Genomic DNA, 48,596 nt, shown 5'->3' on the forward strand with positions numbered 1-48,596 from the left:
CCGGGCACCCCGTCCGTGGCGGGGTGCCCGGCCCGTACGGGTACCGGCAGGCGCCGGGTCAGCGCTTGATCTCCTTGATCTTGAGCATCCGCGTGATGACCTTGTCCAGCTCGTCGTCGTTGAAGACGTTCTTCCAGTCGTCGCGGACGATCGACTCACGGCCGTAGTCCATCGCGATCAGGCACGCGTCGGAGAACGGGTTGGAGCCCTTGAGGGTGTTGGCCAGCGCCACCTGGGTGTGGCCCAGCAGCATCGCGCGGGCCGCCTTCTCCGGGACACCCACCGTGTGGACGGTCTCGTGCAGCGCCTCGGTCAGGAGCGCGCCGACCATGCAGGCGATCGTCTCGACGAGGGTCGGCTCCAGGACAGCGAGCTGCTTGACCGTCACCCAGTGGACCTCGACGACCGGGGCATACATCGTGGAGATGACTGCTTCGGCCAGCTCCTGGGCCTTCGGGTCGGCGGCCTCGGCGGCGGGCTCGAAGGAGGCGACGACCTCCTGCGGGGCGGCGATGCCGCCGAACGTGTCGGCCCATTCCTCCTTCGTCGTGCGCTCCAGGAAGACCGACGGGTGGCAGGGGTGCGCCACCGCGTTGTGGACGTCCGCGCGGCGGGTCAGCAGACCCGCGTAAGCGGCGGCCGGGTCCAGCGTCAGCAGGATCGCGCCCGGCTTCATGACCGGGACGAGCTGCTCGGAGACCTTGCCGAGCACGACGTCCGGCACGGCGAGGATGACGACATCGGCCCGGGCGGCCGCCTCGGCACCATCGGTCAGTTCGCGGCCGAGCTCGCGGATCAGCTCCTGGCCCTTCGGCGAGTTCTCGGCGAAGAGGGTGGTGAAGTCGCTCTTGACCAGGTTGTTGGAGACGCGCTGGCCCATCTTGCCGGCGGCCCCGATGACGGCAACGGTGGTGGATGCGGTCGTGGTTTCGGTGGCCATTACTTGCTCCTCATAAGGGTGTTGATGCTGTGCCGGGTCCACTGGTCCTCCAGGCGGGCGGTCTCGGTGAAGTCCCCCTGCCAGGGGAGCCAGTGCTCCACGATCTGGTTGATGCCCTTCTCGGCCGGCCGGACCTTGTCGATCATGTGGTCGTAGTCGAGGAGGCCCTCGCCGAGGAGGCAGCCGGCGAACGTGAAGCCGACCCAGCCGTCACGGCGGGAGAAGGAGAAGTCCTTGACGTGGATGTTCACCACGTAGGGGGCGGTGGCGTCGACGACGTCCACCGGGCGTTCGAGCCGGGCGACGCTGTTGCCCGGGTCGAGGACGACGCCGAGGTACGGGCTGTCGACGCCGCGCACGACGGACAGCAGGTCGTCGGTGGAGACCTGTTCGTACGTCTCCAGGCCGAGCGTCACGCCCGCCGCGGCGTAGCCGGGGACGGCCTCTCGGAGCAGGGCCGTCGCCTCGGGCACGTTCGGCCGGTGGTCGGCCGTGTTCATCATCGAGCGGACCAGGGTGACGCCCAGACGCTGCGCGATACGGAGATACGTGGCCAGGTGCGCGGGGCGCACCCCCCGGGTGCCGAGCTCCAGCGTGATGCCGTACTCCGCCGCCGTGGCGCGTACCGCGTCCAGCTGCGTGTCGTCGAACGTCTCGATCAGCGGGTAGTCGCAGATCTGGAAGACCTCGCCGCCCAGGTCACGGGTCTGCGCGAGCATGTCGTGCACGGTGAGCGGCTGCGGGGCGCGCTCGGAGATCCGCCAGAAGAAGGCGTAGGTGCTCAGTCCGTAGGCCATCAGGACACTCCTGCCGACGAGTCGGCGCGCAGGGCCAGGACCTCGTCGAGGATGCGTTCCACCGCCGCCGGGTCGTGGGCGAACCGGCCGAGGAAGAGACCGCCGACCCCGGTGCCGAGTTCGGTGAGCAGTCCAGGGCCCGCGCTGCCGCCGTAGATGACCCTGCTGCCGACGAGGGCAGGCTGCGTGGCCAGCCAGTCGGCCAGGGCCGTGCAGACGGTACGGATGTGCTCGGACGACGCCGGTTCGGGGGCGCCGATCGCCCACTGCGGTTCGTACGCGAGGACGAGCGGGGCCGGGGCGCCGTCATGGGCTGCCGTGGCCAGGACGCGCTCCGCCTCGGCGACCGTGCGGGCGGCCGCCTCGGCGGGGGAGACCCGGTCGAGTTCACCGACGCACAGGACCGGTGTGAGGCCGTTGCGCAGGGCGGCGGCCGTCTTGGCCGCGACCACCGTGTCGCCCTCGCCGAAGAGCCGGCGGCGTTCGGCGTGGCCGACCTCGGCGTAGCTCGCGCCGATCTCCTTGAGATGCGCGCCGCTGACCTCGCCGGTGTACGGGCCGGTGTCCTCGGTCGCCAGGTCCTGCGCCCCGGTCCGCACCCCCGTGCCGGCGAGGATGCCGGTGACGGGGACGAGCGCGGGGAACGCGGGCAGCACGAACAGTTCGGCGACGCCGGTCGTCACGGCCGGGTGCCGGGCGGCGGTGTCGGCGATCCGGCGCGCCCAGTTCAGGGTCTGGTGGTGGCCGAAGTACATCTTCAGGCTCACCCCGATCGTGATCGGCGCCGGAGCGGTGGAAGCGGCGGGCATCAGGCTGCTGCTTCCTGCTGGTTCTCGTAGTCCCGCATGAGGGCGACCTTGGCGGCGGACGCGGACGTCTCGTCGAAGCGGTACGTCAGCCACTCGGCGGCCAGCCGACGGGCCAGTTCCAGACCGACGACGCGCTGCCCGAACGTGAGGACCTGGGCGTTGTTGGAGAGGACCGCGCGCTCGACGGAGAACGAGTCGTGGGCGGTCACCGCACGGATGCCCTTGACCTTGTTGGCGGCGATGGCGACACCGAGACCGGTGCCGCAGACCAGCAGGGCGCGGTCCGCCTCGCCGCGGGCGACCATCTCGGCGGCGGCGATGGCCACCGTCGGGTACGCGGTGTGTCCGTCGGCGTCGACGCCCACATCGGTGACGGTGACGACGAGGTCGCTGGCCTCCAGGTCCTTCTTGAGGGCTTCCTTGTACACGTAACCGGCGTCGTCGGAACCGACGACGATACGGAGCCTGTCGGACATCAGTGGATCTCCAGGGTGGGTGCGAGAACGGGGTGGACGGCGCGGACGATCAGGGCGAGGGAGTGCGCCCCCGCGTCCGGGGTGCCGAGACTCTTCTCGGCGTGCGGACGGGCCCGGCCCATGCGGGGCAGCAGGTCGGCGGTGGCGGCCGCGGCGGCGGCGGCGGTGCTCGCCGCCGTGTCCCAGGCGGTGGACAGCGGCTGCCCGTCGGTGGTGGCGGTGGTCAGTGCCTCGGCGAGCGGGACGAGGACGTCGACCATCGTCTTGTCGCCGACCTCCGCCCCGCCCAGGCGCATCACGCCCGCCGCCGCCTCCGCGACTCCGGCGGCGACCACGGGGGCGGTGGGCCGCTCGGTGTCGCCGAGGGCGGTGCCGATGGCGCGGAGGATGACGCCCCACAGGGCGCCCGAGGTGCCGCCCGCCTTGTCGGCCCAGGCGTCGGCGGCCCGGTGCAGGAGCGTTTCGGCGCCGGCGCCGAGCTGCTCCGCGCGGACGGCTGCCTCGTACGCACCCGTGGATCCGCGCTGCATGCCGATGCCGTGATCGCCGTCACCGGCGACCGCGTCGATCCGGCCGAGCTCGTCGGCGTGCGTGTCGACGGTGGACTTCAGGGTGCGCAGGGCGGCGAGGACGGTACGGGCGGCGGCGCGGGACTCCTCGGTGGCGGCCGGGACCGGCTCCTCGACGGCTTCTTCGGCGGGACCTTCGGAGATCAGGTCCGCAGCCTCGACCGTGCCCTTGCGGTACGCGGGGGCATCCGCCGGAGCCGTCCACAGCGGTTCCAGTTCGTCCGTCAGCCAGCACAGGGTGAGCGAGACGCCCGCCATGTCGAAGCTGGTCACCAGCTCGCCGACCTCGGGGTCGACGGCCTCCACACCGGCTTCATGAAGCAGTTGGGCGACCCGGCGGTAGACGACGAACAGCTCCTCGTACTTCACCGAGCCGAGGCCGTTGAGGATGACGGCTGCCCGCTGCCCGCGCGGGGAGTCGACACCCTCGGGCAGCTCACCCAGCACCGTGCTCACCAGCAGCTCGGCGGCCCCGTCCGCGCTCGGGACCGGCTGCTCGCCCATGCCCGGCTCACCGTGGATGCCGAGCCCGACTGCCATCCGGTCCTCGGGGACGGTGAACAGGGGGTGGTCCGCGCCCGGCAGGGTGCAGCCGGAGAACGCGACACCGAAGGAACGCGTGCGGGCATTGGCCAGCTCGGCGATCCGGGTCACCTCGGCGAGATCGTGTCCCGCCTCCGCGGCGGCCGCGGCCGCCTTGAAGACCACCAGGTCGCCCGCGACCCCGCGGCGCTTGTGCGCCTCGGCCGCGGAGGCGCTCGATATGTCGTCGGTGACGCCGAGCGTCCGGGCGGGTATGCCCTCGGCGGCCAGCTGCTCGGCCGCCTGCCCGAAGTGCAGGACGTCGCCCGCGTAGTTCCCGTACGCGAGAAGGACACCACCGCCGGTCTGCGCGGCCTTCGCGACCTGCCGCACCTGGTGGGCGGAGGGCGAGGCGAAGACATTGCCGACCGCGGCGCCGTGCGCGAGGCCCTGGCCGACCAGGCCGGAGAAGGCCGGGTAGTGGCCGGATCCGCCGCCGACGACGACCGCGACCTGGCCGGGGGCAGTACGGGTGGCCCGGACCACCCCGCCGGGGACCTGACGGACCCGGTGGGGGTGGGCGGCGACGAACCCCTCGAGTGCCTCGTCGGCGAAGGCGGCGGGGTCGTTGAACAGACGGGTCATCAGTGGGCCTCCACGAGGGACCGGCCCTGACCCGCGTCGCGGTCCTTGGACCGGCCGGCGAGCCACAGCATCAGTGCGGCGGACATGAGCATGAAGGCGCCGACCAGGAACATCGGCACGTAGTAGTCGCCGCTGAAGTCCTTCAGCCAGCCGGTGACGTAGCCGGCGGCGAAACCGGCCACATTGCCCGCGGTGTTGATCAGGGCGATACCGGCCGCGGCGGCGGCGCCGGTCAGGAACTGGGACGGCACGGACCAGAAGACCGGCAGCGCGGCGAAGATCGCACACGCGGTGACGGTGATGACGGCGACCGTCGCGGCGGGCGAGCCCATGTAGAGGGCGATCGGGATGGAGATACCACCCACGACGGCCGGGCCGGCGATGTGCCACTTGCCGACGCCGTGCCTGGTGGCGTGACGCGACCAGAAGAAGAGGACCACCGCTGCCGGGAGATACGGGATCGCCGTGATCAGGGCCTTGTCCATGACGCTGAACGAGGTGTCGAACTGCTCCTGGAAGCCGTTGATGATCGTCGGCAGGAAGAAGGCGAGGGCGTACAGACCGTAGATGAAACCGAAGTAGATGAGCGCGAGGGTCCAGACACGGCTGTTGGTGAACGCGGCCTTCAGTGCCTCGCGCCCGTGCCCGGACTTCTCGTCGGCGCCGGTCTTCGTGGCGTTCTCGGCGGCCAGCTCGGCGGTCAGCCACTCCTTCTCCGGGGTGGTCAGCCACTTCGCGTCGGCCGGCTTGTCGATCAGGTAGAACCAGGCGATGACGCCCAGCAGGATCGCGGGGACGGACACGCCGAGGAACATCACGCGCCAGCCCTCGAGGCCGAACAGCCCGTGCTGATTGATGAACCAGCCGGCCAGCGGGGCGCCGATCACGGTGGTCAGCGGCTGGGCCAGGTAGAAGAGGCCGAGCACCTTCGTCCGGTGCCGGGACGGCACCCACTGGCTCAGGAAGAGGATCGCGCCGGGGAAGAATCCGGCCTCGGCGACACCGAGCAGGAAGCGGAGCGTGTACAGCTGCTCGCTGTTCTGCACCCAGGTGAAGAGCAGGGCGACGATGCCCCAGGAGACCATGATCCTGGCGAGCCAGCGGCGGGCGCCGAACTTGTGCAGGGCCATGTTGCTCGGCACTTCGAGAATGATGTAGCCGATGAAGAAGACGCCCGAGGCGAAGCCGAACTGGGCCGCCGTGAGCGCGAGGTCCTGGCCCATGCCGTTCGGCTCGGCGAAGGACACGGCCGTGCGGTCCAGATAGTTCACGAAGAACATCAGGGCCACGAAGGGGACGAGCCGGATCGAGACCTTCTTGATCGTCGACCGCTCGACGGCAGATCTCTCGACTGAATGCGCAGTGGCGCCCATGGAGACTCCTCGCTTCCCGGACAGCTTTGTCCGGCTCTGGTCACTGTCGGCAGCGGGCGGGGCCGGCAGTAGCCGCGGCGGGTCCGACCGGCGAACAGCTCACACGCTAGACCTGAAAACAAAATTGGTCACCAATTAACCAAAGTGATGTACGTCGCTCCGACGAGCACACCAAAAGGACCGATGAGCGCGATATGGTCCGCCCGGCCCATGATCATCGGGAGACGTCTGATGTACTGGACGACGTGTCCACGCAGCCCGAAGAGCCCGATTTCACCTCGCTCCTGCGCCCCGTCGTACGCGAGTCCTCGGTCAGCGAGGTGGCCAAGCGGCTCCTCGACCACCTCTCCGAGGGCAACCTGAAGCCAGGCACCCGACTGCCCGCCGAGCGGCAGCTCGCCGAGGCGCTCGGCGTCGCCCGGTCCAGCGTCCGGGGCGCACTCTCCGCACTGGACGTGCTCGGCATCATCGAGATCCGGCCGGGCTCGGGGTCGTACGTGCGCGACGGCACGTCGGAGTTCCTGCCGCAGGCGATCAACTGGGGCCTGATGCTCGGTCAGCGCCGTACGCAGGACCTCGTGGAGGTCCGTACGTTCATGGAGGGCATGTCCGCACGCCTCGCCGCGGAACGGGCGGAGCAGGCGGACGTCGAACGGCTCGAAGGGCATCTGGCTCGGATGCGGGAGGCGGGCACGGACGTCAAGGCGTTCGTCGACGCCGACATCGCGTTCCACCTGGAGACCGCGAACATCGCCCGCAACACGGTGCTGAGCGACATCCTGCACTCCATCCGGGCGCTGCTCCAGGTCTGGATGGAACGGGCGGGCGACATCGAGGGCACGGTGAGCGGGACGCTTCATGAGCACGGGGCGGTGCTCGACGCGATCCGGGCGGGTGATCCCGAGGCGGCGGATGCGGCGATGGCCGAACACATGCGGTTGGCGAGCGACCGGCTGAACCTGTCGCTCCGCGCCGGCCAGGAGGACTGACAACCGGTCCTCGCCTCCGGGTGCACGCCCGGAGGCCCTTTTCGGCCTGTCCGGCGTCCGACGACGGAACCGTTGCTCGGGTGGGACGTTCAGCCGGACGGGCCGGGGGATCCCCGGGACCGGGGGCGTCGCCGGACGGGCCGCCGCGGCGGCGTTCGTTTCGCCCCCGAACCCCGGACGGGCTTCATCGGCCCGCCCACCTCGCTCGTATGCTCGGCTCATGACCGATCCTCAGCGCGCACGCCCGACCACCAACTCCATGCGGCGCGCGCTCAAACGGGCCCGTGACGGTTTCGCCCTCGATGTGACCGAGGCCGCCGTCCTGCTCCAGGCACGCGGCGACGATCTGACGGACCTTGCCGCGTCCGCCGCCCGGGTGAGGGACGCGGGCCTCGAAGCCGCGGGTCGGCCGGGCGTCATCACGTACTCGCGCAAGGTCTTCATCCCGCTGACCCGGCTCTGTCGCGACAAGTGCCACTACTGCACCTTTGTCACCGTCCCCGGCAAGCTCCGCAAGGCCGGGCACGGGATGTTCCTGTCGCCCGACGAGGTTCTCGACATCGCCCGCAAGGGCGCGGCCATGGGCTGCAAGGAAGCACTGTTCACGCTCGGCGACCGCCCCGAGGACCGCTGGCCCGAGGCGCGGGAGTGGCTGGAGGCCGAGGGATACGACGACACCCTCGCGTACGTACGAGCCATGGCGATCCGGGTGCTCGAAGAGACCGGACTCCTTCCGCACCTCAACCCCGGCGTGCTGACCTGGACCGACCTCCAGCGCCTCAAGCCCGTCGCCCCGTCCATGGGCATGATGCTGGAGACGACGGCGACCCGCCTGTGGTCCGAGCCGGGCGGCCCGCACCACGGCTCCCCGGACAAGGAGCCGGCCGTACGGCTGCGGGTGCTGGAGGACGCGGGCCGGTCCAACGTTCCGTTCACGACCGGCATCCTGATCGGGATCGGCGAGTCCTACGAGGAGCGCGCCGACTCCCTCTTCGAGCTGCGCAGGACCGCCCGCGCCTACCACGGCATCCAGGAGGTCATCGTCCAGAACTTCCGCGCCAAGCCGGACACGGCGATGCGCGGGATGCCGGACGCCGAACTGGAGGAACTGGCCGCCGCCATTGCCGTGGCCCGGCACATCCTCGGCCCGTCCGCCCGCATCCAGGCCCCGCCGAACCTCGTTGACGCGGAGTACGCACTGCTCATCGGCGCAGGGATCGACGACTGGGGCGGAGTCTCACCGCTCACCCCGGACCATGTGAACCCCGAGCGTCCATGGCCGCACATCGATGAACTCGCCGCGAAGACGGCCGAGTCGGGCTTCGATCTCCGTGAACGGCTCACCATCTACCCGGAGTTCATCCAGCGCGGCGAGCCCTGGCTCGACCCCCGCCTTCTCCCGCACGTCCGGGCGCTCGCTGACCCGGAGACCGGTCTGGCGAAGGAAGGGGCGATCCCCGTCGGTCTGCCGTGGCAGGAGCCGGACGAGGGCTTCAACGCCTCCGGCCGCACCGATCTGCACCGCACCATCGACACCGAGGGCCGAACCGGCGACCGCCGCGACGACTTCGACGAGGTCTACGGGGACTGGGGGGCACTCCGCGAGGCCGCCGCCCCCGGAATGCTCCCGTCCAGGATCGACACCGATGTGAAGGCCGCGCTCGGCCAGGCCGCCGACGACCCGACGAAGCTCACCGACGACCAGGCCCTCGCCCTGCTCCACGCGGACGGCCCGGCGCTCGACGAACTGTGCCGGATCGCGGACACGCTGCGTCGTGACGTGGTCGGCGACGACGTCACGTACATCGTCACCAGGAACATCAACTTCACCAACGTCTGCTACACCGGCTGCCGGTTCTGCGCCTTCGCCCAGCGGCGCACCGACGCCGACGCGTACACGCTCTCCCTGGACCAGGTCGCCGACCGGGCCGCGCAGGCGTGGGACGTCGGTGCCGTCGAGGTCTGCATGCAGGGCGGCATCCACCCGGACCTGCCCGGCACGGCGTACTTCGACATCGCGCGGGCGGTGAAGGAACGCGTCCCCGGCATGCACGTGCACGCCTTCTCCCCGATGGAGGTCGTCAACGGCGCGACCCGCACCGGCATGTCCATCCGCGACTGGCTGACCGCCGCGAAGGAGGCCGGGCTCGACTCGATCCCGGGCACGGCGGCGGAGATCCTGGACGACGAGGTCCGCTGGGTCCTCACCAAGGGGAAGCTGCCGACGGCGACCTGGCTGGAAGTCATCAGGACGGCCCACGAGGTGGGGCTGCGCTCCTCATCGACCATGATGTACGGGCATGTCGACCAGCCCCGCCACTGGCTCGGTCATCTGCGGACCCTGGCCCGCCTCCAGCAGGAGACCGGTGGCTTCACGGAGTTCGTGACGCTGCCGTTCATCCACACCAATGCGCCGGTCTACCTCGCGGGCATCGCCCGCCCGGGCCCGACCGACCGTGACAACCGGGCCGTCACCGCCATGGCCCGGCTCCTGCTGCACCCGCACATCACCAACATCCAGACCAGCTGGGTCAAGCTCGGCACGGAGGGGGCGGCCGAAATGCTCCGCTCCGGTGCGAACGACCTGGGCGGCACGCTGATGGAGGAGACCATCTCCCGCATGGCGGGTTCGAGTTACGGCTCGTACCGCTCGATCCAGGATCTGGTCGCCATCGCCGAACTGGCGGGCCGGCCGGCGAAGCCGCGCAACACGCTGTACGGGGAAGTCCCCGAGGAACGGCAGCGGGCGGATACACCCGGCCGTCCGGGGACACCTGCGGGTGGCCGTCGGCCGCCGGGCAGGTTCCGCTTCAGGTCACGGATGTCCCGCGTCCGCGACCGTCGCCGGGACCCCGGAGATCCCCGGAGATAGCTGTTCAAAAGTGACCGCCGGAGCCACTCCGTACATACCGTTCCGCCCCTGAACCAGCCGTTCCCGTTCGATTACAGTGCTGCGCAGTCGTACGCGGACGGGGGAAGGGGCGCGGTGAGCACAGGAGCCACAGCCATCTGGGGCCGCGCCGAACAGCAGGACTTCCGCAGCCGGGTGCGCGGCTGTCTGCTGGGCGGTGCCATCGGCGACGCGCTCGGCGCGGCCGTCAGCGGACTCTCGCTCGAAGAGATCCGCGCGGCCCATGGCGTCGAGGCCGTCACCGACTTCGTGCCCGTCCACGGCAGACGAGGTGCGGTCACCGCCGTCACCCAGCTCACCCTGTTCACCGTCGACGGACTGATCCGCGCCCAGGTCCGCCGCGACACCGGCGCCTGGCACCCGCCCACCGATGTGCACCGTGCCCATCTGCGCTGGGCCGCCACCCAGAGCGACTGGGGTCCGGACGAGCGGCGCACGGAGAACGGCTGGCTCGCCCAGGAGGAGTGGCTCTACGCCCGCCGCGCCCCCACCCGCGAATGCCTCAACGGCTTCGGCGACACCACCATGGGCACCCTCGACCAGCCCAAGAACCCTGCCGCGCGCGGCTCGGCCGCACTCACCCGCTCCGCCCCGTTCGGCCTGCTGGTGGGCTGGGAACCGCAGCTCGTCCTGCAACTGGCCGTCGAATGCGCCGCCCAGACCCACGGCCACCCCACCGCCCTCCTCTCCGCGGGCGCCCTCGCCGTCGTGGTGCACGGGCTGGCCCGCGGCGAGACGCTGGACGGCGCCGTCCAGCAGGCCCTGGCGCTGCTCGCCGAGCGCCCCGGCCACGAACAGGTCACCGACGCCCTGCAGCAGGCCCTCGGCTCCGTGCGCCAGGGCATCCCGGGCCCGGCCCTCATCGAGGCGCTGGGTGACACGGACTCCGCCGAGGAGGTCCTCGCCGTCGCCGTGTACTGCGCACTGGTCGGCGAGGACGTCCGGCACGGGCTGCGGCTCGCGGTGAACCACAGCGGCCCGTCCGCGGCCACCGGGGCGCTCTGCGGGGTACTGCTCGGTGTGCTGCACGGCGAGACCGCACTGCCGCCCGCCTGGCTCGCCGAACTGGAGGGCCGGGCCACGCTCCTGGAACTCGCCGACGACTTCGCCATGGAGATGACCCAGGGGCCGGCGCTCCACAGCCCGTCGGCTGCCGCCCAGGGCTGGCTGACCCGCTACCCGCGCGGCTGACCGCGTACGGACGGCACGGGAAAGGGGCGGGGTGCGGACGCCGCCGCGTCCGTACCCCGCCCCTTGCACCCGGCTGAGGGGATCAGTCCTTCACACCCTCCGCGACCGCGGCGTCGCCGGAACCGGCCTGCGCCGGAACCGTCGCGCCCGCGGCGTCCCCGTCACCGTCCGTGTTGATCTTCTCGATCAGCGCGTCGCGCTCCGGGGTGTCCTCGGGCTTGATGAAGCCGATCAGGACGTAGAGCACCAGCGAGATCGCCAGCGGCAGTGCCACCTGGTACTGGAGCGCGACATCCGTCTTCACCGAACCGTCGAAGTTGTAGTTGGTGAAGTAGAACGCCAGCAGACCCGCCGCCCAGCTGACGAGCGCGGCCGTCGGGCCCGACTTACGGAACCTGCGCAGCAGGCCCAGCATGAACGGGATCGCGATCGGACCCATCAGACCGGCCACCCACTTGATGACGACGGAGATGATGTCCTTGAACGTCGGCGAGTTGATCTGGGTGGCGAGCGCCATCGACAGACCGAGGAAGCCGAGCGTGGACACCCGGGCCGCCAGCAGACCCGTACGGCTGCTCCAGCTGCGGGCCGCCTTCGAGATGACCGGGGCGATGTCCCGTGTGAAGACCGCCGAGATGGCGTTGGCGTCCGAGGAGCACATGGCCATCGTGTGCGAGAAGAAGCCGACGACGACCAGGCCCAGCAGACCGTGCGGCAGCAGCTGCTCGGTCATCAGGGCGTAGCTGTCGGAGGCGTCCGGCTTCTGTGCGTGGACCAGCAGCGGGGCGCACCACATCGGGAAGAACAGGACCGTCGGCCAGACCAGCCAGAGCACGGCGGAGAGCCGGGCCGATCGGGTCGCGGAGGCGGCGGAGTCCGTGGCCATGTAGCGCTGGGCCTGGTTCCACATGCCGCCGTTGTACTCGAAGGTCTTGATGAAGAGGTACGCCAGCAGGAAGGTCACCGTGTACGGGCCGGCCGTCGGGTTCGTGTGGCCCTCGGGCAGCTTGTCCCAGACCGTCCACAGGGTGCTGACGCCGTCGAGCTTGATCATCGCGGTGACGAGCATCGCGATACCGGCGAAGAGCTGGATGACGAACTGTCCCAGCTCCGTGAGGGCATCGGCCCACAGGCCGCCGACCGTGCAGTAGACGGCCGTGATGCAGCCGGTGATGAAGATGCCCTGGGTGATCGTGATACCCGTGAAGACGGAGAGCAGGGTGGCGATGGCCGCCCACTTGGCGCCGACGTCCACGATCTTCAGCAGCAGACCGGACCAGGCGAGCGCCTGCTGCGTCTGGATGTTGTAGCGGTTCTTCAGGTATTCGAGCGGCGACGCGACATGCAGCCGCGAGCGCAGCCGGTTGAGCCGGGGCGCGAAGAGCTGGGCGCCGATGCCGATGCCGATGGCGATCGGCAGCGACCAGGTCACGAACGACGTGACGCCGTACTGGTAGGCGATACCGGCGTACCCGGTGAACATCACGGCGCTGTAGCCGGACATGTGGTGCGAGATGCCGGACAGCCACCACGGCATCTTGCCGCCGGCCGTGAAGAAGTCGCTGACGTTGTCCACGCGCTTGTGGGACCAGAGTCCGATCGCGATCATCACGCCGAAGTAGCCGATGAGCACGACCCAGTCGAGACTGTTCATGTGCCCCCTCCTGGGGTCCGCCTTGTGAACGGGGTGCGCACTTCGTCAGTACGGCCGCCCAGCGGAGCCCCGTGCGGGAGCGGGGACATCGGGGATTGAACCGCCTGTTCGGTCCCTCGGTCAAGGTTTTTGGCGATCAGGGATGTGAACGCTAATCAGTAAGTCGAACGATTTTACTTGTTCTTGACCAACGGGGGCGTTGTCGTGAACGTGACGACGGCCACACGATGAGCGGGCACTTCGTCAGGCTGTGCAGAGCAATCGCGAGCACTGGAGAGCGCAGAAAGACCGCACGGGATGCGGGTCCCGTGCGGCCGAGAAGGAGGAGAGCGGGAGAACAGGAGGGAAGGAGGGGAACCGGGTCTGTCGCCGATCACCGCTGCCGGTATCGGCGCATCGGCGCCCTCATCGCTGCGGCGTCTCAGCGCATCAGTTCGCCGGCGTTGACCAGTAGGGACTGACCGGTGATCGCCCGGGCCCGGTCGGAGGCCAGGAACACCGCCGCCTCCGCCACATCGCCGTCCGTGGCCAGCTCCGGCAGCGCCATCCGTTCGGTGAGCCTGCCCAGCACCTCGGCCTCCGGCACGCCCTCGGTGTGCGCGGTGAACTGCACGTACGCCTGCACCGGTGGACCCCACATCCAGCCGGGCAGGACGGTGTTCACCCGGATCCGGTGCGGACCGAATTCCCGCGCCATGGAGTACATCGCCGAGGTGAGCGCGCCCTTCGACGCCGCGTAAGCCGCCTGCTGCACCTGGGAGGGTGCGGCGACCGACGACTGCGTGCCGATGACGACGACGGAGCCTCCCCGCTCCTTCAGCCCGGGCAGGCAGGCGCGCGTCATCCGCAGCGTGCCGAGCAGATTGACGTCGATCACCGACTGCCAGGTGGTGAAGTCCGCGTCCTCGACCCCGCCGAAGTAGCTGTCCCACGCCGCGACATGGACCACCGCGTCGATACGTCCGAACCTCCTCAGCGCCAGTCCGGCGAGCGCCTCGCACTGCGCCTCGTCGGTGATGTCGGTGGCCTGATGGGCCGTGTGCCGGCCCCCGGGATCGATCTCGGCGGCCGACTTGGCGAGATTGGCCGCGGTGCGCGCTCCGAGGACGGCGCTCCCGCCGTCCCGTACCACCGTCGCCGCGATCCGATGACCCAGCCCGGTGCCTACGCCGGACACGATGACGGTCTTCCCCGCGAGCAGCATCGGGTGCCTCCCGGCTCTGGCAGTTCTTCTGACGGGGCGTCAGAGTAGGGCGCCGTAGCGGAGTACGGAAGGGGAACGGCATGAGCGACGAGACGCGCAGCGATACGTACGCCGAACTGGCCGCGCTGGGGCCGTACGGAGTCCATCCCGGCCATGCGCTGATCACCATGGTGGAACCGCACCCGGGCCATGAGTACGCGTACAACCGCTGGTACGAGGACGACCACTACTACGCGGGCGCCATGGCGATGCCCTGGATGTTCGCCGGGCGGCGCTGGGTGGCCACCCGGGAGCTCCAGGAGCTGCGTTATCCGGAGAAGTCCGCGGTCGCGCAGCCGGTCGGCGCCGGGTGCTATCTGTCCACGTACTGGGTGACGGACGGGCGCTACGACGACCACATGAAGTGGACTGTCGGGATCAACAAGCGGCTGAACCGGGACGGTCGGGTCTATCAGGACCGCACGCATGTGTTCACCGCGTTCCAGGACCACGAGGCGACGGTCTACCGGGACGGCGCCGCCGGCCCAAGGGATCATCACGCCCTCGACCACCCGTACCGCGGGCTCGTGCTGCAGGTGATCGACGCCGAAGGGGCCGGGCAGCGGTCGGAGCTGCTGGAATGGCTGCGCTCCCGGCATCTGCCGAAGCGGCTGGGCGGCTCACCGGCGGCGATGGTGACCGTCTTCCGCCCCACGCCGCTGCCGGGTGACCGGATGACCTATGTGAAGCAGGTCGAGGGCGTCGACACCCGGCTCACCCTGCTCTGGTTCCTCCAGGAGGACCCGCGGGAGTGCTGGGCGGAGCACTTCACCGGACTCGACGCGGCGGTTGCGGAATCCGGCCTGGGGCGGGTGGAGTTGGTGGCGCCGTTCATCCCGACCGTGCCCGGCACGGACAAGTACGTGAATCAGCTGCGCTGAACGGACCGTCCGGCGGTGGGCCCCCTCGGCCAGGACGGCGGACCGGTCGAGAGGGCCTCCTGCGGCACCGTTTCGGTGCCGCACCGCATTCCGTGGGTGGGCATGGGTCAGACGTCGACGGAGCCCTTCGCGATGTCGGACACAAAGGCGTTCCACGCACCGGGCACGAAGGTGATCGAAGGACCCTCGGGGGCCTTCGAGTCGCGGACCGCGATCGACTGGACGAGGGGGGACTTGACCTCGACGCAAGCGCCGTTGCCCCCGGAATACGACGACTTCGTCCAATTGTCCGTGGCACCCTGACGAATAGCCATGTTCACTCCGGTTCGGATTCAGAGAGTTGTGTGACTCGCACCAACTGCGTATCTGTTGGCGTGATCGACGCTACTCGCCAACATCGCTGGGTGAGAGGGGCGTTCACTCGACCGGATGGCATATTCCATGCGGGTCTTCCGCTTTGATGCGGCGACGGTGTACCGTGCCGTCGCCTCACCCGTAACATCGTTCCTTTTCCCGCATAACGGACTTTGCGGAATGTCTGGTTCAGTCGGTCAGTCGGTGCTGAGCTGGGCGTACGTCTTCGCGATGTCGGCGATGTAGTGCCGGGTCTGCTCCACGTTCAGTGCCTGCGCCCGCAAGTGCTCGTACATGACGCTGTACCGCTGCACGTCATTGGCTTTCTCCAGATAGAGGTCGCTGGTGACGCCCTCGATATAGACGACGCTGGAGTCCGCGGTGTCCGGGAATTCCAGAATGGCGTACTGCCCGTTGATGCCCGGGTGGGCGCCCATGTCGAACGGCAGCACCTGAATCGTCACATGGGGCAGGTGCGACAGCTCGACGAGCTGTTCCAACTGCTCGATCATGACCTGCCTGCCACCGACCATCCGGCGCAGCGCGGCCTCGTCGACGACCGCCCAGAGCCGCAGCGGCCCCTCCTGGGTGGTGATCCGGTCCTGGCGGCGCGCACGGACGCTGACGCGCTTGTCGATGTCGGTCTGCGGTGCCTCCGGCAGCGCGCCGTTGATCAGTGCCTCGGCATAGCTCCGGGTCTGCAACAGGCCGGGGACCACCTGCGGTTCGTATACCCGCAGTGACTCGGCGTCGGTCTCCAGGCCGATGTAGACGCTGTACGGGATGTCGCCGAAGGCGTGCCACCAGCCCTGCTGGCGGGAGTCCTTGGCCATCTGCATGAGCGAGTCGACGATCCGGTGGTCCTCGACCTCGTACACCCCGCAGAGATCGCGGACATCGCGCTGGCTGATCGAACGGCGGCCGTTCTCCAGGCGGCTGATTTTCGACTGCGAGACCAGCAGTCGCTCCGCCACCTCCTCGGCCGTCATGCCCTTGAGTTCGCGCAGTCGGCGCAATTCCTGGCCCAACCGGCGTCGCCTGACGGTGGGATTGACGTTGGACGGCACGGAAACGGCACCTCCGGCTGTGTAGCTGTGCGTATCTACTGCTCAGCAGATTGCCACCCGTGGGGCCGGTTGCGCTGGGAAATGGCCACACGCAGGCGCGCGGGGCAGCCGGTGGACGGCTGCCCCGCGCGTGGTGCGGCTCCCGAACCGGGTCTTGGGGACGTCGGTGCGGCGGTATGCGGTTCTGTTGGTGCGGTGGTGCGGTGCGCTGCCCTAGTGGGCAACGGTGTGCACCATGCTGTCGCGACGGGACTGCGACTGCACTTGCGGTTGCAACGGCCCTCCCGCCGCCTGGTTGCGGCGCGGCTGGGCGATCGCCCCGTTCTGGACGTCCATCACGGCGTGCGCCACGAGACCGCCCATCGGGTCGTGTCTGATCAGGTCCCGGAGCCGGGAGCGCGATGAGCGCCCCTCGTTCCCGGGGTAGAGGTGCTTGCCGAGTCCGACCGCGTGGGCCAGTGCGGCGAGCGCCGCGGTCCGCGGGTCCGGCGGTACACCGGTGCGGATCGCACTGTCCAGCCGGGATCTGATCTCCCGGCTGATCGCCGTGTCCGTCGCCTGGTAGCGAGTCGTCGGCAGAACCCCGCACATCTGGCCCGCCACGGCATGCACCATGCCGCATCGCTCCAGATGCGAGAGATAGGTCTGGCGCAACCCCAGTCGGGGCCCGCCGATCCAGTGGACGGCCCGAACCGGGCTGCCGCGTCGGCGCAGCAGTTCCAGTGCGGAGTCCAGTGTCGGATCTCCTGTCGGCCGTGGCATCACCACGGCGATACGATCCCCGTCAGGGGCTATCCGTCCTGCCAGAGCCAGCTCCACTAGCTGAGCTCCGGCGAGGCCGAGGTCGAGCGACTGCGGCTGCGCTGTGGTACCCGTGGTCGGGTCCAGAGCGAGCAACAGAAGCTCCTCCGGAATTGTTCTGCGGCTCCTGCCCATCCATGCCTCCCCGCGTGGATGAATGACAGGGTGACCCCTCTCACATTGGTCTGTCGAGAGTGCCTGGGTGCTTCGTACGGGAACCAGTAGGTATGTCGTTCTCGTCTAGCAGCGCGGCCGAGGGTTCACACAGGACACTGGTAGATGGTTCGGACAGCGCGGGGGGGACCCCGCAGCGCAGGAGGAGGCATCGGTGGCGGGCGAGTCCCCCGACAAGTCGGAGCAGCAGAAGTCGTCGGGAACGGCTCGGAGCGAAGGCGATCCGCGGCTTGCCGTCTTCCGTGAACCTGCCTCCCCGGCGGAGCCCGGCGGCAAGCAGGACACGGCGACGGCGGTCTTCCGTACGAAGCCGGTCGAGAACGGTGAGGACGCGGAGCACGCCGAGGGCGTGGAGAGCGCCTCCGAGGGCCCCGGGGCGGCCTCCACGCCATCCGGGGCCGCCGAGCCCGAGGAGGGCGACGCGCGGCTGCGTGCGGCGGTGGCTGCGTGGGTGGGGAAGGGTGACGAGGACGCCGCAGGCACTGCTGCCGAGGAACCCGAGGCCGCCGACGACGCCGCGAAGCCCGAGACGGTCGCGGAGAGCGACACGCCCGCGCCGGCGGACGAGGCGGGCGAGAGCGGGACGGACTCCGCCGACGCGACCGCGGACGAAGCGGCTGCATCGAGCGCGGACGCGGCGGATGCGGCTGAAGTGGCGGACGACGCCGCGGAAGCAGATGCCGACACCCGTCACGATGCGGATGACGAGGCCGCCGACGAGCCTGCGGCGTCCGGTGACGCGGCAGCCGCTGGCGAGGACGAGGACGCAGCCGCAACCACTGACGCGGACGAGGACGAGGACGAGGACGCGGACGAGGACGAGCCCGCGGTCTCCGGCGACGCCTCCGACGAGACCCGGGTCCCCGAGGAGCGCGAGGAGAGCCGTGCCTCGGACGCCACGGTCTCCGAGGTCTCCGAGGACGCCATGGACTCCGAGGGCAACAAGCGCGCCGGTGGCAGCGGGCCCGCGGCGGCTGACGACGCCGGCGACGACGCGGCCAAGGGCGCGGACGCCGACGTCGTGGACCCCGCCGAGGAGGCCGACGACGCCGGTGACAGCGAACCCGCGGCGGCCGACGACGCCGGCGACGCCGATGACGACGCGCCCAAGGGCGCCGAGGCCACCGGCGCGGACGTCGCCGACCCCGCCGAGGACACCGACGACACCGAGCCCCCTGCGGACGAGCGCGGAATCGATCAACCCACGGCCGTCTTCAAGGCGATCCGGCGCGACCGGATCGACCAGCCGACGACCGCGCTGAAGATCACCCGCCCCTCGGCGAAGCCCGAGGAGAAGCCGGAGTCCGAGAGCCCCGCCGAGCGCACCAGCCAGTTCGTACCGCTCCGCCGCGACGACGCACGCCCCGCCCCGGCGCCCCGCAAGCCCGAGACGACTGGATCCGCAGCCGCCCCGGCCGCCCGGCAGAGCCCTGCCTCGGCCCCCGCTCCGTCGCTCAGCGGAGCCGAGCGCACCCGGCAGCAGCCGATGCCGCCCAGGCCGCCGCTCGATCTGCTGGCCGAGCTGACGAACACGCCCCCGCCCCCGGAGACGCCGGTCCGTACCGCCGTTCGCCGGGTCAAGATCTGGACCCCGCTGGTCCTGCTCCTCCTGGTCGTATTTGCGATCGTGCAGGCTGTGCGCCCGTTGCCGGCCCCCGAGCTGCAGCTGACGGCGAAGCCGACGTACACCTTCGAGGGCGGGAAGCCGTCGCTGCCGTGGCCGAGCGAGGGTCAGGGCTACATGGCGGCGACCGGTCTCGGCACGGTGGACTCGTTCGGCGAGCAGAAGGCCGTGCCGATCGGCAGTGTGGCCAAGGCGATGACCGCGTACGTCGTCCTCAAGGACCACCCGCTGAAGAAGGGCAAGGCGGGTCCGTCCATCACGGTCGACGCCAAGGCGGAGTCGGACGGCAAGCTGGACTCGGCGGGCGAGTCGACCCTCAACACCGTGAAGGCCGGCGACAAGCTCACCGAGCAGCAGGCCCTGGCCGCCATAATGATCCCGTCCGCCAACAATGTCGCGCGGCTGCTCGCGCGCTGGGACGCGGGTTCCGAGCAGGCGTTCGTCAAGAAGATGAACGACACCGCCAAGTCGCTCGGCATGAAGAACACCACGTACACCGACCCGTCCGGGCTCAAGGAGACGACGGTGAGTTCGGCCGAGGACCAGGTGAAGCTCGGTCAGAAGCTGGTGGAGATCCCGGCGTTGATGGCGATCACGCAGCTGCCCTCGTGGACCGACCCGTCGGGCAAGAACTGGCGGAACTACAACACCCTCGTCCCGTACAACGGTGCGCTCGGCATCAAGACCGGCTCCACCACCAAGGCCGGCGGCAACCTGCTCTTCGCCGCGCACAAGATGGTCGGCGACACCGATCAGCTGATCGTCGGCGCGGTGCTGGGCCAGCACCGGCCGCCCATCATCGACACGGTCAACGCGGTCAGCAAGGAAGTGATGGTCGCGACGGAGGACCTGCTGAAGAGCGGGAAGGTCGTCAAGAAGGGCGATGTCGTCGGCAGGGTCGACGACAGGCTCGGAGGTACGGTCCCGGTCGTCGCGACCGAGGACGTGGAGGCGGTCGGCTGGCCCGGTCTGACGGTCAGGATCGAACTGACCGACGACGGGAGGACGATCCCGCACTCGGCGTCCGCCGGAACCCATGTGGGCACGCTCACCGTCGGTGAGGGGACCAGTCAGGTGAAGGTCGCGGTGGCGCTGCAGAGCGATCTGGCGGAGCCCGGCTTCGGCCAGAAGCTGACCCGCGTCAGCTGACGCGGGTCGGGGAAGGGGGTGCCGATCCAGGCACCCCCTTTCCCATTGCGCACGTGTTAGCGTCCCCGGACAACCGGGGGGCGCCGGACCGCGTCCTCACACGTGTACCGAACGGGCGCACGGGCACGAAGTACGGGGACAGGGGTACGGGGCCGGCGGAGACGGGGAGAGACCGTAGTGACCACCGCGGAGCCGAGATCCGGCCGTACAGCGGCCGGGAGCAGCGATGTGCGAGGCGACGTGACGAGCGGCAGCGGTGGTGGGGACACGGGCGTCCGGCTGCCGGCCCCGCGTACCCCCGAACCCCGGGCCGAGGTGCCACGGCGGATCCGCGCCCAGCGGCTGCTGCGTCACCCCGTCACCATCGCGACGGTGGCCGCGGCGGTCACCCACATCCTCTGGTTCTTCTTCTTCGCGAACAGCGGAGGCGACCTCGCGGCGCAGGATGCCTGGGCCGAGTTCGTCGGCCGGCATCCGGGCACCGCGTACAACCTCGCCTGGTACGGGGGCATGCACCCCGTCTCGTACAGCGTCGTGTCGCCGTATCTGATGTCGGTGCTCGGCGTCCGTACGACGATGATGATCGCCGGGACGGTGTCCGCGGGGCTGACCGCGCTGATCCTGGTCCGGGTCCCGGCCGTCCGTAACCCGCTCGCCTGCTCGCTCGCCGGGGTGTTCGCATTCCTGTGCAACGCAATGTCCGGGCGGGTGACGTTCGGGCTCGGCATGATGTTCGCCCTGGGCGCGGTGGCCGCGGTGTTCTGCTGGCCGTACCGGTGGCGCCACAAGCGCTGGGCGAAGGCGGCCGTCGCCGCGCCGCTCGCCGGTCTCGCCACCGCGGGCAGCCCTGTCGCGGGACTTTTCCTCGGCGTGGTGGCGGCGGCGCTGTTCCTGAACAAGCGGCGCCCGGGGGCGTACGCGCTGGGACTGGCACCGGTCGCGGTGGTGGCGCTGTCCTCATGGCTGTTCCCGTTCTCGGGTACGCAGCCGATGTCGATCGCGACGCTGTCGCTGCCGTTCCTCTTCGCCGTCCTCGTCTTCTTCCTCGTGCCGCACGAGTGGAGCACGGTCCGTACCGCCGCCGCCGTCTACGGGGTCGGGACGCTGCTGACCTATGTGATCGATTCGCAGATAGGGTCGAACGTCACGCGGATGGCGATGCTGTTCGCCGGGGTGGCGCTGCTCGCCGCGCTGCCGTACACGGTGCCGCGTTCCCGCCGCTGGTACGCGCTCCTCCTCGCGTTCGTCGGCATGAACGTCTGGATCGGTGTCAAGGGTGCCGACGACATCGTCCGCACCGCCCCCGCCGCCTCCTGGACGCGCGAATTGGCGCCGCTCGTCAACGAACTCCAGACCATCGGCGCGGAGCGGGGCAGGGTCGAGGTGGTGCCCGCCAGCAGCCACCGGGAGGCGTCCGCGCTCGCGCCGTACGTCAACCTGGCCCGCGGCTGGAACCGGCAGGCCGACATGGAGCGCAACCCGCTCTTCTACGACGACACCCTGAACCCCGTGAACTACCGCCAGTGGCTCGACCGCTGGGCCGTGCACTACGTGGTGCTGCCCAAGGGGGAACCGGACGCCACCGGCGCGGTGCAGGAGGCGGAGCTCGTCCGGAAGGGGCAGCCGTATCTGCGCAAGGTCTGGTCCGACTCCAACTGGCAGCTCTTCGAGGTCGACAGTCCGGTGCCGCTGGCCGATCCGCCGGCGACCGTCGACCGGGCCGGTGCGGGCGAGCTGACCATCCATGTGAAGCGGGCGGGCCGGGTGCTGATCCGGATTCCGTACTCGCGCTGGCTCGCCCTGGTCGACGACGAGGGCAAGAGTGTGGAACGCCCGCAGGAGACCGAGGCGTCCAAGCAGCGCACGGACCAGGACAGCCCGCGGACCTTCGTCAACACCAACGGCTGCCTGATCAAGGTGGACGAGGACGCGGACGGCGACGAGTGGACGGAACTGCTCGCGCCGCGCGCCGGGGTGTACCGGCTGGCGGCGCCGTACCAGCTCTCGCCCGGCACCCCGTGCCCGGAAGAACTGCGCTGAGCGGGCGCGGACGAGGCCGCGGACAGGAGGACGGCAGACGGATCGTGCACGGTCTCTCCCTCTGGGTCCCGTGCCCTGGCATGGTGTGCTGCCATGAGGTGCCAACAGTGCGGTAGCGAACAGCGAGGTGCGCTGCCGGGATTGGTCTGCCCGGACTGCGGATCGGTGGCCCGCTCCGTCGGCGGAGACGGTTCCTGGATCGCCCGCGAGACACTCGCGGGCCGGATGTCCACGCTGTCGCGACGCAGAAAGGCCCTGCTGGCGGCAGGAGTCGTCGTGGTGGCGGGGTCACTCGTCACGGGTGGCTCGCTCCTCGCGTCGGACGGCGGCGGCCGCACGCGTACGGGGGCGATGGGCCGCGTCGGAGAAGCGCGGGACGGCCTCGGGGGCGGCGCCCCCACCCGGATCGGCCCGCCGGGCACGGAGAGCCCGGACCCGGACCCGGCACCCTCCGGCTCCTCGGCGCCCTCCGGCTCCCCGTCATCGCCGCGCCCGTCGCCGAATACCTCCCGTCCCTCCAAGTCGCCGCCCGGGAAGGCGGGTTACTCGTACACCGCCTGGGCGGGTCCCGGCTGCACGACGGGCGCGTACCGCGAGCACGGCCGGTACGAGGACGATGACGAAGGCTGGTACACGGTCGACTCGGGTGGATACCGGGGGAGTTCGTGCGACGGACGGTTCAGCGCCCTGCCGATGTCCGGCAGCCCGACCGAGGACCGGGGCAACACCGCCACCTGGTCCTGGCACCTGGGCAGCGGCTACCAGGAGTGCGCGCTGACGGTCTTCGTGCCGAGCAGCGGCCGCGACCGCGATGTCGCGGGCAACCCCACCGTGTACCGGGTGCTCTCGGACCCCGACGACGCGGACTCCGCCTACACCGGCTTCGCCGTACGCCAGACCGCGCACCGCGGCAGCCCCGTCGGCGTCAGCAGCTACCCGGTCAAGGGCAACACCTTCGCGGTGCAGCTGGTCGACCGGGGGCGTGACTGGGGCGACGAGGAACTGGTGGGCGCCCACCACGCCGCCGCACAGATGAAGGTGGCCTGCCGCTGAGGGGCCGCGTGCTGCACAGCGCGAAGGCCGCCTCCCCGTACATCGCGGAGCTCGGCCGGGTCCATATCCAGCAGGAGGGTCACCGGTGCCCGGCCTGCGTCGCACCGGGCCGCCGCCCGAGAGCGAGACGGATGACGTCGTCCTGAGCGGCGCGTCGCGACACACTTCGGCGACGACCGAAGAGTCGCCCCTCTAGCGTTGAACCATGACCGACTCCGGCGACCTCACCGCCTCCGCCGCCTTCGCGGCGTTCACCGCTCTGCACCGCACGCCGGAGGCGGCGCCACTGCTGCTGCCCAACGCCTGGGACCACGCCTCCGCGACGGCCCTGGCCGAACAGGGATTCCCAGCCATCGGCACCACCAGCCTCGCGGTGGCCGCGGCGGCCGGACTGCCTGACGGCACAGGGGCGACGCGCGCGGACACACTGCTCCTGGCCCGGCGGCTGGGCGCAGGCCCGTACTTCCTCTCGGTGGACGCCGAGGGCGGGTTCAGCGACGATCCGTCGGAGGTGGCCGCGCTGGCCCGGGACCTGGCGGACGCAGGGGCGGTCGGCATCAATCTGGAGGACGGCAGGGCCGACGGCACGCTCGCCCCCATGGACCTGCACGCGGCGAAGATCGCGGCGGTGAAAGCCGCCGTGCCGCACCTCTTCGTCAACGCGCGCACCGACACGCACTGGCTGGGCGCAGAGCGGACAACCGGGACGATGCACCGGCTCGACGCCTATCAACAGGCGGGCGCCGACGGCCTGTTCGTCCCCGGCCTGACCGGCGCGGCGGCTATCGCCGCGCTGGTCAAGGGCCTCGACGCGCCGCTCAACATCCTCTACTCCCCGTCCGGCCCCACGGTTGCGCAGCTCGGCGACCTGGGGGTGAGCAGGGTGAGCCTGGGATCGCTGCTGTACCGGGCGGCGCTGGGCGCGGCGCTGGGGGCGGCGGCGGAGATCAGGGCGGGCCGGGCGGTGAGCGGAGACGTACCGACGTACACACAGGTACAGAACCTCAGCATGTGACCGCCCCGCACGGCTGTGTTTCACCGTGGCTCCCTGTCCGGTCCGGAGCGGTTGGACGACGCTCCTCACGGGGCAAACACTGCCGGTCACGGGACAGCCCTCAGCCGCTGCCGCCACGTCTGCGGCGTACTCGCGACACAATCCAGATCCCGACCCCGATGACGGGGAACACGATCAACGACATCGTCACCATGGCGATGGTCCCCGCGAAGAGGAACGCGACCAGCAACTCCCATATCGAGGGGTCCGGTTCCATATTCCGCCTTTGATCCAGTTGCGTAACGTTGCTCTGGCAACGACGCATGTGCAGATCCTGCCGGTTCCTCGAAGCCCCGGCATCACGCGCCTTCTGTTCGTGGGATTCCACGTCCTCGTGCGTGCCGAATGCGTTGCCCCGGGCGCGCACCCCATGTGTGCTGCGAGAACAGACGGCCCTGCCGCCCACTGGGACGACAGGGCCTTCTGCTGGTTTTCTGCGCCCCCGGCGGGATTCGAACCTGCGACACACGCTTCAGGAGTCCGACCGACTGCGGGCCGTGATACCTCCCCGGGGTACTCCGAATCGGCGCATGCCCGTGTGGTGAAGTGCCGGCCGAGACGGGCGCCGGCCCATGTTGCCCTGCGGCGTGAGCGGTCGGAGGCAACCATGGATGTAGGGCAGCCGCGGCGGGCGCCGTCGGTGGGCGAGCGGTGGTGCGCGTCGGCCGGACGCGAGGAGGAACGCCATGATCGTCGACTGCGCGCACTACCGCGACGGGCGCCGGCAGCAGGAGGGTCCGATGCCACTGGAGCAGGCCGCCGCCCGCTGCAGGCAGGGCGGCTTCGTCTGGCTGGGCCTCTTCGAGCCCGGCCAGGCGGAAATGGACAACGTGCGCAAGTGCTTCGGACTGCACGAACTGGCCGTCGAGGACGCCCGGACCTCCCACCTCCGGCCGAAGGCAGAGCAGTATGAGGACGGCACCGAGCTGATCATCCTGCGCACCGCTCGCTACGACGACGAGCGTGAGGAGATCGACACCGGCGAGATCAGCGTCTTCCTCGCGGAACACTTCGTGATCACCGTTCGCCAGGGCATCGCCAGCGAGCTGCACGGCGCCCGTGCCCGGCTCGAACGCCGCTCCGAGCTGCTGCGGGCCGGTACCGCCTCGACCCTGTGGGCGATCCTCGACCAGGTCGTCGACAGCTACGCGCCGGTCGTCGCGGAACTCGACCGCGACATCGAGCAGATCGAGGCCACGGTGTTCTCCGGGGTGGTGGCACCGACCGAACGGATCTACTTCCTGCGTCGTGAGGTCACCGACTTCTACCGCGCCGTGCACCCGCTGCTCGCCGTGCTCTCCCGGCAGCTGCAGCCCGGCAAGTACCCGGCCGAGCTTCTGCCGTACTTCCACAACGTTCACGACCATCTGCTGCTGGTCAACGAGGAGGTCGCCGCCCAGCGCGATCTGCTGACCACCGTCCTGGAGGCGAACATCGCAGTGGTTTCCGTCGAGCAGAACAAGATCAACCTCCAGCAGAGCGCCACGATGGAGCGGCTCACGATCGTCGCGACCGTGTTCCTTCCGTTGTCCTTCGTGGTCGGTTTCTTCGGGCAGAACTTCGCCTGGCTGGTCAGGCACATCGACAGCTTCACAGCGTTCCTCGACCTCACGGTCGTCGGACTGCTGCTGCCGACCCTGGTGCTGTACGTCTGGCTACGCCGACGGCATGGTCACCCGGCACCGCTGATGCCTGAGGCGAGCGACGCCGTCCCGCACACCCCGACGGCCTCCACGAAGTGAGGACGGCACCGGCCGATGGCGGTTCAGTACGGATGGATGTCCACCGGAAGGGCTGCCGGCCCGGTCATCAGGGCGTAGAGGGTGCAGCGGCGTGCGGGGCGGCGCGCGGCGGGCCGAAACCGAAGGCGACGGCTGCGACTGCGACTGCCAGGGCGAAGCCCCGGAGCGCGGCCGCCGGATGCTCCGTACATTGGAAGGGTAGGAGTTGGCGGGGATGCGTGTGACGTCACCGGAGATCGATTACAAGGCACTTTTCGCTGTCCATCCGAGTCCGTCTCTGGTGCTGGGCCCGGACCTGGTGATCGTCGCCGCCAACCACGCCTACTGTCGGGTGATAGGGCAGACGCGGGAAGAACTGGTCGGGCAGTACTTTTTCGATGCCCTACCGGTCAACCCCGCCGACCCGGACGTCGTAGCGTCCGTGAAGCTGACCGCGGCGTCGCTGCACCGAGTCCTCGCCTCTGGGCAACCGGACATCATCACGTTGCAGAAGTACGACATCCCCGTCGCCCAAGCCTCGGACAGGTTCGAAGAGCGGTGGTGGTCCGTATTCCACATTCCCGTTACCGGGCCGGACGGCAAGGTGGCATTGATCATCCACCGGGTGGAGGACATGACAGAGTTCGTCCACCCCTACCACGTCGACCACCACCCCCCGGGCCGAAGCGGGCGGGCGGAGGATGTGAAGGCCGAGCTGTATGCCAGGGCGCAGGAGTCGCGGCGGCTGACCGAGGAACTGCGGGAGGCCCATGCCCAGGAGCGGCGGGTCGCCGTCGCCTTGCAGGAGGCCATGCTGCAGTCGCCGGATCTCGCGCAACACCAGGACGTCGCTGTGCGGTATCTGCCGGCGGTGGCATCGCTGAATATCTGCGGGGACTGGTTCGACGTGGTCGACCTGCCCGGGAACCGTTTCACTCTCGCGGTGGGCGATGTGGTCGGGCACGATCTTGCGGCCGCGGCCGTCATGGGCATGCTGCGCAGTGCGTTGAGCGCCGCGAGCCGGTCGAATCCCGGGCCCGCGGGGGCGCTGGAGGTGCTGGGGATGTATGCCTGCTCGGTCGAGGGAGCACTGGCCGCCACGGCCGTCCAGGTGCTGATCAACATCGGCATGCGTCTGCTGGTCTACAGCACTGCGGGGCATCCGCCGCCCGTCCTGTTGCACGCCGACGGCAGCTGCGAGCTGCTGGATCAGGCCGCCGACCCGCCATTGGGCATTTGGGACGAGAACGTCCCTCGCTCGCAGGTCGCTCTCACGTACAACCATGGCGACGCCCTCGTTCTGTATACCGACGGCTTGATCGAGCGCCGCGGCGAGGACATCGATGTCGGTCTGGCCCGCTTGACGGCCGCCCTCGCCGCCTGCGCCGGGCTGAATGCAGAGCACCTCGCCGACGCTGCTCTGGGCCGACTCGGCGTCAGCGGAGGTTCACGTGACGACATCACCTTGGTCGTCGCCACCTTGTGACCGGCACGCGACGTCGGGACGTGGCGACCTTCTGGCCCGTATGTGGACCGGTCGTCAAACGTCGTCACCATCGACAGCAAGGATCTCGCAGCGACACGACATCGCGCCCATTCCGGGTCGGCGTTTCGCTGCGGTCGCCGGCCGACCCGTGGGCTTACGGCGGCCGACGACGGCAGACGTGCGGAACGCGTTGGTGACGGGTCAGGCGGGGGCGTCGGCGTTCTGCATGGGAGCCGCGAACTCCTCGGGGCCCTGCTGCCCTGCGGCGAGCGCAGCGGCAGCGACCGTGTCAACCTCGTCGCGGGACGACACGCCGAGGCAGAAGAGCGCCGGCGTGTGCGTGGTGGGGTCGGCGATCGGCGGCTTCGCGAACTCCGCGAACTTCTCGTGGCTGAGCAGCATGACGACGGCCTGCTCGCCGACCGGCATGCCGCGTCAACTTTTCGCGCCTACAGCACGGTTGGCATGCCGGGCATGCCGCTGCGGCTGCTCGACGTGATCTCCGTCACTCAAAAATGATTGAAGGTGGGACAACTGTGCGGGTGTGCCCCGCTTTGCGGTAGGTGGCTCGATCTCTCCCCCGGCCTGAGTCACGGTGTGGCCTCTTATGGGAACTGCGCGTGACAGTACGATTTGTCGGGCGTCGCGTGTAGATCACGTGAAGCTTTCATGGGGAATGCGGGCGGGGTCGTCCGGTCCACCGGTCGGTACGACCGTGATCTTCGCCGTCCGCAATGGGGTAAAAGGGGACATCATGTACGGACTTGCGGGTATCGGTCTGTCCGCCGCTGTGTACGGGGCGCCCTGTACGTCGCTCTGACGCGCTGCACTCAGTCACTCCGGATCGTCCACCGTGCCGCGCTGCCCACGCCCTTGACCGGGGGCGAATCACTCTCACCGTCGACCAACACAGCCCCTGTGCCTGAGGAGACGACTCCCGCCGTGATCTCGGAACCGGCCGCCGTACCCCTTTCCGAGACCCCGCCGATTCCATCTCAGAACGACTCCACAGGAAGCACCCATGGGGAAGCATCGAAGATCGGGCCTGAGGCCCGCCGAGATCCGCAACGTGATCGCCCTGATACCGGCCCACAATGAGGCCGACGCCATCGCGGACTCCATCCGGGGGCTGTACGGGCAGATCGTGCCCCCGCGGCGGGTCATCGTGGTCGCGGACAACTGCACCGACACCACCGTGGCCATCGCGGACTCCCTGGGGGCCGAGGTCTTCGAGACCCGGGGCAACCGGCACAAGAAGGCCGGAGGGCTGAACCAGGCCCTGGCCCGCCTGCTGCCCCATCTGCACGACGACGACGTGGTCCTCGTGACGGACGCGGACAGCGCGCTGGACCCCGGCTTCGTGGCCTGTGGGGTGGAGCACCTCGCGAAGGGCTACGGGGGAGTGGGCGGCACCTTCCGGGGAGGACCCGGCGGGGGCTTCGTGGGCCACCTCCAGCGCAACGAGTACGCCCGCTACTCGCGGGACGTGAAGCGCCTGGGCGGCAAGTGCCTGGTGCTCACCGGCACGGCGGCCATGTTCCGGGTGCAGGTGCTGCGGCAAATCTCCCAGGCCCGCCTGGAGGGCCGTCTCCCGGCCGGGGACGGGCTCGGGGGCATCTACGACACCTCGGTGCTCACCGAGGACAACGAACTGACCTTCGCGGTGCTGCACCTGGGCTACCAAGTGCTCTCGCCGGAGGGCTGCACGCTCACCACCGAGGTCATGCTGACCTGGAAGGCCCTGTGGGACCAGCGGCTGCGCTGGAAGCGGGGAGCGGTGGAGAACTGCGTCCAGTACGGCCTGACGCACATCACGTGGCGCTACTGGGGCCGTCAGCTCCTGAGCATGGTCGGCGTCCTCGTGACCGCCGTGTACCTGGCGACCCTCGCCTACGCCCTGGCCTCGCACTCGTTCCACGTCAACGAGTTCTGGCTCTGGGTCTCGCTCGTCTTCGTGATCGAGCGGGTGGTGACCGTACGGGAGCTCGGCTGGAAGCGGATGCTCCTCGCCGCGTCCATGTACGAGCTGCTCTTCGACTTCCTGCTCCAGGCCTGCCACGCCAAGGCGTACCTGGACTCCGTGTTCCGCCGTGAGCGCGCCTGGTAGCAGGTTGCTTCAGAAACTGTCAGAGATCATTTGGGAGGGACCCTTGTACAACAACCCTGCAACGACTGTGGGCGGTGGAGTGTTGGCCTCTACCGGTATCGGACTGATGACCAGCGTGTGGCTGGGCCTGACGGCCTTCGCCCTGGTGGCCCTGGGAACCGCTGTGATGCGGATAGTTCCCCGGGGCCGGAGCCGCGCCTGATCGTGATCCGCAAGACGGCCGTGGTGGCCCTCCTGCTCCTGGGAGTGGCCACCCCGGCCCGCCCGCCACGGCTCCGAGCACGCGCCGGACCCGAAGGGCACGGTGGCCGTCCAGAGCCTGGAGGGGCGATGAACAGCCGAGCACTACCTGCAAGTCTGTTGGTGGCGGCGAGGGTTGCGCCCACGGCCGTTCACCTGCGTTCATGGGCGGACGAGTGCCGGGGCGGTGTCCGCCGACGATCCCGCCCGTACGGCGATGAACGTAGCGGTGGAGCTCCTCCGCCGGCATGGCCGGCCGGTGCGCGGAGGGATGATCGAACCTGCCGATCGGACATTCACCTTCCTGCTCTTCCTCGCCGAGGACGGCAGCGCACCGGTGGCCTGCGCCGGTGTGCAGCGGGTGGTCGAGGAATCATCGCTTCAGGAGCGAGGTCGGCCGGTTTCCGGGGGGAGCTGCGGAGACCCACCCTGGGGCAAGTGAACGCTCGTGCACCGCTGTTGTCCCCGAGTCCCCGTTACTCCCCACTGGTTCTGGCACGAGAGTGGCACGGCAACGAGCCGGGTCGGTGCGTGCCGCCGGCGTCGCACCGGGGCCGTCATGGAGATCCTCGGGCACAGCCAGATCAGCATCACGATGGACGTGTACACGCACGTCGTGCACGACACGCTGCGGGAGGCGATCAGCCACCTGGACCGCCTGCTTGAGCGCCGTCTGCCGGGCACCTGAGCCGCGCCTGCCGTCAAATGGTGCAGTCAAAAGGCCCCGGACCACGATCGGTCCGGGGCCTTTGCCCTTGTGCCCCCGGCAGGATTCGAACCTGCGACACCCGCTTTAGGAGTTCGCGCCGACGGGCCGTCTGGAGCTCTCGTCCTTGCGTCCACGCCTCGTGAATGACTGTCTCGGGCTGCCCATGTCCGCTGTCGTTGATGTCACCTGGTGATGTCAGGACTAGGTGCGGACTTGAGGTGCCGCCGCATCGCGGTTCGCAGGGCTTCGAGTTCGGTTCGGGAAACGGCCGGCCCCACTGGGACTCGTAGGCCTCCTCGCCCAGTTCGTGGTCGATCCGGTCGAAGGCTCGGACCGCCGACCGTGCGAGTGCCACGATCGTGTGGCGTCCTGACCAGAGAACCGTCCCTGAGCTGTCCGGCGCACGGTCGTCGTCGGCCCTGACTAGACGAACATCGACCCCCGAACCATCCCGATGGAAGGACCACCGGTACACCTGCGGTTCCCCCTCCAACTCGGCGCGTGCGTCTTCCTCAGCCTGTTCTCAAGTTCTCAAGCCAGCCAATTGCGCAAAAACCTGAATCCCCGACCGATGCTGCCCCATACTGCTGAGAGCTCACGTTAGGGGTAGTGATGGGTATTGACGTAGTAGGTACTTTCGATTTCGATGAGCAGCCCGACGAGCTAGGGCGCGCCGATGCGCTCACGGAGGAGGAAATCACTGCGGTTGCCAGGGTAGAGGAACAGGGTTTCGCGTTCGTTACGACAATTGGCGATTCCCTGGTATTCAGCAAAAATGGCGGCGAAAGGATGTTCAAGCGTATTCTGCGTCAGGACGTTGCAGAAGTCGCCAAATTCTTAGGAGATGGCACGCGTGAACATGAAAATGCGCGCGGAATAGTAAGCTCAGCTAGCGATTACGTAGAGCTAGTGGTGCGGGAGGCTCGACGCGGCGGCCTCCCCCTAATCGCAGGCAGAAACCGCTGGGATCAAGGCTCTACCGAATGTGGGCATGAAATCGCATTCAGCAATGGGCGCTCCTTTCATATTTCCGGCCCTGGGGAGAAGGCCTGCCTCGAACTATCGCCCGCGTCTGCCACCGCCAGCTTCCTGCTCGCGGACGGCTATTCCGTCCGAAGCGCTGCGAACATAGGTCTGGGTTACACGCTTAAGATTTTCTTCTCGGAAGATCGAAGCGGGCGCGACCTGGCTCAAGAGGCGATAAATCTCACGGAACGCCTATGCTTTGAGCTCGATGCTGCCCATGGGATTCAACTGGTCGTCGTTCCTCGTGAGCGCTTCCGTGTGACGATTCCGCGCAGCCCTGTGCCCGAAAATGGCATAAGGGTTAGATTTCCCAAGATGCAACTCCCAAGGGAAGTGTCCGCCCTGTTTTCATTCGCGGGAGAGGCTGCAGACAATCCACCATTCATGTTTCTTTCCTACTATCAAGTACTGGAATACCATCTGCCACTGGCGGCGCGGAGAGAAGGCCTAAAATCAATGCGCCGCGAGCTGCAGTCGCTGAATTTCGACGAGAAGGACGATGCTTCCGTTCTGCGGCTTCTCAACTGTGCAGAAAGGAACAGGAATGCCGGTGAAGAGGATCAGATGAAGACACTCGTTGCAGCATGTGTGCGAAGGGACATACTGCGAGACTTTTTTGACGAAGGTGGCCACGGTGACTACTTCACTCGTCGAGGTCCAATAGCCGGAGTCCCGGCGATCAACGTGGCATCCACAAGTGAAACTTTGGAAATTCAGGTAGCCAAGCGCGTTTACGCACTACGCAACCGAATAGTGCATGCGAAAGACAATCCGAAGTACGCGGAGACGCCTGTTTTGTTGCCCCGTAGCAAAGAAGCGGGGCTCCTCGGTCCCGATATCCATCTGGCGCGGCTGCTGGCAGTAGAAGTGGTTATCGACAGTCAGGGATGAGCGCGATCACCACTCTTCGCGCTCGGGGGTGGCCATCATCGCCAAGGGCGCCTGGATGAGCTCCCGCTGTCGTCCAGGATCGCGCGTGTTGGCCAACCTGTGGCCAGGACGGAGCCCTAGGCGCGCTGGAGTGTTGCCGTGCCGCACGTCAGGGCGTATTCGGGACTGCCCCTCCGACCGGTCTTGAAAACCGTCGTGGCAGCGATGTCACCGTGGGTTCAAATCCCACACCCACCGCAGGTGAACGGCCCTTGACCAGGCAGGACGGTCAGGGGCCGCTCCTGCTTTCTCTGCCTGTGAGTGACCGTTGTTCCCCGGGGTTTCCCGCTCGATCGGGCACGGAAGGGGCATGCTGGTGTGATGACTCAAGAGCAGCCACCGCCTCGTGACGAGACGCTTCTTCAAGTGCTTCAAGATCGGGATGGACTGCCCTCTGAGGTTGTACTTGACGATGGCAAGAGGTTGACCGTCTTCAACATCGCTTGGGGGTACGACCTTGGAGACGAGTACGCCCACGTGACGACCAACATCAGTCCTGACGTCGAGGGCGCGAGCACGGACTTCTTCCAGACAGGCTCCGTCGTCGCCATTCTCGATCCCGTGAATGGTGCAGTGCTGTTTGAGGTCTCTTAGGGCTCTCCTGACTACCCGAAGCCGAACGCTTGCCTCAACCCACCACTCTCCCCAGCTCCCATCCCGTCCGCCTTCGACTCACATACCGTGGAGCGGGCGTGGTTCAGGGCCCCGGTGCCTCTCTGACCTGGGCATGCGTACCGGCCAACACGCTGAACTGTGGGTCACCTGTTAGCCGCTGTCGTGGTCTGTCATTGTTGAGTGCCCATGCACGGCCCAGCGACGTGGCTGGGGGATTCATCTTCGACCTGTTGGAGGAGCGGTGGACGATGAAGCCGAGCTGCGTGAGGCGGAGCGACGGTGGAGACGGAAGCTTCCATTGATCTTCCTCCTCGCGGGTATGGGCTCGTTCGTTACGTGGCTGTTCACCCACTAGCTCGATCAAGCCGCGCGTACCCTCTTCCCCTTGCCCACCACCGTCCCCAGCTTCCATCCCGTCCGCCTTCGGCCCACACACCGTGGAGCGGGCGTGGTTCAGGGCGTCAAGGTGGAGCGCGCCACTGTACGAACGACCTTGACGCCCTGGGCCGCGACTGCTCGGCTCTGCCTGGGTCGAAGGTGGTCGGGATGGGAGCCCACGACGCTCGCCACGCTCCGGCCGGCACTCGCGAACGGCGCCCCGTCCATCCCGGAGTCTGAGCGCCCCCGCCGGAGGCGTGTCTTGAAGCCGCGGGCTTGGTTCTCGTCTTATGCCCCCGGGCCTATCCACTGTGGGCGCGCGTCGGCGCAGCGCGCGCAGAGCGGGCCGAAGGCAGGAGCGTTGCGCGGAGCGGAGCCGGAAAGCGCGCCCGGCGGAGCGGAGCGCAGCCGGGTGCCTTGATGAAGTAGAGAAACTCTTACCGCGCCCCTTGGGTCACAGGGCGATCGGCTTGTACGCCAATGCTCGATCAACGACCTTCTCGGCGCTCAACTCGGGGTCGAAGTCCCAGTAGATGTAGTCGCTAACATCGGGGCACACGAGGCCACGCTGCAAGGCGTCAAGGATCTCGCCTTCTTCAGCTTCATCGGCTACGTCGGCATCCAAGAGGCGCTGGACAAGGCGGATCGCCTCGTCACGGCTCATGCTCCGGCGAGACTCCACGATCACTGCGCTGTAGTCAGCCGGCGGCCGTCGTGGCTCCGCACATGGGGCCCGTTTCCGTCCAGCGCGTCGAGTAGCCGTACCGCGTACACCTCGGCCATGCGCTCGGTGATCTCGTCCGGTGTGAGCCAGTCAACTGCCGTCGACTCGGCCGAGGTTCGTTCGGTGCCACCTGACGGCTTGCACCGGAACACCAGGGCGACGATGCCGCGCGTCGTGTTCTTGTAGACCCCTGTGAGCTCGTCGACCTCGACCCGGATTCCGGTCTCTTCCCAGACCTCTCGGGCCACGCCGTCCTCGGGGGCCTCGGTGAGTTCGAGGATTCCACCCGGCAGTTCCCAGGTCCCGTTGTCCGCGCGGCGGATTGCCAGGAGTCGCCCGTCCTCGCGCACGACAGCTCCCGCTACCGACACGGAGTGCAGTGGCGTTGACTGGGCTTCGCTGGCGCTGTTACTCATGTACAGGAGCATAGGAGAGTGAGAAGGACTATGGGAACAGCCGTAGGAGGTGGCAGGGCCGTACCTCGGTACGTTCAGATCGCCGACGAGATCATCCAGCAGATCCGGGCGGGCGTCCTTAATCCAGGTGACCTGGTGCCGAGCGAGTCCGAGTTGGTCGAGCGCTACGGCGTCTCCGGCGGGACGATTCGCAAGGCAATGGTGGAGGTCCGAGCCAGTGGGCTCGTCGACACTCGTCACGGCAAGGGCTCGATCGTGAAGGACCGGCCGCCCGTGCGGCTGCGCTCCTCGGATCGCTTCCGAGCATCGCATCGACGCGGCGGCAAGGCTGCGTACCTCGCCGAGTCGGCGCAGTCCGGCGCCGCGGCCAAGGTGAGCGTGCTTTACATCGGACCGATGGAGGCACCGGAGGAGATCGCCGACCGGCTCGGCGTTTCTGCCGGCACTCAGGTCCTCGCCCGGCGCCGCCTCTACTTCCGCAACGGCGTCCCGGTCGAGACGGCCACCTCGTACCTGCCGTGGGACGTGGTCAAGGACATCCCCGAACTGTTCGCCGAGAACCCCGGCCCCGGCGGCATCTACGCCCGGCTGGAGGACGACGGCCACGCCTTCGCCGAGTTCGTCGAGACGCTGCAAGCGCGACCCGCCGCCAAGGCAGAGGCATCCGAACTGGCACTGAGCCCCGGCGCACCCGTCGTTCACCTCCTCCGCGACGCGGTCACCGACGCCGGTCGTGTGGTGGAGGTCTGCGACACCCTCATGGCCGCTGACCAGTTCGTTTTCGAGTACCACATCCCCGCGTCCGACTGACGCCCGCTCAACTCCCCTCAACCCGCCGGGACTTCTTCGTCTCGGCGGGTTGACTCATGTACAGGAGTGATGCACTCTTCTTCATGTCACTCATATACATGAGTGACGGAGTCCAGCACTTCTAGAGGAGTGATCTCTGTGCGTCAGATCCCCGTCGACACCTCCGCCGCCTCCGTGATGGTGGCCCAGTCTCCGCAGCCGAAGATCAAGGACCGCCGCACCGGTGAGGTCGCCACTGACACCGAGACCGGAGCCACGCTGATGACCGTGAACGTGATGTTCGCGGCCAACGACACCGTGGAACTCCTGCCCGTGACCGTGCCGGAGACCGGCATCTCCGGCGAGCTGGCGATGGGTACGCCGGTCGCGCTCACCGGCCTGATCGCCCGGCCGTGGGAGCGAGATGGTCGGCACGGCATCGCCTTCCGTGCCGTCGCCGTCACCTCGCTGACAGCCGGTGCCACGAAGCCCAAGGCGGCCTGATTATGTCGTGGCTGACCGTCCTCCTGGTCCTGGTCGTCGTCACCGCGGGTTTCCTGCGGTGGCGGCGCCCCACCTGGTACTGGCTGACCTTCGGCGTCACCCTGGCCACGCTGCGCGTTCTGATTCGCTATGGCTCGGTCATGGACGCCTGCGGGCTGACCGTTCCTCCGTCCCGGTGGCGGATCGCCGTCGCCCGGATGGCCAACCGGCCCACTCCCGAGTCCCGTGCGCCGCGCATCCTGCGGGTTCGGCCGACCCGGACGGGCCTGGTCTTACGACTGGGGCTCCGCCCTGGTCAGGACGCGTTCGACGTGGCCGCGTCCTGTGACCGATTGCGGCACTCGTTCGCGATGTACGGCGTCACCTCGCGGGAGATCCGCTCGGGTGTCGTCGAGCTGCGGATGACCGGTTACGACATCCTCAAGCGTGTGCAGATGCCCACAAGGGTGGCCACTGCTCCGATGCGCGTTCCAGTCGCACTGCGCGAGGACGGTGCCGTGCACTACCGCGACTACCGCACCACTCCGCACGCCCTGACGCTCGGCGCCACGAAGTCGGGCAAGTCGGTCTACCAACGCAACCTGGTGGCTGAACTCGCGTCGCAGGAAGTTGCTTTGGTCGGCATCGACTGCAAACAGGGTGTGGAGCTGTTCCCGCTGGCCCGCCGGTTCTCCGCACTGGCGGACAACCCCGACACCGCCGCCGAACTCCTCGACGCGCTCGTCTCCCACATGGAAGGCGTCTATCAACTGATCCGCGCTGAACAACGCATCACCGCCGACGTGCCGGATGCGGAGATCGCCGCCGACATCTGGGACCTGCCCGACCGCCTGCGCCCGACCCCGATCGTCCTCCTGGTCGACGAGGTCGCCGAACTCGCCCTGTTCGCCACCAAGGATGAAGAGAAGCGCCGGGACCGGATCATCACCGCGCTCGCCCGCCTGGCCCAGCTCGGCCGCGCCGCCGGTATCTATCTCGAGATCTGCGGGCAACGCTTCGGCTCCGAACTCGGCAAGGGCATCACCATGCTCCGCGCCCAGCTCACTGGCCGCACCGCACACCGCGTCAACGACGAGACCTCCGCCAACATGGCCTTCGGCGACGTCGCCCCGGACGCTGTCCTGGCCGCGATCAGCATCCCGACCGAGACGCCCGGCCTCGCCGTAACCGGAGACTCGTCCGGCGGCTGGGCCCGGATCCGCACCCCGCACACCTCGATGCGCCAGGCCGTCAACGCCTGCAACCGGCACGCCCACCGCACCCCGGCCCTGCCCGGCCTCGCCGCCTTCCGGCCCGAGCTGCCCCCTGCGGTCTCGCTGGTCAAGATCCCGGCTCCGACCGAGGCGCCCGCCTCCGTCTGACCGACCCCGCACCCCGGTCGGCGCGACCGTCTCGCGCCACGTCCCTACCCCCGCCATGCCCAAAACGCCCCGCAAAGGAGGTGAAGACATGACCCGCTCTCTCCGCATCGACGCCGTTCTGGTGCAAGCCGGGATCGCCGGGGCCCTGTCCTTCGCCCACCTGCACGACCTCGCCGCCGCTGCCGGACAGACCGGATGGAAGGCATGGGCCTACCCGGTCAGCGTCGATCTGCTCCTGGTCGCCGCCTGGCGTCGACTGCGCAACGACGGTCCCTCTCGGCTGGCCTGGTGCTGGTTCCTGATCGCCCTCGTCGCCTCGCTCGGCGCCAACGTCGCCACCGCCGGGTTCCTCGACCTGGCCCACCCGCCCGCCTGGCTCCGCTTCGGCATCGCCGGTTGGCCCGCACTTGCCTTCCTCGGCGGCACGCTCCTCGCCCACTCACCGGCCGCCGTCGACCACGACCCTGCACCGGAACCCGAGTCGGTCGAGTGCGTGCCGGCCAAACCGGCTCCGGCGCCGGAGCCCGTACCCGTCGAGCTGCCGGAGCCTTCACCGGCCCTTCCCGTCGCCGAGCCCACTTCCGCCTCGGCTTCAGCCGTGCCGGTCCCGGCCGCTCTGGTCGACCACGCCCGCAAGGTCGCCGACGACCACCGCACCCGTACCGGCACCCCAATCGACACCGACATCCTGCGCGCCCGCCTCGGAGTACCCGCCCCAATGGCCGAGGCGATCGCCGCCCAACTCGCCTGACCGGAAAGGAGACCGCGCCATGGTCGCCCAAGACCACTTCCACTCAGTGATGCGGATCGGCCCCGTGCAGATCGGCACCCACCGCGACCGGCACGGCCGCACCAAGCACGCCGCCGTCTGCACCTCCGACCGCTGCGGCTGGTCCGCCGACTACTCCAGCCAGTCGGCCGCTCAGCTCGCCGCCCGCACCCACCGCTGCCGCATCACCGACTGATCGGAGACCACTGCCATGGACGTTCCGCTCTGGCTCGCCCTGATTGTCGTCGGCGCCCTCGGGATCAAGCTCATCCGCCCGCCCTGGTGGCTCGTCGCCGTGCTCCTCCTCGGCGGCTTCCTCCTCGCGGACAGCCTGCTCGCGCCGGTCATCGACACCGCCATCAAGTAGCGCACCACAGAAGGGAGATCACCCATGCTTCGCCCGAAGATCCCCACCATGCCGACCCCGACCGGCATCGTCACCCCGCCCCTCGTCGAGCCGACCGCCGTCGTCCAGCACACCCCGGCCCCGGCTCCCGTCGCCCCGGTGGCAACCACCCGACCCACGGTCCAGCTCACACCCGGCGCCTTGGTCGCCCTCGTCGGCGGCGGCACCGCCGTGGTCCTCGTCGTCGGCGCCGTCCTGGTCTCGATGCTCCTCGCGGTCGCCATCACTGCCGCCTCGGCCGCCGTCTGCGCCGTCGTACTCCGCTCGCTGCTCGCCTCCGAGACCAAGCGCCGCTGACCGGCCCCGGGGCGGTCTCAACCGCCAAGTCTTGCCCGCCCCAGAAGCCGTGCCCCTGCCCGAACCAAATGATCCGGAAGGAACACCCATCATGACCGACCGCATCACCACCCCCGTACGGGTCTGTGCGAATTGCGACGGCTTCCCCACCGTCCGGGTCACCCTCGGCGGCCGCGACCGCCACGGGAACCTGCGCACCATCACCGTCCACTGCCCGGCCTGCCACGGCACCGGCACCCGCCCGATCCGCACCGCTCAGCTGATCGGAGGCCGGGCGTGAACGACATCACCGTGACCGCGCACCTCGACACCGACACGACCACCCGAGTCGTCGCCTTCCCGGACCACGACTTCGTGAACGTGCGTATCGGCGGCGGTCCCGTCGACATCGTGCTCATCGCCACCCTCGGCACGGCCGATGCCCTGCGCGCCATCGCCACCGCCGCCACTCAGGCCGCCTGCGAACTCGATGGGCTGACGTCCCCTGCCGAGGTGAGCGTGTGAACGACACCGCCACCCTGGCGGGCCTGGACCCGGCCACTCTGAACGATGTCCTCCGGGTGGCCGGGTCCCCCGGCTTCGACCGCTGGAAAGACCAGGTGCACCGCACCGGGGGCTGCTCCGACCCGATCCACCTCACCGGCTGGACCCTCGCGAAGGACAAGACCACCGGAGAGACCCTGCGCCGCTACTCCACCGACACCGAGCCCGATGGACGACTCCGCGTAGCCTGCGGCAACCGCCGCGCCTCCCGCTGCCCTTCCTGCGCCTACACCTACGCCGGAGACACCTACCACCTCATCCGCGCCGGGCTTGCCGGAGACGAGACCAAGGACATCCCCGCCCAAGTCCGGGATCACCCACGTGTTTTCGCCACCTTCACTGCGCCCTCGTTCGGACCGGTGCACAACCGGCCCGACCGTGGCGTCTGCCGCTGCGGCATCCGCCACTCTGAGGACGATCCCGCCCTCGGTACTGCCCTCGACTCGTCGACCTACGACTACGCGGGCACGGTCCTGTTCAACAACCACGCCGGGCAGCTCTGGCAGCGCTTCACCACCCGGCTCCGCCGGGAACTCGCGGCCCGCGCCGGACTCTCACAGCGCGAGCTGAAAGACGTGCTGCGGGTCTCGTACGGCAAGGTCGCCGAGTTCCAGAAGCGCGGCGCGATCCACTTCCACGCCGTGATCCGCCTCGACGGACCCAACGGTCCCGATTCCCCGCCCCCGTCCTGGGCTTCGGTCGATCTGCTTACCGACTCGATCCGGGCTGCGGTCGCCCACTCGTACACCTCGATCACCGTGCCCGCCGCCGGAGACCAGCCCTGCCGGCCGTTCCGCTGGGGCCGCCAGCTCGACATCCGCCCGATCCGCGCGTTCGGTGACGGCTCTGACATCACGGAGCAAGCGGTCGCCTCCTACGTCGCCAAGTACGCCACCAAAGCGGCCGAGTCGACAGGCAGTCTCGACCGGCGCATCGGGAACCGGGAAGTCCTCGACCTCCTGGACGTGCCCGACCACCCCCGCCGACTCATCGAGGCCTGCCTCGACCTCGCCCCGCTTTACCCAGACCGCAAACTCGGCGCCTGGGCGCACATGCTCGGTTTCCGCGGCCACTTCTCCACCAAATCCCGCCGCTACTCCACCACCCTCGGCGCACTCCGCCAGATCCGCGCCGACTACCGCGCCGCCCAGGAGCAAGACGCCCTCGGTGACCCGGACACCGTGCTCGTCCTCGCCTCCTGGGAGTACGCCGGGCACGGCCACACCCCCGGGGAATCCGCTCTCGCCGCCTCCATCGCTCGCGACATCCAGCTCAACCGCGAAACCGCCCGCGAAGCCCTGCAAGACCAGCTCGCCCTGGAAGGAGCCGCAGCATGACCACCGCCACCGCCGAACTGCTGACCGTGCCCGAGGTCATGGCGCGGCTCAAGATCGGACGCTCCACGGTCTACGACCTGATCCGCTCGCGCCGACTGACCTCGATCACCATCGGTCGGTCCCGGCGCGTACCCGCGGACGCCGTACGGGACTTCATCACCCGCGAGATCGAGGAGGCCGCCTGATGGCCTCCCAGCGCAAGCGCAACCCCAACGGGGCTGGCACCATCACCAAGCGCAAGGACGGCCGCTATCAGGCTGCTGTCTACGTCCTCCAGCCGGATGGCACCCGTGCCCGCAAGTTCGCCTACGGCAAGACCTGGGCCGAGTGCGACGCCAAGCGCCGCGAACTGCTCGACAAGGTCGACCAGGGCGTACCCGTCCCCACCCGCTCGGCCCGGCTCTCGGAGTGGCTGCCGTACTGGCTGGACAACATCGTCAAGCCTCGGCGCAAGCTGAGCACGTACGACAAGTACGAGGCTCACGTGAGGCTCTACCTCGTGCCCATGCTGGGCTCGAAGCGACTGGAATCCCTTGGCGTCGCCGATGTCCGGCGCTTCATCGTCCAGCTGGAGAACAAGACGACCGCGGCCACCGCCAAGGAGTCTCACCGCGTGCTGCGCACGGCTCTCAGCGCCGCCTGCCGCGAGGAACTGGTGACCCGGAACGTGGCCGCCCTCGTCGAACCGCCGCGTGCCAAGTCCCGGGAGCTGAGCCCCTGGACACTCGACGAGACCCTGGACTTCCTCGCCGCCGCCCGTAAGGACCCGCTGTACGCGGCCTTCGTGCTCGCCATCGCCATGGGCCTTCGCCGGGGCGAGATCATCGGTCTCCGCTGGAGCGATATCGACCTGGACAGCCGCGTGATCTACGTCCGGCAGCAGACCCAGCGACGGCGCGGAGTCCTCTACGACGACGAGACCAAGAACCGCCGCCATCGTGCACTGCCGCTCCCGGCGATGTGCATCCCGCCGCTGCGCTGGCATCGGATGCGCCAGGTGGCCGCGAAGCAGCGTGCGGGGGAGTCCTGGGACGAGAACGGCCACGTCTTCACCACCCGCACCGGTCGCCCGGTCGAGCCACGCAACGTGTACCGCTCCTTCACCCGCGTAGCCGACTCCGCCGGCCTCCGCGTCGTCCGGTTGCACGACGCCCGGCACGGCTGCGCGACGCTCCTCACCGCGGCCGGGGTCGCGCCCCGCGTCGTGATGGAGATCCTCGGGCACAGTCAGATCAGCATCACCATGGACGTCTACACACACGTCGTCCACGACACGCAGCGCGAGGCCATCAGCCACATGGACCGGCTGCTCAAGAGGCGCCCCGGCCGTGAGTGACCGCCCTCGTTGATGTCAAAAATTGATGTCAAAGGCCCCGGACCATGATCGGTCCGGGGCCTTTTGCCTGGTGCCCCCGGCAGGATTCGAACCTGCGACACCCGCTTTAGGAGAGCGGTGCTCTATCCCCTGAGCTACGAAGGCGGGGATCTGTCGGAAACTGTGCCTCACTCGATCGAACAGGTGAACGAGTCATGCAGATTCCCACAGGGTTGCGGTGGCGCAGCTGAAGAGGCCTGAGCCGCCGCGGACAGTGTAGCGGGTGGGGTGCGGTCTGCACTTGGGGTTGTCGGGTGGCTGCTCCCGGCGAGGGTGAGCTGGTGGATCAGGCGCAGATCAGGCGGCGGCTTGATTGATCCTGGCGCGGCTGACGGAGATGTTGAGCCAGGCGTAGCCGATGTCGATGAGCAGAGCCGCCTTCGCTCCGTACGAGGGAACTCTCCTGTGGGGGTGGCTCTGGTCGAATCGCGATGCGTGGATTCACTGTCCTGGCGGAAGCCTTTCGGGCGTCGGCCTGTGGGGGGTCGCCAAGCCGTGTCCGCAGCCACCCTTCTGCCCCCCGGCTCCAATGCCGGAGATTCAGGCGTCTGCGCTTCGTTGCCTTCTGCGCGGCGGGGGTGGTGCAGGGCGACGCGCCTGAGGGTGAGCGGTTGTCCACGGCTGGATGACCGGACGGTCCCGTGCAGCGGGGCAGGTGGAGGGGGAGCGCGGGGCGGTGTCTTGACGGGGGGTGGGGGCGGGCATAGCGTCGCGGAGTCCTGAGCAGGCGCTTGGAAAGGTCGTTCGTGCCGCACACCGATCCGACCTCCGCCGCTTCCGCAGCTTCCCCGTCCTCCACCGACTCGCCCTCCGCTGCCGCAGTGTCCGCCGCACGGATCGACGCCGCGCTCACCGGACCCGGCGCGCCGTTCGCTGTCGTGCGGGCTCAGGACGGCGCGCAGGCGGGCTCTCTCGTCTACGCGAGCGGGCCCGGGACCCTCCGCGAGTTCGTCGAGACCACCTGGGCCTTCGGGGACCAGGCGTTCCTGATCGGTGCCGAGCGCAGCTACTCGTACGGGGAGTTCTTCGCCGCCGCATCCGCACTGGCATGCCGGATGACCGAGGAGTACGGGCTTCGCCCCGGCGACCGGGCCGTTGTCGCGATGCGCAATCACCCCGAGTGGCAGATCGCCTTCTGGGCCGCGCAGTTGGCCGGTCTGGTCGCCGTACCGCTCAACGCCTGGTGGACGGAGGGCGAGTTCGCGTACGCGCTCGACGACTGCGAGCCGCGGGTGCTGCTGGTGGACGGTGAGCGGCTGCCGCGGGTCGCCGCCTGGGCGGAGAAGGCCGGGGCGCGCGTCGTCGTCTTCCACCACCGGGACGGCGCGGTGCCGGTGGGGGCCGAGCGGTACGAGGACCTGCCCGCGCCCGACCCGCTCGCCGCACCGCCCGAGGTCGAGATCCGGCCCGAGGACGACGCGACGATCATGTACACCTCGGGCACCACCGGGCGGCCCAAGGGCGCTGTCGCCACCCAGCTCGCCCAGGTGGGGGCCGCACTCAACCCGCGGTTCCACGCGGCCGCCTCCACGCTGGCCCGTGGGGTCATTCCGGGACAGGGGCCCGCCCCGGTCACGTTGATGACCTTTCCGTTCTTCCATGTCGCCGCGTTCACCGGTTTCTACGCGGCGATGGCGGCAGGCGGCTCGCTGGTGCTCATGCGGAAGTGGGATGCCGGGGAGGCGCTCCGGCTGATCCGGGAGCACGGCGTCACGCACTACGCCGGCGTCCCGGTCACCGCCCTTCAGCTGCTTGCCGCCGCCGAGCGGGCGGACGACCGGCTGGAGAGCCTCCAGATGCTGAACACCGGTGGCGCCGCCGCCCCGCCCGACCTGGTCGCACGGCTCACCGCCCGCTACGGCGAGCGGATCGAGCCGCGCAACGGCTACGGCCTGACCGAGACCAGCGGCGGCGTCCTGGCCAACTTCGGCGCCGACTACCGGCTCCACCCGGGCAGCGTCGGCCGGCCGACGCCCGTCACCGAGGTGCGGATCACAGGTCCCGCGGGCGAGGCGCTGCCCGAGGGGGAGATCGGCGAGCTGTGGCTGCGCGGCCAGTCGCTGGTCCGTGGCTACTGGCGCGATGAGGTGGCGACTGCCGAGGCGTTCACGGACGGCTGGTTCCGGAGCGGCGATCTCGCGCTGGTGCGCGACGGGCGGGTCAGCATCGTCGACCGGATCAAGGACATGGTGATCCGCGGCGGCGAGAACGTGTACTGCGTGGAGGTCGAGGCCGCGCTCCACGAGCACCCGGACGTCGAGGACGCGGCGGTGCTGGGGGTGGCCCATCCGGACCTGGGAGAGGAGGTCGCCGCGGTCGTCCGGCTGCGGCCCGGTGCCACCGTCACGGCCGACGAGCTGCGGGCGTACGTCGGGCGGAGTCTGGCCGCCTTCAAGGTTCCGGCCCATGTCCTCGTGCGGGACGAGCAACTGCCCCGGAACCCGACCGGGAAGATCCTCAAGCGTGAGCTGCGCGGGGTGGTCGACGAGGAGGTCAGCGCCCTCAGGCGCAGCGAGGAGGGGGCGTGATCAGGAGCGGGTGACTCGGACCCGGTAGTTCCCCCTGGAGTCCTTGTCGACGACGGATATGCGTATTCCGTTGGTCCGGTCGGTGAAGGTCTGGCCGGGCCGGAACGGGGCGTCGGAGAGCTCGGCATGCACATTGGGCAGCCGCGTGCAGCCGCCGCTGTCCTTGGTGCTGTCCACGACGGAGATCGGACCCTGCCCCGTGTCGACGTCGGAGCTGACCTTGTAGATCAGCACGCCGGGCCGGCAGATCGCCTGGTCATTGCCCGCCTGGGTCCGTACCTCCATCACGTAGCCGGATTCCGCGGTCAGGGGCACGAAGGCCAGCTTCCGGCCGCCGCGGGTGGCAAGCGGCGTGAGGACGTGGTCGGTGGTGCCCGGCTTGGACGCGCAGCTGACCTGGTTCCTGTCGAGCCAGCCGAGTTTCCACTTGTGCCAGCCGAGGAAGTCGTTGTTGGCCCCCCAGTCCTCGGACATGATGTCCCAGTGCCCGACCGAACCGCCGCCCTCCGTGGTGTAGAGGTCGGGCAGGCCGAAGATGTGGCCGTTCTCGTGCGGCAGGACGCGGTAGCCGGTCTGTGCGTACGAGCCCGAGCCGTCGTCCTGGCGGCTGTAGATGAAGGACGTGTTGGAGAGCGGGGCGCCGTCCGCGAGCGGCGCGTCATCGTTGCCGGAGAAGGTCACGGACAGGACGGTGTCCAGGGCGGAGGGCCCGGCGTTCGGTGTGACCAGGATGTTGACCAGGTCGTACGCGCCGAAGTTCACCTTCCGGTCGGCGACGGCCACGATGTCCTGGACCAGGTGCCGGTAGCCCGGCTCGTACGGTGAGCCGCGGTCTATCCCGTAGGCCGGGAACGGCAGAGGCATCCGAAGCCAGCTCTTCACAGGGGCCTCGGGGCGGTAGATGAGCCGGCCGTACGAACTGGTCCGGAACCAGTTGGTGGTCTGCGGGAAGAATTCGGCGAGCCGTTTCATCGCCGACCCCGCTCCCGGCGCGTCCGGGAAGTCGATCATCAGGTTCAGTGCGTGGATCTGGCCCGTGGAACGGGCGTACCCCGTCGATGTCGGCATCCCCTCCGACATCTGCACGCCCATCGTCGCGGATATTCGGCACGGTCCGATCCCTGCCACCTCGGTGCTGCCCACTGGCCCCGCGCTGGTGTGGCCGGACGGCGGGAGCACGCTGCTGGCCGAGGCCAGTGCCCCGATGACCAGGACACTTGCCCCCGCCAGTGCGACCGGGTGGCGCTGGCTGCGTATCCGGCGGCGGGGCTGCTGCATAGAGGCGCCTTCGGGGTCCGCGGCAGTCGGCCGACCCTGACTGCCCTCTCTGATCACCCTCGGGCGGGCGGTACGGCGCCGCCCGTTGGGTGCGCCGATCGGTGTAATTTCCCGCCCACGAGATGTGGCCCAGGTCACATCGGGGTGGGAAATAACCGGGGATGGATTCCCCGTTTGAACCTGGTGTCCCCCGCTAAACGGGGAGGCGGTCCCCGGTTGCGTGAAGTTGTGCGCACAGGGGCCCAGCAGGAACGACCAGGAAGACCCGGAAGAGGAAGAGAAGGACTGTCTCGTGAAAACCGCTGCCCGCACCGCCGCCGGAACCGTGCCGCGCCGTACGCCCCGCCCGCGGGCCGACGCGCTGCGCAACCGGGAGCGGATCGTCGTGGCCGCGCGCGAGATGTTCGTCGAGTTCGGTCCGGATGTACCCCTCGACGAGGTGGCCCGCCGCGCAGGCGTCGGCAACGCCACGCTCTACCGGAACTTCCCCGACCGTGCGGCACTGACCCATGAGGTCGTCCTCTCGGTCACCTCCCGCACCACTGACCGTGCGGAGGAGGCGGTGGCCGAGGAGGCCGACCCCTTCGCCGCGCTCTGCCGCTTCGTGCACGCGGCGGCCGACGAACGCATCGGCGCGCTCTGTCCGATGCTGTCCGGCGGCTTCGACAAGGACCATCCCGAACTGCTCGCCGAGCGTCGCCGCCTCGAAGAGGCCGTCGAAGGGCTCGTGGCGCGCGCCATGTCCGCGGGGCGCCTGCGCACCGACATCGCCGTCGGTGACGTACTGGTCGGCCTCTCCCAGCTCACCCGGCCGCTGCCCGGCATCGCCTGCCTGGACATCGACCGATTCACCCACCGTCATCTCCAGCTCTTCCTGGACGGACTGGAGGCTCCGGCCCGGTCCGAACTGCCCGGGACGGCGGCGACCTTGGAGGATCTGCGGCATCGCTCATGACGCCCGTGCCCGGCTCCTGAGGCAGGCTCCGGGCCGTCTGTCCGCCATGCCCTCACCACCCGACTTACCTCACGTCCACTCCCCTCACCCTCATCTCTCCCGCTTTCACCGCTGACCGGGTGCACGTTTTCACGGTCACGGATCACGACTCCTCGCGTCCATGCGCGTCCTTAGGTGGCTACCCCCATGTCAAAAACAGCTGATATCCGACTTCCCGACCCCAGTCGCTGGAAAGCGCTGGCCTTCATCGCGCTCGCGCAGCTGATGGTCGTGCTCGATGCCACGATCGTGAACATCGCGCTGCCGCATGCCCAGACGGCACTGGGCATCACCGACGCCAACAAGCAGTGGGTCATCACGGCCTACGCCCTGGCCTTCGGCGGACTGCTGCTCTTCGGGGGACGGATCGCCGACCTCTGGGGCCGTAAGCGCACCTTCGTCGTCGGTCTGATCGGCTTCGCGCTGGCCTCCGCACTCGGTGGCGCGGCGCAGAACCAGGGCATGCTGTTCGGCTCGCGTGCGCTCCAGGGTGTCTTCGGCGCCCTGCTGGCCCCGGCCGCACTCTCCTTGCTCGCCGTGATGTTCACCGACGCCAAGGAGCGCGCCAAGGCGTTCGGCATCTACGGGGCGATCGCCGGTGGCGGTGGCGCCGTCGGCCTGATCCTCGGCGGCTTCCTCACCCAGGCGCTGAACTGGCGCTGGACGTTCTTCGTCAACATCCCGTTCGCCGTCATCGCCGCCGCGGGCGCGTACTTCGTGATCCGTGAGCCGGTCGGCAGCCGTAACCGCTCCCCGCTCGACATCCCGGGTGTGGTCCTCTCCGCGCTGGGTCTGGTCTCGCTGGTGTACGGATTCACCCGTGCCGAGTCCTCCGGCTGGTCGGACCCGCTGACCATCGGCATGTTCGTCGCCTCCGGTGTGCTGCTCCTGTCGTTCGTCCTGACCGAGGCCAAGGTCGCGTCGCCGCTGCTGCCGCTCCGCGTGGTGATGGACCGCAACCGCGGTGGCGTCTACCTCTCGCTGGGTCTGGCCATCATCGCGATGTTCGGGCTGTTCCTCTTCCTGACGTACTACCTGCAGGTCGTGAAGGGCTACTCGCCGATCAGGACGGGCTTCGCCTTCCTCCCGATGATCGCGGGCATGATCACCGGTTCGACGCAGATCGGCGCACGGCTGATGACGCGGGTCCCGGCCCGCAAGCTGATGGGTCCGGGCTTCCTGACCGCCGCCGTGGGCATGCTGCTGCTGACGCAGCTGGAGATCGACTCCTCGTACGCGGCGCTCATCCTCCCGGCGCAACTCCTGCTGGGTCTGGGTATGGGTACGGCGTTCATGCCGGCCATGTCGCTGGCCACGCACGGGGTCGAACCGCGGGACTCGGGTGTCGCGTCCGCGATGGTCAACACCTCGCAGCAGGTCGGCGGCGCGATCGGTACCGCGCTGCTGAACACGATCGCCGCCTCGGCCGCGACGGCATACGCCACCTCGCACGCCGCGCTCGGCGCCACCGACCCGCAGCTGCTGAAGCTGCAGTCGATGGTGCACGGCTTCACCGGCGCCATCTGGTGGGCGGTCGGCATCCTGGTGGTGGCCTCCGCGATCGCGGTGACGTTCATCAACGCCGGGCGTCCGTCGACCGCCCCGGCCGGCTCCGGTTCGGGCTCCGGTGACGCCGATGGCGTCGAGGACGAGTTCAGGGTGCCGGTCGTCGCGCACTGACGCGGGACGCGCGAGGTGAAGTGATGTGAAGACGGGTCTGCCCCGGTTCCGCTCGGCGGAACCGGGG

Annotated in this window: 46 protein-coding genes and 1 tRNA gene; 30 read left to right on the forward strand and 17 right to left on the reverse strand. The window is 69.1% G+C overall.

Annotated elements, in window-relative coordinates; translation table 11 throughout:
- Window positions 1–58 precede the first annotated feature (58 nt).
- The 6 genes from ACFU6I_RS28990 to ACFU6I_RS29015 are packed head-to-tail and all read right to left on the reverse strand — an operon-like array spanning window position 59 to window position 6,131.
- Window positions 59–940 (reverse strand): phosphogluconate dehydrogenase C-terminal domain-containing protein, encoded by an 882-nt coding sequence (locus ACFU6I_RS28990; RefSeq protein ID WP_345517623.1) that lies wholly within the window; start codon window positions 938–940, stop codon window positions 59–61.
- Entirely contained in the window at window positions 940–1,737 is a 798-nt protein-coding gene (locus tag ACFU6I_RS28995) for a sugar phosphate isomerase/epimerase family protein (RefSeq protein ID WP_384371995.1), read from the reverse strand. The genes ACFU6I_RS28990 and ACFU6I_RS28995 overlap by 1 nt, the downstream gene beginning before the upstream one ends.
- Window positions 1,737–2,546 carry a triose-phosphate isomerase gene (locus ACFU6I_RS29000; RefSeq protein WP_384371997.1) on the reverse strand — a complete coding sequence of 270 codons (810 nt, stop codon included), beginning with the start codon at window positions 2,544–2,546 and terminating at the stop codon, window positions 1,737–1,739. The genes ACFU6I_RS28995 and ACFU6I_RS29000 overlap by 1 nt, the downstream gene beginning before the upstream one ends.
- A complete protein-coding gene (locus tag ACFU6I_RS29005) occupies window positions 2,546–3,022 on the reverse strand; it encodes a ribose-5-phosphate isomerase (RefSeq protein WP_384371999.1) in 477 nt (158 codons plus the stop codon). The genes ACFU6I_RS29000 and ACFU6I_RS29005 overlap by 1 nt, the downstream gene beginning before the upstream one ends.
- Complete coding sequence (locus ACFU6I_RS29010) at window positions 3,022–4,758, reverse strand: dihydroxyacetone kinase family protein (protein ID WP_384372001.1); 1,737 nt, start codon at window positions 4,756–4,758, stop codon at window positions 3,022–3,024. The genes ACFU6I_RS29005 and ACFU6I_RS29010 overlap by 1 nt, the downstream gene beginning before the upstream one ends.
- Window positions 4,758–6,131 (reverse strand): MFS transporter, encoded by a 1,374-nt coding sequence (locus tag ACFU6I_RS29015; RefSeq protein WP_384372003.1) that lies wholly within the window; start codon window positions 6,129–6,131, stop codon window positions 4,758–4,760. Before ACFU6I_RS29015 ends, ACFU6I_RS29010 begins: the two co-directional genes overlap by 1 nt.
- 245 nt (window positions 6,132–6,376) lie before the next feature.
- Here ACFU6I_RS29015 and ACFU6I_RS29020 point away from each other — a divergent pair, with 245 nt between their 5' ends.
- From ACFU6I_RS29020 to ACFU6I_RS29030, 3 genes are all read left to right on the forward strand, one after another.
- Window positions 6,377–7,120, forward strand: a complete 744-nt coding sequence (locus ACFU6I_RS29020) for a FadR/GntR family transcriptional regulator (RefSeq protein ID WP_384372005.1) — start codon at window positions 6,377–6,379, stop codon at window positions 7,118–7,120.
- A gap of 220 nt (window positions 7,121–7,340) precedes the next feature.
- Window positions 7,341–9,992 (forward strand): bifunctional FO biosynthesis protein CofGH, encoded by a 2,652-nt coding sequence (locus tag ACFU6I_RS29025; protein WP_384372007.1) that lies wholly within the window; start codon window positions 7,341–7,343, stop codon window positions 9,990–9,992.
- Between the two features lie 114 nt (window positions 9,993–10,106).
- Window positions 10,107–11,222 carry an ADP-ribosylglycohydrolase family protein gene (locus ACFU6I_RS29030; RefSeq protein ID WP_384372009.1) on the forward strand — a complete coding sequence of 372 codons (1,116 nt, stop codon included), beginning with the start codon at window positions 10,107–10,109 and terminating at the stop codon, window positions 11,220–11,222.
- 82 nt (window positions 11,223–11,304) lie between these two features.
- Here ACFU6I_RS29030 and ACFU6I_RS29035 read toward each other — a convergent pair whose 3' ends face one another.
- The gene (locus ACFU6I_RS29035) at window positions 11,305–12,876 is read right to left on the reverse strand and encodes a sodium:solute symporter family protein (protein ID WP_384372011.1); all 1,572 of its coding nucleotides are present in this window, start codon (window positions 12,874–12,876) and stop codon (window positions 11,305–11,307) included.
- A gap of 421 nt (window positions 12,877–13,297) precedes the next feature.
- Entirely contained in the window at window positions 13,298–14,080 is a 783-nt protein-coding gene (locus ACFU6I_RS29040) for an SDR family oxidoreductase (protein WP_384372013.1), read from the reverse strand.
- An 80-nt stretch (window positions 14,081–14,160) separates the two neighbouring features.
- Between ACFU6I_RS29040 and ACFU6I_RS29045 the strand changes: the two genes are divergently transcribed.
- Window positions 14,161–15,000, forward strand: a complete 840-nt coding sequence (locus tag ACFU6I_RS29045) for a hypothetical protein (protein ID WP_384372015.1) — start codon at window positions 14,161–14,163, stop codon at window positions 14,998–15,000.
- A 107-nt stretch (window positions 15,001–15,107) separates the two neighbouring features.
- Here the strand turns inward: ACFU6I_RS29045 and ACFU6I_RS29050 are convergent, their stop codons facing one another.
- The 3 genes from ACFU6I_RS29050 to ACFU6I_RS29060 all read right to left on the reverse strand — a co-directional run bounded on the left by ACFU6I_RS29050 (window position 15,108) and on the right by ACFU6I_RS29060 (window position 17,357).
- Window positions 15,108–15,314: a DUF397 domain-containing protein gene (locus tag ACFU6I_RS29050; RefSeq protein ID WP_266984619.1), complete on the reverse strand. Its 207-nt coding sequence runs from the start codon at window positions 15,312–15,314 to the stop codon at window positions 15,108–15,110.
- Between the two features lie 237 nt (window positions 15,315–15,551).
- The gene (locus tag ACFU6I_RS29055) at window positions 15,552–16,421 is read right to left on the reverse strand and encodes a helix-turn-helix transcriptional regulator (protein WP_345517635.1); all 870 of its coding nucleotides are present in this window, start codon (window positions 16,419–16,421) and stop codon (window positions 15,552–15,554) included.
- Window positions 16,422–16,634: 213 nt separating this feature from the next.
- Window positions 16,635–17,357: a GPP34 family phosphoprotein gene (locus ACFU6I_RS29060; protein ID WP_266984623.1), complete on the reverse strand. Its 723-nt coding sequence runs from the start codon at window positions 17,355–17,357 to the stop codon at window positions 16,635–16,637.
- A 193-nt stretch (window positions 17,358–17,550) separates the two neighbouring features.
- Between ACFU6I_RS29060 and ACFU6I_RS29065 the strand changes: the two genes are divergently transcribed.
- From ACFU6I_RS29065 to ACFU6I_RS29080, 4 genes are all read left to right on the forward strand, one after another.
- Window positions 17,551–20,169, forward strand: a complete 2,619-nt coding sequence (locus ACFU6I_RS29065) for a D-alanyl-D-alanine carboxypeptidase (protein WP_384372017.1) — start codon at window positions 17,551–17,553, stop codon at window positions 20,167–20,169.
- Between the two features lie 177 nt (window positions 20,170–20,346).
- Window positions 20,347–22,209 carry an MFS transporter gene (locus ACFU6I_RS29070; protein WP_384372019.1) on the forward strand — a complete coding sequence of 621 codons (1,863 nt, stop codon included), beginning with the start codon at window positions 20,347–20,349 and terminating at the stop codon, window positions 22,207–22,209.
- 225 nt (window positions 22,210–22,434) lie between these two features.
- Entirely contained in the window at window positions 22,435–23,262 is an 828-nt protein-coding gene (locus tag ACFU6I_RS29075) for an adhesin (RefSeq protein WP_384372074.1), read from the forward strand.
- 205 nt (window positions 23,263–23,467) lie between these two features.
- Window positions 23,468–24,277 (forward strand): isocitrate lyase/phosphoenolpyruvate mutase family protein, encoded by an 810-nt coding sequence (locus tag ACFU6I_RS29080; RefSeq protein ID WP_384372021.1) that lies wholly within the window; start codon window positions 23,468–23,470, stop codon window positions 24,275–24,277.
- A gap of 100 nt (window positions 24,278–24,377) precedes the next feature.
- Here ACFU6I_RS29080 and ACFU6I_RS29085 read toward each other — a convergent pair whose 3' ends face one another.
- Window positions 24,378–24,533 carry a hypothetical protein gene (locus ACFU6I_RS29085; RefSeq protein WP_384372023.1) on the reverse strand — a complete coding sequence of 52 codons (156 nt, stop codon included), beginning with the start codon at window positions 24,531–24,533 and terminating at the stop codon, window positions 24,378–24,380.
- Between the two features lie 469 nt (window positions 24,534–25,002).
- Between ACFU6I_RS29085 and ACFU6I_RS29090 the strand changes: the two genes are divergently transcribed.
- Window positions 25,003–26,058 (forward strand): magnesium and cobalt transport protein CorA, encoded by a 1,056-nt coding sequence (locus tag ACFU6I_RS29090; protein ID WP_384372025.1) that lies wholly within the window; start codon window positions 25,003–25,005, stop codon window positions 26,056–26,058.
- 214 nt (window positions 26,059–26,272) lie between these two features.
- A complete protein-coding gene (locus tag ACFU6I_RS29095) occupies window positions 26,273–27,523 on the forward strand; it encodes a SpoIIE family protein phosphatase (protein WP_384372027.1) in 1,251 nt (416 codons plus the stop codon).
- Between the two features lie 201 nt (window positions 27,524–27,724).
- On the opposite strand, the gene ACFU6I_RS29100 is transcribed toward ACFU6I_RS29095, so the two are convergent.
- Window positions 27,725–27,925, reverse strand: coding sequence for a hypothetical protein (locus ACFU6I_RS29100; RefSeq protein ID WP_384372029.1), 201 nt, complete (start codon window positions 27,923–27,925; stop codon window positions 27,725–27,727).
- Here ACFU6I_RS29100 and ACFU6I_RS29105 point away from each other — a divergent pair.
- The 5 genes from ACFU6I_RS29105 to ACFU6I_RS29125 all read left to right on the forward strand — a co-directional run bounded on the left by ACFU6I_RS29105 (window position 27,911) and on the right by ACFU6I_RS29125 (window position 33,129).
- The gene (locus ACFU6I_RS29105) at window positions 27,911–28,042 is read left to right on the forward strand and encodes a hypothetical protein (protein WP_384372031.1); all 132 of its coding nucleotides are present in this window, start codon (window positions 27,911–27,913) and stop codon (window positions 28,040–28,042) included. The two genes, ACFU6I_RS29100 and ACFU6I_RS29105, sit on opposite strands and share 15 nt — an antisense overlap.
- A 502-nt stretch (window positions 28,043–28,544) precedes the next feature.
- Window positions 28,545–29,630: a glycosyltransferase family 2 protein gene (locus tag ACFU6I_RS29110; RefSeq protein WP_384372033.1), complete on the forward strand. Its 1,086-nt coding sequence runs from the start codon at window positions 28,545–28,547 to the stop codon at window positions 29,628–29,630.
- A gap of 799 nt (window positions 29,631–30,429) precedes the next feature.
- A complete protein-coding gene (locus ACFU6I_RS29115) occupies window positions 30,430–30,558 on the forward strand; it encodes a hypothetical protein (protein WP_384372035.1) in 129 nt (42 codons plus the stop codon).
- Between the two features lie 633 nt (window positions 30,559–31,191).
- Window positions 31,192–32,496 carry a hypothetical protein gene (locus ACFU6I_RS29120; RefSeq protein ID WP_384372037.1) on the forward strand — a complete coding sequence of 435 codons (1,305 nt, stop codon included), beginning with the start codon at window positions 31,192–31,194 and terminating at the stop codon, window positions 32,494–32,496.
- A gap of 360 nt (window positions 32,497–32,856) precedes the next feature.
- Window positions 32,857–33,129: a hypothetical protein gene (locus ACFU6I_RS29125; RefSeq protein ID WP_384372039.1), complete on the forward strand. Its 273-nt coding sequence runs from the start codon at window positions 32,857–32,859 to the stop codon at window positions 33,127–33,129.
- Window positions 33,130–33,982: 853 nt separating this feature from the next.
- Here ACFU6I_RS29125 and ACFU6I_RS29130 read toward each other — a convergent pair.
- Both ACFU6I_RS29130 and ACFU6I_RS29135 read right to left on the reverse strand, forming a co-directional pair.
- Complete coding sequence (locus ACFU6I_RS29130) at window positions 33,983–34,192, reverse strand: e9imm peptide (protein ID WP_384372041.1); 210 nt, start codon at window positions 34,190–34,192, stop codon at window positions 33,983–33,985.
- A 20-nt stretch (window positions 34,193–34,212) separates the two neighbouring features.
- Entirely contained in the window at window positions 34,213–34,680 is a 468-nt protein-coding gene (locus ACFU6I_RS29135; protein ID WP_384372043.1) for an NUDIX hydrolase, read from the reverse strand.
- Window positions 34,681–34,698: 18 nt separating this feature from the next.
- Here ACFU6I_RS29135 and ACFU6I_RS29140 point away from each other — a divergent pair, with 18 nt between their 5' ends.
- From ACFU6I_RS29140 to ACFU6I_RS29195, 12 genes are all read left to right on the forward strand, one after another.
- Window positions 34,699–35,478 (forward strand): GntR family transcriptional regulator, encoded by a 780-nt coding sequence (locus ACFU6I_RS29140; protein ID WP_384372045.1) that lies wholly within the window; start codon window positions 34,699–34,701, stop codon window positions 35,476–35,478.
- Window positions 35,479–35,616: 138 nt separating this feature from the next.
- Entirely contained in the window at window positions 35,617–35,961 is a 345-nt protein-coding gene (locus ACFU6I_RS29145) for a hypothetical protein (protein ID WP_384372047.1), read from the forward strand.
- A gap of 2 nt (window positions 35,962–35,963) precedes the next feature.
- A complete protein-coding gene (locus ACFU6I_RS29150) occupies window positions 35,964–37,322 on the forward strand; it encodes an FtsK/SpoIIIE domain-containing protein (RefSeq protein ID WP_384372049.1) in 1,359 nt (452 codons plus the stop codon).
- An 88-nt stretch (window positions 37,323–37,410) separates the two neighbouring features.
- Window positions 37,411–38,073 (forward strand): DUF2637 domain-containing protein, encoded by a 663-nt coding sequence (locus ACFU6I_RS29155; RefSeq protein ID WP_384372051.1) that lies wholly within the window; start codon window positions 37,411–37,413, stop codon window positions 38,071–38,073.
- A 19-nt stretch (window positions 38,074–38,092) separates the two neighbouring features.
- Window positions 38,093–38,287, forward strand: coding sequence for a mobile element transfer protein (locus tag ACFU6I_RS29160; RefSeq protein WP_384372053.1), 195 nt, complete (start codon window positions 38,093–38,095; stop codon window positions 38,285–38,287).
- 15 nt (window positions 38,288–38,302) lie between these two features.
- Entirely contained in the window at window positions 38,303–38,458 is a 156-nt protein-coding gene (locus tag ACFU6I_RS29165) for a hypothetical protein (RefSeq protein WP_329163099.1), read from the forward strand.
- A gap of 24 nt (window positions 38,459–38,482) precedes the next feature.
- Window positions 38,483–38,794 (forward strand): SpdD-like protein, encoded by a 312-nt coding sequence (locus ACFU6I_RS29170; RefSeq protein WP_384372055.1) that lies wholly within the window; start codon window positions 38,483–38,485, stop codon window positions 38,792–38,794.
- A 91-nt stretch (window positions 38,795–38,885) separates the two neighbouring features.
- Entirely contained in the window at window positions 38,886–39,074 is a 189-nt protein-coding gene (locus tag ACFU6I_RS29175; protein WP_384372057.1) for a hypothetical protein, read from the forward strand.
- A complete protein-coding gene (locus ACFU6I_RS29180; protein ID WP_384372058.1) occupies window positions 39,071–39,298 on the forward strand; it encodes a hypothetical protein in 228 nt (75 codons plus the stop codon). The genes ACFU6I_RS29175 and ACFU6I_RS29180 overlap by 4 nt, the downstream gene beginning before the upstream one ends.
- Entirely contained in the window at window positions 39,295–40,674 is a 1,380-nt protein-coding gene (gene repSA, locus ACFU6I_RS29185; RefSeq protein ID WP_384372060.1) for a replication initiator protein RepSA, read from the forward strand. The genes ACFU6I_RS29180 and repSA overlap by 4 nt, the downstream gene beginning before the upstream one ends.
- Window positions 40,671–40,859 (forward strand): helix-turn-helix domain-containing protein, encoded by a 189-nt coding sequence (locus tag ACFU6I_RS29190; protein ID WP_384372062.1) that lies wholly within the window; start codon window positions 40,671–40,673, stop codon window positions 40,857–40,859. The genes repSA and ACFU6I_RS29190 overlap by 4 nt, the downstream gene beginning before the upstream one ends.
- Window positions 40,859–42,010: a tyrosine-type recombinase/integrase gene (locus ACFU6I_RS29195; protein WP_384372064.1), complete on the forward strand. Its 1,152-nt coding sequence runs from the start codon at window positions 40,859–40,861 to the stop codon at window positions 42,008–42,010. Before ACFU6I_RS29190 ends, ACFU6I_RS29195 begins: the two co-directional genes overlap by 1 nt.
- 68 nt (window positions 42,011–42,078) lie before the next feature.
- On the opposite strand, the gene ACFU6I_RS29200 is transcribed toward ACFU6I_RS29195, so the two are convergent.
- Window positions 42,079–42,154, reverse strand: a tRNA-Arg gene (locus tag ACFU6I_RS29200).
- Between the two features lie 641 nt (window positions 42,155–42,795).
- On the opposite strand from ACFU6I_RS29200, the gene ACFU6I_RS29205 reads away from it, so the two are divergent.
- The gene (locus tag ACFU6I_RS29205) at window positions 42,796–44,577 is read left to right on the forward strand and encodes a class I adenylate-forming enzyme family protein (protein ID WP_384372066.1); all 1,782 of its coding nucleotides are present in this window, start codon (window positions 42,796–42,798) and stop codon (window positions 44,575–44,577) included.
- Here ACFU6I_RS29205 and ACFU6I_RS29210 read toward each other — a convergent pair whose 3' ends face one another.
- On the reverse strand, window positions 44,578–45,855 hold the full coding sequence (locus ACFU6I_RS29210; RefSeq protein ID WP_384372068.1) for a M6 family metalloprotease domain-containing protein: 1,278 nt from the start codon (window positions 45,853–45,855) through the stop codon (window positions 44,578–44,580). It abuts the gene before it with no gap.
- Window positions 45,856–46,147: 292 nt separating this feature from the next.
- On the opposite strand from ACFU6I_RS29210, the gene ACFU6I_RS29215 reads away from it, so the two are divergent.
- Window positions 46,148–46,810: a TetR/AcrR family transcriptional regulator gene (locus ACFU6I_RS29215; RefSeq protein WP_384372070.1), complete on the forward strand. Its 663-nt coding sequence runs from the start codon at window positions 46,148–46,150 to the stop codon at window positions 46,808–46,810.
- A 186-nt stretch (window positions 46,811–46,996) separates the two neighbouring features.
- A complete protein-coding gene (locus tag ACFU6I_RS29220; RefSeq protein WP_384372072.1) occupies window positions 46,997–48,529 on the forward strand; it encodes an MFS transporter in 1,533 nt (510 codons plus the stop codon).
- Window positions 48,530–48,596 lie beyond the last annotated feature (67 nt).

It is taken from the genome of Streptomyces sp. NPDC057486 (genome assembly GCF_042802415.1).
GTDB classification, from domain to species: Bacteria; Actinomycetota; Actinomycetes; order Streptomycetales; family Streptomycetaceae; genus Streptomyces; species Streptomyces yanii.

What these genes read in the sequence shown, in the direction of transcription:
- ACFU6I_RS29210 (WP_384372068.1), bottom strand. Translation starts at nt 45,855, where the DNA reads ATGCAGCAGCCCCGCCGCCGGATACGCAGCCAGCGCCACCCGGTCGCA.
- ACFU6I_RS29000 (WP_384371997.1), bottom strand. Translation starts at nt 2,546, where the DNA reads ATGCCCGCCGCTTCCACCGCTCCGGCGCCGATCACGATCGGGGTGAGC.
- ACFU6I_RS29015 (WP_384372003.1), bottom strand. Translation starts at nt 6,131, where the DNA reads ATGGGCGCCACTGCGCATTCAGTCGAGAGATCTGCCGTCGAGCGGTCG.
- ACFU6I_RS29095 (WP_384372027.1), top strand. Translation starts at nt 26,273, where the DNA reads ATGCGTGTGACGTCACCGGAGATCGATTACAAGGCACTTTTCGCTGTC.
- ACFU6I_RS29130 (WP_384372041.1), bottom strand. Translation starts at nt 34,192, where the DNA reads ATGAGCCGTGACGAGGCGATCCGCCTTGTCCAGCGCCTCTTGGATGCC.
- ACFU6I_RS29100 (WP_384372029.1), bottom strand. Translation starts at nt 27,925, where the DNA reads ATGCTGCTCAGCCACGAGAAGTTCGCGGAGTTCGCGAAGCCGCCGATC.
- ACFU6I_RS29115 (WP_384372035.1), top strand. Translation starts at nt 30,430, where the DNA reads ATGGAGATCCTCGGGCACAGCCAGATCAGCATCACGATGGACGTGTAC.
- ACFU6I_RS29125 (WP_384372039.1), top strand. Translation starts at nt 32,857, where the DNA reads ATGACTCAAGAGCAGCCACCGCCTCGTGACGAGACGCTTCTTCAAGTG.
- ACFU6I_RS29050 (WP_266984619.1), bottom strand. Translation starts at nt 15,314, where the DNA reads ATGGCTATTCGTCAGGGTGCCACGGACAATTGGACGAAGTCGTCGTAT.
- ACFU6I_RS29005 (WP_384371999.1), bottom strand. Translation starts at nt 3,022, where the DNA reads ATGTCCGACAGGCTCCGTATCGTCGTCGGTTCCGACGACGCCGGTTAC.
- ACFU6I_RS29190 (WP_384372062.1), top strand. Translation starts at nt 40,671, where the DNA reads ATGACCACCGCCACCGCCGAACTGCTGACCGTGCCCGAGGTCATGGCG.
- ACFU6I_RS29090 (WP_384372025.1), top strand. Translation starts at nt 25,003, where the DNA reads ATGATCGTCGACTGCGCGCACTACCGCGACGGGCGCCGGCAGCAGGAG.
- ACFU6I_RS28995 (WP_384371995.1), bottom strand. Translation starts at nt 1,737, where the DNA reads ATGGCCTACGGACTGAGCACCTACGCCTTCTTCTGGCGGATCTCCGAG.
- ACFU6I_RS29165 (WP_329163099.1), top strand. Translation starts at nt 38,303, where the DNA reads ATGGACGTTCCGCTCTGGCTCGCCCTGATTGTCGTCGGCGCCCTCGGG.
- ACFU6I_RS29120 (WP_384372037.1), top strand. Translation starts at nt 31,192, where the DNA reads ATGGGTATTGACGTAGTAGGTACTTTCGATTTCGATGAGCAGCCCGAC.
- ACFU6I_RS29170 (WP_384372055.1), top strand. Translation starts at nt 38,483, where the DNA reads ATGCTTCGCCCGAAGATCCCCACCATGCCGACCCCGACCGGCATCGTC.
- ACFU6I_RS29150 (WP_384372049.1), top strand. Translation starts at nt 35,964, where the DNA reads ATGTCGTGGCTGACCGTCCTCCTGGTCCTGGTCGTCGTCACCGCGGGT.
- ACFU6I_RS29175 (WP_384372057.1), top strand. Translation starts at nt 38,886, where the DNA reads ATGACCGACCGCATCACCACCCCCGTACGGGTCTGTGCGAATTGCGAC.
- ACFU6I_RS29085 (WP_384372023.1), bottom strand. Translation starts at nt 24,533, where the DNA reads ATGGAACCGGACCCCTCGATATGGGAGTTGCTGGTCGCGTTCCTCTTC.
- ACFU6I_RS29110 (WP_384372033.1), top strand. Translation starts at nt 28,545, where the DNA reads ATGGGGAAGCATCGAAGATCGGGCCTGAGGCCCGCCGAGATCCGCAAC.
- ACFU6I_RS28990 (WP_345517623.1), bottom strand. Translation starts at nt 940, where the DNA reads ATGGCCACCGAAACCACGACCGCATCCACCACCGTTGCCGTCATCGGG.
- ACFU6I_RS29080 (WP_384372021.1), top strand. Translation starts at nt 23,468, where the DNA reads ATGACCGACTCCGGCGACCTCACCGCCTCCGCCGCCTTCGCGGCGTTC.
- ACFU6I_RS29140 (WP_384372045.1), top strand. Translation starts at nt 34,699, where the DNA reads ATGGGAACAGCCGTAGGAGGTGGCAGGGCCGTACCTCGGTACGTTCAG.
- ACFU6I_RS29035 (WP_384372011.1), bottom strand. Translation starts at nt 12,876, where the DNA reads ATGAACAGTCTCGACTGGGTCGTGCTCATCGGCTACTTCGGCGTGATG.
- ACFU6I_RS29045 (WP_384372015.1), top strand. Translation starts at nt 14,161, where the DNA reads ATGAGCGACGAGACGCGCAGCGATACGTACGCCGAACTGGCCGCGCTG.
- ACFU6I_RS29025 (WP_384372007.1), top strand. Translation starts at nt 7,341, where the DNA reads ATGACCGATCCTCAGCGCGCACGCCCGACCACCAACTCCATGCGGCGC.
- ACFU6I_RS29010 (WP_384372001.1), bottom strand. Translation starts at nt 4,758, where the DNA reads ATGACCCGTCTGTTCAACGACCCCGCCGCCTTCGCCGACGAGGCACTC.
- ACFU6I_RS29220 (WP_384372072.1), top strand. Translation starts at nt 46,997, where the DNA reads ATGTCAAAAACAGCTGATATCCGACTTCCCGACCCCAGTCGCTGGAAA.
- ACFU6I_RS29195 (WP_384372064.1), top strand. Translation starts at nt 40,859, where the DNA reads ATGGCCTCCCAGCGCAAGCGCAACCCCAACGGGGCTGGCACCATCACC.
- ACFU6I_RS29075 (WP_384372074.1), top strand. Translation starts at nt 22,435, where the DNA reads ATGTCCACGCTGTCGCGACGCAGAAAGGCCCTGCTGGCGGCAGGAGTC.
- ACFU6I_RS29060 (WP_266984623.1), bottom strand. Translation starts at nt 17,357, where the DNA reads ATGGGCAGGAGCCGCAGAACAATTCCGGAGGAGCTTCTGTTGCTCGCT.
- ACFU6I_RS29040 (WP_384372013.1), bottom strand. Translation starts at nt 14,080, where the DNA reads ATGCTGCTCGCGGGGAAGACCGTCATCGTGTCCGGCGTAGGCACCGGG.
- ACFU6I_RS29155 (WP_384372051.1), top strand. Translation starts at nt 37,411, where the DNA reads ATGACCCGCTCTCTCCGCATCGACGCCGTTCTGGTGCAAGCCGGGATC.
- ACFU6I_RS29135 (WP_384372043.1), bottom strand. Translation starts at nt 34,680, where the DNA reads ATGCTCCTGTACATGAGTAACAGCGCCAGCGAAGCCCAGTCAACGCCA.
- ACFU6I_RS29160 (WP_384372053.1), top strand. Translation starts at nt 38,093, where the DNA reads ATGGTCGCCCAAGACCACTTCCACTCAGTGATGCGGATCGGCCCCGTG.